Source organism: Pseudomonas syringae pv. coryli str. NCPPB 4273 (assembly GCF_000972175.1).
In the GTDB taxonomy this organism is placed as follows: Bacteria; Pseudomonadota; Gammaproteobacteria; order Pseudomonadales; family Pseudomonadaceae; genus Aquipseudomonas; species Aquipseudomonas syringae.
The window spans coordinates 1-57,671 of sequence record NZ_AWQP01000018.1; the positions used below are offsets into that span (position 1 = coordinate 1).

The window sequence follows — 57,671 nt, forward strand, 5'->3', positions numbered from 1 at the left end:
GAGCGTCCAGAACGGCATGACGACGCGGAGCGTCGCACGATAGTTGAGGCGTTCAAGAGATTGAATTAACCATGCTGCCTCAACGCCCCGTCTTTTTCCGGCCCATGACATGCGAGAACACCGCATGCAAATCATCCGAAGCGCTGTCTTCGTCAAGGTTGAGTTTGCTGTCGATGTGGTCCATGTGATGCATCATCAATTCGACGGCCAGCGCTGCATTGCGGGCTTCGATGGCGTCGATCAACTGGCTGTGCTCATCGTAGGAACAGTGCGTGCGATTGCCGGTTTCGTACTGGGCAATGATCAGTGAGGTCTGCGACACCAGGCTGCGCTGGAAGCTGATCAGCGGAGCGTTTCTAGCGGCCACGGCCAACTGAAGGTGAAACTCGCCGGACAAACGAATACCGGCGCCCCGATCACCGCGGGCGAAGCTGTCGCGCTCGTCGCTGACCATCTGACGCAGCTCGGCCAGCTGCTCGGCAGTGGCGTGCTCGACCGCCAGTTCCGTGATTGCCTTCTCGACCATGCGCCGCGCGAAAAACACCTGACGCGCCTCTTCGACGCTGGGGCTGGCGACCACCGCGCCACGATTGGGGCGCAACAGCACGACGCCCTCATGGCCCAACCGCGACAGGGCGCGACGAATGATGGTACGGCTCACACCGAAAATCTCGCCCAGCGCCTCTTCACTCAATTTGGTACCCGGCGCCAGCCGCTGTTCCAGAATGGCATCGAAGACATGTTCGTAAACGACATCGTCCTGCGTGACGTTACGGCTTAGGCCAAGGCTGCGCGGCTGTTTCTTGAGAGGCAGGGACTGGTCGTTCATGGGCACTCGTGCGCAGGTGGATGACGGCGTCGGGACTGGCGCATTGTACACAGGGCAAAAGCGCAGACACGCGCAAAAAAAAAGCCCGCAGTGTGGGGCGGGCAAGAGGTATTCAGCTGCCCCTGTACGTCGAGTAGCTGTACGGCGAGATTAGCAGCGGCACATGAAAGTGTTCCTGACCTGCATCAATGCCGAAGCGCAGCACCACCTCATCGAGAAAGGCAGGCTCATTCAGAACCACGCCCCGCGCGCGGTAATAATCGCCAGCCTTGAAGTGCAATTGATAGACGCCGGATTGATAGGCCTCGCCCTGCAACAGCGGCGCATCGCAGCGCCCATCGCTGTTGGTAAGCGCACTGACAATGTGCAGCAACTGCTGGTCTTCGACCCGGTACAACTCGATGCGGATGGCGCTGCCCGGACAGCCGTGGGCGGCGTCCAGTACGTGTGTGGTCAATTTTCCCAAAACTTCACTCCTCACATCCGACCATGGTCAAGCAATGCACCAATGAAGTGCTCTACATCGTGCGATTGCGACCGATTAAGACACTTTCGGGAAAAGCTGTACACAATAAATTCCTGATCGTCCAACAGCTCGTAGCCAAGACGCTGACTGGGCGCGCGATTGGTCAGACATTGAGGAAGCAGAGGAAAAATATCAGGTTTTTTATGATTAGCTGACCAGTCAGGCAGGTTTCTTGCTTGTTTTACACTTGCCGAGACGCTTCGGTGCAGAAACGTACAGGGTTACAAGCTGAAAATAAAATTGTATACAATCTTGATTCGGCAGTGCCTTGACCGTTCCTGGCATTGCACCTGACTTAACGCATCCAACGCACCCCATGGACAAGAAGGAAGCTTGCAGTGAGCGCTGACTACCCACGCGACCTGATCGGTTACGGCAACAACCCGCCTCACCCACGCTGGCCGGGTAATGCGCGCATTGCCTTGTCTTTCGTGCTGAATTACGAGGAAGGTGGCGAGCGCAATATTCTGCACGGCGACAAGGAATCAGAAGCCTTTCTGTCCGAGATGGTTGCCGCGCAGCCGCTCCAGGGCCAGCGCAACATGAGCATGGAGTCGCTGTACGAGTACGGCAGCCGCGCCGGTGTGTGGCGTATTCTCAAGCTGTTCAGGCAGTTCGATATCCCACTGACCATTTTCGCCGTCGCCATGGCCGCGCAACGTCATCCGGAGGTGATCCGCGCCATGGTCGCCGAAGGTCATGAGATCTGCAGCCACGGCTATCGCTGGATCGACTACCAGAACATGGACGAAGCCCAGGAGCGTGAGCACATGCGCCAGGCGATCCAGATCCTCACCGAGATCAGCGGCGAACGGCCGCTGGGCTGGTACACCGGGCGCACCGGCCCCAACACCCGGCGTCTGGTCATGGAGGAAGGCGGTTTTCTCTATGATTGCGACACCTATGACGATGACCTGCCGTACTGGGAGCCGAACAACCCGACCGGCAAGCCTCATCTGGTGATTCCGTACACCCTGGACACCAACGACATGCGTTTCACCCAGGTGCAGGGCTTCAACAATGGCGAGCAGTTCTTTCAGTACCTCAAGGATGCGTTCGACGTGCTGTATGCCGAAGGCGAAGACGCGCCGAAGATGCTTTCCATCGGCCTGCATTGCCGCCTGATCGGCCGCCCCGCCCGCCTCGCCGCACTCAAGCGTTTCATCGAGTACGCCAAAGGCCATGAGCAAGTGTGGTTTACCCGTCGTGTCGATATCGCCCGGCACTGGCACACTGAACATCCGTTTACCGGCAAGGCCGAGCAATGAGCACGTTCAAGACACTGACACCTTCAAGCCTGGGCCGGGAGGCGTTCATCGCGGCCTTTGCCGATATCTACGAACACTCACCGTGGGTCGCGCAGCAAGCGTTCGACCAAAGCACAGGCGCGCAACTCGATCAGGTGGAGGCCCTGCACGCTCGCATGAGCGAGATCCTGCTGGGTGCCACACACGAGCAACAACTGGCACTGATCAATGCCCACCCGGACCTGGCAGGCAAGGCTGCCGTCCAGGGCGAGCTGACTCAGGCCAGTACCGATGAACAGGCCGGCGCCGGTATCCACCACTGCACGCCTGAGGAGTTCCAGCGCTTTACCGAGCTGAACGAGGCTTACAAGGCCCGCTTTGGCTTTCCGTTCATCATGGCGGTCAAGGGCAGCGACAGGCACAAAATTCTGGCAGCGTTCGAACAACGCATCCACCACTCGCCCGAGGCCGAGTTCGCTTGCGCCCTGGCCGAGATCAACAAGATCGCACTGTTTCGTCTACAGGCGCTTTGCGCGTCGCAGTCATAACCGTATTCAGAAGGCAGACAAAGAGCATGAAAGTTTACGCCGCACCGTTCGAGAAGTTCGTGAACCTGGCCGACGCACGTCTGGGCACCAAAATCCTTTCGGTCACCGATGACTGGTTCGCCGACGCCAACCGGCTGTTCCAGCCGACACCGGCCGTTTGGAAAGAAGGCGTGTTCGACGACAACGGCAAGTGGATGGACGGCTGGGAGTCGCGCCGCAAGCGTTTCGAAGGGTACGACAGCGCGGTGATTCGCCTCGGTGTGGCGGGAACCATCAAGGGTGTGGACATCGACACCTCGTTTTTCACCGGCAACTTCCCGCCTTCCGCATCGCTGGAAGCGTGCTTCCTGGCGTCCGGCGAGCCCGATGAAAACACCGCCTGGACCGAAGTGCTGCCGTCTGTGGAGCTGCAAGGCAACAGCCATCATTACCATGAGATCAGCAGCGATCAGGCGTTCAGCCATCTGCGCTTCAACATCTACCCGGACGGCGGCGTCGCGCGTCTGCGCGTATACGGTGTGCCGCATCGCGACTGGTCGAAAGTCAGCGAGGACGAGCAGATTGATCTGGTTGCGGCGCTCAATGGCGGCCGATCGATTGCCTGCTCCGATGAACACTACGGCAGCATGAGCAATATCCTCAACCCTGGTCGCGGTGTGAACATGGGCGACGGCTGGGAAACCGCGCGCCGCCGCACACCCGGCAACGACTGGGTGATCGTGGCGCTTGGGCACCAGGGCGAAGTCGAGAAAGTCATCGTCGATACCCTGCACTTCAAAGGCAACTACCCGGACAGCTGCTCGATTCAGGGCGCACTGGTCAAGGGTGGCACCGACAGCCAGATCGAAACCCAGAGCCTGTTCTGGCGCGAGTTGCTGCCCAGCCAGAAGCTGACCATGCACGCCGAACACGAGTTCGCCGAGCAGATCAAGGCGATCGGCCCGATCACCCACATCCGCCTGAACGTATTCCCGGACGGTGGCGTCAGCCGGTTGCGGGTGCTGGGCAAGGTGTCCAGGTAACAACGCGTCGGAAGTCAGCATAAGGCAACAGGCTATCGTTCCCACGCTCTGCGTGGGAATGCAGTTCCGGACGCTCTGCGTCCAGTCTTGAGTATGTGTGGCGCGGCGTAGAGTTGTGACGCAGAGCGTCACGAAATGCATGCCAACGCAGAGCATTGGCACGATAGTCATCAATACGAATGTGCAAACGACCCACCCTCAAAACCATTGAAGAAGAACCCGCATGCGCAAACTGATAATCGAGCCACTGACCAAGGAAGCCTTTGCGCCATTCGGTGATGTGATCGAAACCGACGGCAGCGATCACTTCATGATCAACAACGGCTCGACCATGCGCTTTCATCGTCTGGCTGACGTGCAGACCGCGCAGCCGGAGGACAAGGCGATCATCAGCATCTTCCGCGCCGAAGCGCTGCCGATGCCGTTGACCATCGGCATGCTGGAGCGTCATCCGCTGGGCAGTCAGGCGTTCGTGCCGCTGCTCGGCAACCCCTTTCTGATCGTGGTCGCGCCGGTCGGCGATGTGCCTGAATCAGAGGCGACCCGCGCCTTCGTGTCGAACGGCAGGCAGGGTGTCAATTACCATCGCGGCGTCTGGCACCATCCGGTGCTGACGATCGAAAAGCGGGATGACTTCCTGGTGGTTGATCGCAGTGGCGAAGGCAATAACTGTGACGAGCATTACTTTGCCGAGAGCCAGTTGCTGGTTCTCGATCCCCACCCACTGGAAGGGTAAACACCGTGCTGGCACATATGATGGAATGGCTGAATCTGGGCGTGCGCTGGATTCACATGATTGTCGGCGTCGCCTGGATCGGCGCATCGTTCTACTTCGTCTGGCTGGAGAACAACCTCAACCGCAGCAACCCGCGTGAAGGCCTGTCGGGTGATCTGTGGGCGATCCACGGTGGCGGCATCTACCACCTGGAGAAGTACAAGCTCGCACCGCCGACCATGCCGGAGAATCTGCACTGGTTCAAATGGGAAGCCTATTCGACCTGGCTGTCAGGGGTCGCGCTGTTGTGCGTGGTGTTCTACGCCAACCCGACGCTGTACCTGCTGGCACCGGGCAGCAGCCTGAGTGGCGCCGAGGGTGTGCACATCGGCCTGGGTTCGCTGTTCGTTGGCTGGTTCATTTACAGCTTTCTGTGTGACTCGCCATTAGGCAAGCGCCCTGCCCTGTTGGGTGTGGTCCTGTTCGTGCTGCTGGTGGCGGCGGCGTACGGGTTCAGCAAAGTGTTCAGCGGTCGCGGTGCCTATCTGCATGTGGGCGCGATCATGGGCACCATCATGGTCGGCAACGTGTTCCGCATCATCATGCCGGCCCAGCGCGCGCTGGTGGCCGCGATTGCCGAGAACCGCACGCCGGACCCAAGCCTGCCGGCAAAAGGCCTGTTGCGTTCACGACACAACAACTACTTCACCCTGCCCGTGCTGTTCATCATGATCAGCAATCACTTTCCAAGCACCTACGGCAGCGAGTACAACTGGCTGATTCTCGCAGGCATCGCGCTGCTGGCCGTGCTGGTGCGCCATTACTTCAATACGCGGCACAACAGCCATCGATTCGCCTGGACCCTGCCGGTCGCGGCACTGGGCATGCTGTGCCTGGCGTATGTCACCGGCCCTGCGCAAGCGCCGGCAAAAATCGTCTATCAGCCACTGCCCGGTACGGCGGTCGGCGGGCATCGGGCTGATGAGCAGCCTGCGCAACCCGCCGCAGCGCCTGCCCAGCCCGAGCCAGCCAAGGTGGCAGGTGCAGACTTCAACAAGGTGCACGATGTTATCCGGCAACGTTGCTCGGTCTGTCACTCGGCCACGCCTACCAGTCAGCTGTTCAGCGTCGCTCCGGCCGGTGTGATGTTCGATACGCCCGAACAGATCCAGCAACAGGCGCCGCGTATCAAGGCGCAGGCGATCACCGCACCGATCATGCCGCTGGGCAATATCACCCAGATGACCCAGCAGGAACGTGATCTGGTAGGCGCCTGGATCGATCAGGGCGCGCACATCAACTGAAGCAACGGGCATTGCCCTGTTTTCGCTCCGGACGCCCTGCTCTGGAGCACTTGAGCACGGCGACGCGAGTCAGTATCCTCCGCCGCCGCTGCCAACCCGCCTCTCTCTTTCCCGATAGCTGAACCTGACCGGGCGGCCCACTGGCTGAACGGCGCTCAGAACGCTGCCCATTGAAAAAAATGACCTGAAATCGGCACTTCGATATCGGTTTGAAGGGTTACTTAAACTTTTTTTCACTGATTGGCGCAGCTCTTGCTAACAACACAAAGCTGACCAGACAGACAAATTATTGCAACCACCGACAAGGCGTCATGCATAGAACGCCAGTCCGAAAAAATCACGATCTACATCAAGGGGCTCACCGCATGAACCGTACGATTTCCAGTGCATTACTGGCCAGCAGTCTGCTGGCTGCTGCACCCGCCATGGCAGGGGATATCTTCCAGTGGCAGAGTAATAGCCTGACCTATCTCAATGGACGAGACTTCGCTGTCAACCCGGAAAATCAGCAGACCTTCACCTTTGAGCACGCGGACAGCTGGAAGTACGGCGACAACTTCTTCTTCGTCGACAAGATCTTTTACAACGGCAAGAAAGACGCAACCGCTGGCGATAACACCTATTACGGCGAGTTCTCGCCACGGCTTTCGCTGGGCAAGATCTTCGGCCAGAAGTTCGAGTTCGGGCCGATCAGCGATGTGCTGATTGCCGCAACTTACGAGTTCGGTGAAGGCGATAACGAGTCGTACCTGATCGGTCCGGCGTTCGACTTGAAGATCCCGGGTTTCGACTACTTCCAGCTTAACTTCTACCAGCGCCAGACCGAAGGCAATCGCCCGGGCGACGGCGTGTGGCAGATCACTCCGGTGTGGTCCTACACCATTCCGGTGGGCAAATCGGATGTGCTGATCGACGGTTTCATGGACTGGGTAGTCGACAACGACAAGACCTCGCGTGGCACTTACCACTCCAACCTGCACTTCAACCCGCAGATCAAGTACGACCTGGGCAAGGCACTGAATTACCCGGAGCGGCAGCTGTACGTGGGTATCGAATATGACTACTGGACCAACAAATACGGCATCAAGGACACAAGTTCCTTCGACACCGATCAGAACACCGCGAGCTTGCTGGTCAAGGTGTTCTTCTAAGCACGTTGTTTGACGGTGATGACGCTCACTGCGGAATTCTGTGGGAGCGAGCTTGCTCGCGAAGGCGGTGTTTCAGACACCCTTCGGTTGGCTGTACCAGCCCCTTCGCGAGCAAGCGAAGCGTCGCCCGGCTCGCCTTCACGGCCTTAGATCAGAAGTGTGGATGACCGCCTCAATCACTCCTTCGCAGCTTTCCAGACCTTGCCAATCAGCGTCACGACCAACACCAGCACGGCACCGGCAATGATCCCGGCAACAGCATCGATCAGGGTCGGGACCACCATCGACAGACCGCCTACCGCACCCGCTGCCGCTTCGGTCACGCCTTCGACCCAATGATGAGCGAACGGCAGGCCGTGGACCAGAATCCCGCCGCCGACCATGAACATCGCAGCCGTACCGACGATCGACAGCACTTTCATCAACACCGGTGCCAGCCACAGAAGGCCGGCACCGATTTTTTGTGCAGCCGAAGCTGCGCTTTTCTTCAGGTACAGGCCCAGGTCATCGAGTTTGACGATACCGGCGACCAGCCCGTAGACCCCCACGGTGATCAGCACTGCGACGATGACCAGCACACCGACCTGATCCATGAAGGGTCTGGACGAGACCACACCCAGTGCGAGCACGATGATTTCCGCCGAAAGGATGAAATCCGTGCGAATCGCGCCTTTGACGCGTTCTTTTTCGAACGCCACCATGTCCACGGACGCATCCGCCGACGCCTGCTTACGCTGCTCATGCTCTTCGCCGGTTTCGGGATGCAGCCATTTATGGGCGATTTTCTCGAAGCCCTCGAAGCACAGAAACGCACCGCCGATCATCAGCAACGGCAGAATCGCCCAGGGTGCGAAGGCACTGATCAGCAACGCTGCCGGAACCAGAATGGCCTTGTTGAGCAGCGACCCCTTGGCCACGGCCCAGACAACCGGCAATTCGCGATCCGCTGAAACACCGGTGACCTGCTGGGCATTGAGCGCCAGATCATCACCCAGCACACCCGCCGTCTTCTTCGTAGCCAGTGCCACGTCATCGAGCAGCGTCGCAATATCGTCAAGCAGGGTAAGCAAGCTTCCAGCAGCCAAAATGAAAATCCTTGAGCAAGTAAAAAAAAGGAAACGGCACTGATTGAATCATGCGCCAGAGTCAATCGTGTGGCAGTCAGCAACTCTGACCTTGGTCAGACGTGAACGTTTGACGCTGCATGCAGCAAACAGGCCACGCTAAACCCCGTCAGAGGGGTAACTGTGTGGTGGAAACGACCTGACGCAGACCCATGAACGAACGGATCTGTCTGACACCGGGCAAGTACAGTAACTGTTCGGCGTGCAAACGGTTGAAGCTCTGACTGTCCCTGGTGCGCAACAACATGAAGTAGTCGAACTCGCCAGTGACGACATGAAACTCCATACAGCCGGAAACCTTCTGCGCAGCAGCTTCGAATTGGGCGAATGAATCCGGTGTCGAGCGGTCCAGCACGACACCGATCAGCACCACCATGCCGGCGTCCAGAACATCGCCATTGAGCAACGCCACCACGCCCTTGATCACGCCCGCCTCTTTCAGCCGCTCGACGCGACGCAGGCACGCAGGCGGACTCAGTTTGACCTTCTCGGCAAGTGCCACATTGGAAATGGACGCGTCACGTTGCAGGGTCTTGAGGATGGCGCGGTCAATCCTGTCCAGCAGCGGCGTCATGTCAGCACCGGACTTTTTAGCGCGTTCATTTATTGCTTTCATAATGAAATTCACACAATAAAAGTCTGTTTAGTTGCTTTCAGGCTAACGCTTATTTTGTAGATAGACAATTCTTTGCAACCACGATTATTCGCAGTTTTCCTATGATGGGAGCCATGCCGGGCCGCTCGATAAACACATCGAGGCCCACCTTCAATGCCCGGATCAACTTATCAACGGAGACCCGATATGAACCTGAGCAAGTTCAAGCGCTACCCTCTGACTTTTGGCCCCTCGCCCATTACCCCACTGAAACGCTTGAGTGAGCATCTGGGCGGCAAGGTCGAGTTGTATGCCAAGCGCGAAGATTGCAACAGCGGTCTGGCCTTCGGCGGCAACAAGACCCGCAAACTGGAATACCTGGTGCCGGAAGCCATCGACGGTGGCTACGACACACTGGTATCGATCGGTGGAATCCAGTCCAACCAGACCCGTCAGGTGGCAGCCGTAGCGGCGCATCTGGGCATGAAGTGCGTGCTGGTTCAGGAGAATTGGGTCAACTATTCGGACGCGTTGTACGACCGGGTCGGCAATATCGAGATGTCGCGCATCATGGGCGCCGATGTGCGCCTGGATTCGGCAGGCTTCGATATCGGCATTCGCCCGAGTTGGGAAAAGGCCATGGCCGACGTCGAGGAAGGCGGCGGCAAACCGTTCCCGATTCCAGCGGGCTGTTCGGAACACCCTTATGGCGGCCTGGGGTTCGTGCGTTTTGCCGATGAAGTGCGCCAGCAGGAAGAAGAGCTGGGCTTCAAGTTCGACTACATCGTGGTCTGCTCGGTAACCGGCAGCACTCACGCAGGCATGCTGGTGGGCTTCGCAGCCGATGGCCGGGCACAGCGTGTGATCGGTATCGACGCGTCGGCCAAGCCGGAAAAGACCCGCGCGCAGGTCCTGCGTATCGCTCAGAACACCGCAAAACTGGTGGAGCTGGGCCGCGAAATCAGCGCCGAAGACGTGGTGCTCGACACCCGCTACGCCTACCCGGAATACGGCCTGCCGAACGATGGCACCCTCGAAGCCATCCGCCTCTGCGCCCGCCTGGAAGGCGTGTTGACCGACCCGGTCTACGAAGGCAAATCCATGCACGGCATGATCGACATGGTGCGCAACGGCGAATTCCCCGAAGGCTCGAAAGTGCTCTACGCCCACCTCGGCGGCGTGCCGGCGCTGAATGCCTACAGTTTTCTGTTCAAGGACGGTTGAGCCACCCCGAAATCTGCTTGAATGGCCCGCGAATTCGCGGGCCATTTTGCACTAGCTCGAAAAGCCGACAAACCTGAAATGGAAACGGCATCCACACACGTATTCACATGTATTACACTGCACCCTCATGTAATACAAATAACTACGTGTGAGGTGCATATGTCCACAATGTCTCTACGTCTGCCGGACGAAATGGCGGATACCCTTGCGCACCTTGCAAAGGCCACCGGGCGCAGCAAGTCATTTTTGGCCCTCGACGCGCTCCGCGAATACCTGACACGCGAGGCTTGGCAGATTGCCGAAATTCAGCGTGCCATCGAAGAAGCCGACGCCGGCGAGTTCGCAAGCCCAGACGACGTAAAAGCTGTCATGGACAAATGGTCAGGCAATGCAGGTTGAGTGGCTCAAAACAGCACTAAAGAATCTGGATGAGGAGGCAGCGTATATCGCACTGGACAATCCAGCTGCTGCCGCTGCTTTCGTGAAAGCCATTCAATCAAGCGTAACGCAGCTCGCGAGCTTTCCCGCCATGGGCCGGGAAGGACGGATTGCCGGAACCAGAGAATGGCCTCTGCCAGACCTGCCTTACCTGATTCCATATCGCATCCGTAGCGGCCGACTACAGGTTCTACGAATTTTCCACACCAGAAGACAATCGCCACCTGTGTGGTAAACCGCAAAGACGTTTACTGCACACAGCTTCGCTATCAAACCCGAAAATACTTCTGCAGCGCCTGCGCCAGCAGGCTCACCGCCTCGTCATTCTGTGACGACGGCGAGCGCAGGAAGACGATTTCGTGCTCGGGTATTTCAGGCAAGTCATCGAGAATCTGCATGGCGTCCGTGACCCCGCTCCGATCGATGAGGCTGATCGCCAGGCCCGCTTCCACACAGGCTTTGATCGCCTGATTGGACGGGCTTTCGAGAACTACGCGGACTTTGCGGCCGTTGTCTTTGAGTGACGCCAGCATGGCTTCACGGTAGGGACATTGGGCTGCGTGAACGGCTAGCGGCAGCGGGTCAGCGGATGCCAGTGCAACGCTGGCCGGCCCGACCCAGACCGGTTTGGTCGATACCAGAAACTGCGTATCAGCACTCAGCTGCCCCTTGGGTTGCGCGATCACTGCTGTCTGCAACTTGCCACGCGCAACCTGCTCGCGCAGGGCGTAGCTGGGTGCGGATTTCAATTCCAGCACGACATTGGGCCACGCGGCCGCGAACACCGGCAGGATGTCGCGAATGACATGCACGGCGTATTCATCCGGAACACCCAGCGTGATGCGTCCGGCCAGATGAGTGCCTTGCAGATCCGCCAGCACCCGGTCATGCGTGGACAGCAGCTCTGTCGTCGACAACAGCAGGCGCTTGCCCAGCGCCGTCAGCGACACTGCCTGGTTGTCCCGGTTGAGCAAGCGCCCGCCCGCCACGGCCTCGAGGCGCTGGATATGCACACTCACCGCTGCCGGGCTTTTATGAAGTTGCTCGGCGGCGGCTGAAAACTTCCCTATCCGCGCCACCGCATGGAAGGTGCGCACCAGTTCGATGTCGAGAATGGCCGTCATGATTCAGAATTCATGAATAACTCATGCAGTTAATTTTGATTTATTAGACTACGCCGGTTTCGTAACCTGTGTCCATGAACCCATACCTGTCGATTGCTCCGAACGTCTCGCGGCCTGCCTGGCACCAGGCCATTCCCTTGCCCCTGCTTGAAGCTGCGCTGGTTCTGGCCTGGAGTTCGGGCTTCGTCGGCGCACGCTTTTCGCTGGAACATGCGCCGCCGCTGCTGGTGGTGTTCTGGCGCTGTGTGGTGGTCACCCTGATCCTGCTGCCTTTTGTCGCCAGGCAACTGAGGTCGATCCCGGCTGCCACGCTGCTGAAAAACGCAGGTGTCGGCCTGCTGGCCATGGCCGGCTACGTCGCCGGTGTCACGCAGGGCATTGCGCTGGGCGTGCCAGCCGGCCTCGCTGCGCTATTTGCCGATTTGTTGCCGATGGGCATGGCACTCCTGGCGGCAGTAGTGCTCGGACAACGGCTGGCCTGGCAAATCTGGGCGGGACTGTTGGTCGGGCTGATCGGCGTAGTGCTGGTGACCTACAGCGCGCTTGCGGTGGGTGACGCACCGTTGTGGGCCTACGGCCTGCCGCTGCTGGGCATGTTGTCACTGGCCATCGCGACGCTGTGGCAGAAACAGTCCGGCACCGCAGAGCCTATGGCACTGCTGCCCAACCTGTGGCTGCAATGCGCCGTCTCCAGCGTCGCCTTCGCGATCATTCAGGGCACACAGGGCAGCCTGGCGCCTGTAGCCAGTACCGGCTTTGCGCTGAGCGTGCTATGGACGGTGGGGCTGGCAACCCTGAGCGGTTACGGACTGTATTGGGTGTGTCTGCGCCGCGCGACAGCCACCCGCGTCGCCAGCGTGCTCTACCTCAGCCCACCGGTGACGATGCTCTGGGCCTGGGCGATGTTCGACGAACCGCTGTCCTGGCAGATGGCCTCAGGCATGGCGGTGTCAGGTATCGGCGTGTGGATGGTGGTGCGGGCGGAACAACGGCAGTCGGCCGCCTGATGGGCTCAGGAGGCCAACTTGGCTTTGCGCAGGTTAAATCTTGAAACGCGCGACCATGCTCTGCAAATCGCTGCCCAGGCGGGCCAGCTCGACGGTCGATGCTGCGCTTTGCTCGGTGGCCGAAGCGGACTGGTCGGCGATGTCGCGAACACTGAGTACGCTGCGGTTGATTTCTTCGGTCACGGCGCTCTGTTGCTCGGCCGCGGCGGAAATCTGCTGACTCATCTGTTCGATGGTGCCAATGGACTGGTTGATTTCCACCAGCGCCTGTTCGGCCTGACGAGCCAGCACCACAGTGCCTTCAGTGCGCTGCAGGCTGGCGTCCATCAGGCCCGAGGCGGCGCCTGTACCTTTTTGCAACGCCTGGATCAGCGCTTCGATTTCGGTTGTGGAGTTCTGCGTACGCTGAGCCAGCGAACGGACTTCGTCAGCCACCACGGCAAAACCACGACCCTGCTCGCCTGCCCGTGCAGCCTCGATGGCTGCGTTGAGCGCCAGCAGATTGGTCTGCTCGGCGACCGCCTTGATCACGTCAATCACGCTGCCGATCTTGCCGCTGTCTTCGGTCAGGCGCTGCATGGCTTCACCCAGTTGCTGCACTTCACCGGCCAATTGACCGATTTCGCGGGTGGCATGCTGCACCACACTGCTACCGTGCGCGGCGCGCTCGCTGGCCTGCTTGGCAGCTTGCGAAGCGTCTTCGGTGTTGCGCGCGACTTCCTGTACGGTAGAGGCCATTTCGTTCATGGCGGTGGCGACCTGATCGACTTCGTTTTTCTGCAGGGTGACACCCGCGCTGGTCTGCTCGCTGACCGCAGACAACTGTTCGGCCGCCGTGGCGATCTGCGTAACACCGTTGCCGATGCCACCGATCAGGCCGCGCAGCGAAACGGTCATGTGCTGCATGGTGTTCTGCAGCAGGCCCAGTTCGTCCTGGCGGGTGGTGCTGCTGTCATGGGTCAGATCACCGTCGGCAATCCGGCGCGCCGCAATCACAGTGCTGTTCAACGGCACGGTAATCTGACGCGTGATCAGGAACGCAGCAAAGATGCCGACCAGCAGCACGACCAGCGCTACGCTGAGCAATTGCACCACAGCGGTTCCCTGTTCCTTCTTGGCGCTGATGACCTGCAGCGCCGCCAGATCATCGGCACGGGCTGCGGTCGCTACGGATTGCTGTTGCAGGTCATTGCGGATCTGCTCGGTCTGCTGAAGCATGTCCGAAATCGACGTCATCAGCACCTTGTACTGTTTCAACGCCACCAGCGCGGCATCCACTGCGGCATTTGCCTCGACAGGCAACTGGCTGCGGGCGGCGTCCACTTGCGCGATCAGCGCGTCGGCGGCCTTATAGGTGGCCTGACGGTTGTCGGCATTCGGAACGCTCAGGTAGCGGCGAAACACCAGGCGGAAGTTGGTCATGCCGTTACGCAGGTCGCCAGCGATCTTGACCTGCCTGATGCCGGTTTCATTCGGCGAGCGCAAGGTGTCGTCAATGGTCTTGTTCAGCAGATTCTCGAAGGTCGCGCTGACGTCATCGGACACCTTGATGATCGGTTTCAACGCCTCGTCGACTTTCTGATTGATGCCGACCAACTGGTCGAACGTCTGCTTCAGACCGCCCACCTGCTCCTTGATCTCGCGCAGCTTGGCCAGGTTGCTCGAGATCACGAACACCTGCAGGCCTTGATCGACACTGCGGCTCAAGGTATCCAGGGCGCTGGCGTAATTCTGCACACCTGCGGCGGTAGGACCGGTCGCATAGGCTTGCGCAGCGATCCGGGCATTCAGAACGTCAGCCTTGATCTCGGCGACCTTGCTGCTTTTGCCCATGCGCTCGATCAGCAGGTTGGTGCTGGAGTAACCGATCACGGTAACGGTCAGTACCCCGAGCAAAATAGCGGCAAAGCCCAGCCCGAGCTTCTTGCTGACTTTCAGATTGTCCAACCATTTTGCGCTCATTACGTGTGTGCCTTTGATTTTTCGGAATACCCGTGAGTCGGCGCTGAAAGGTTTAACTTGATAGTTAACATGATTGGAATAACGGACCGGTCGAGAGGGAGGACCTTGCACCCCATGAATTACGGGCTCCGTAATCGATGATTAAGATTTATTTAAGTTGCCTGAGCAGAATTTTCCGATGATTGGTGCTATAGAAAACAGCAAAAAAAGTGCCACTAAAAAGCCACATCAGCCGCCTGTGCAGATCCATCGGACATCTGCAGCAGCGTCAGGCGTTGTGGTTGTTGAAATGAACATCCAGCCGGATATTTTCCGGCTCGTCGATCGCCGCCAGGTACTCGTCCACGGTGATTTCTCCGACGCAGGCCCGAGCGCCCGGCAGCGGACGATAGCCACCGGCCATTTTGCTGCTCAGCGCGACGGCGGCACTGCCGGGAATCTCCGGCCCCTTGTCGTTCAGTGCAGTCAATTGCGCACGCATGTGCAACGGCTGGCCGTCGAGGTCGACGCCATCGACATCGAGGTACATCGCGCTCTTTCGATCACCCCACTGTTCAAAGCGCGCGCCCCAACGGTACAGGCGCTCGGCCCACGGCGCAGGATCGCGCAGCAGCCCGCAGCGAATCGCCAGCGCCAGCAGCCAGGTCGCGATGCCGCCGGCCTTGAGCGCGGAACCGGCCTTGAAGCTCAGATTCTGCGCGGCGTAGCGTGTCGCGAATACATCCAGGTCCGGGACGTCGACATTGGCCACCAGCCGTGTGCCCATGCCGGGCATCCGGCGCAGGGTCAGGTCCATCCAGCCGTAAACGTCGTGGACCTTGCCGTTGCGCAGTTGCCTGATCGGTCGCCCGGCATTGGCCAGCACGCCACGCACGGTCGAAAGACCGGGCATCTTCGCTGCCGAGGAGATGCCGTGTTCTATCGAATCGATACGCAAAAAACGCTGGCGATGCTGATCGATAATGGCCGCCGAAAGCGTCGGCACCGAGCTGCACCCGCTCAGCACGCTGACACCTGCCTCACGCGCCTGGGCATCGAGGCTGGCGATACCGGCGACAAACGCCCGGCAATCCGCCAGGTCGCAATAATTCACGCCCGCCTCGATACAATGCCTGGCCACGGTGTACGACTGCCCCTGAAAAGGCCCCGCAGTGTGGATAAGCAGATCGATACCCAACTCACCCAGCTCACTGCCCGCGCCGTCCTGCATGATGTCCACGCACCAGCTCTCGCAGAACCTGCCAGCCTGCGTTTGCAGTGCGGCGACCTTTTCCGCCAGCTTGCGCGGGTCACGACCGGAAATGACCAGGTCGATGTGCGGCATCAGCACCAGATGATTACAGATAAGGCTGCCGAAGTTACCGTAGCCACCGATGACCAATACGCGAAATGCCATTGACTCGTCCCTGACCTGCCGAAGGATGTGACCCTGCCTTATTGCGCCACGATTGCCGTGAGCAATGGCGATGAAATGCGCGTGCATTATTGATCATTGGCCGCAGGCCGGGTACAAAACCCTGTGCCTTTTTTGATTGTCCCGGGAGCAACGGATGCTGGAACTACACACCGAACGACTTTATCTGCGAACCCTGCTCGCCAGCGACTGGCCACTGTTTTTCAGGCTGCATTCCGAGCCCGAGACCATGCGCTACGTATTCGGAGAAATCGAAGAGGCGCAGATCCGTAAAGGCTTCGATCATCGCCTGCCCGAGTGGACGCCGGCGTCCGATCACTGGCTGTGCCTGGTGGTCATGGACGCCCAGAGCCATGCCGAACTGGGGGTCAGCGGCTTTCGTATCCTGTCGCCGGGGCATGCCGAAGTGGGTTGTCTGTTACTGCCGGAACATCAAGGCAAGGGCTTCGGCACCGAGTCACGCCGGGCAATCATCGACTACGCCGCCGCCATCGGCCTGGATTCACTGGAATCGACCGTGACGGACGGCAACATCGCCTCCTGCAAGGTCCTGGAGAAATGCGGTTTCACCTTCGAGCGCCGCGTCCCGCAGGCCTATCAGATCGGCGATCAGTGGTTCGACGACCTGATATACCACCTGCCACTGCGCTGATGAAGCAGCTGACCGGCGTTCGCCGGTCAATCCGCAAGCGCCTTCAGGCCTGAGGCCGCCCTCCGAGAATCGTCACCCGCTCGCCATAGCGCGAGTGCGGGAAGTAATCCCACACCGCGTGGTGCTGAGTACAACGGTTATCCCAGAACACCAGCGTGTTCGGTTCCCAGCGCACGCGACAACTGAGGCAGGGTTCGCGGGCGATCAGATCGAACAGCATATTCAGCATGGTGCGGCTCTCGCCGGGCGAGAGTTGCACGATATGCGAGGTGAACCCGGAATTGACGAACAGGCTGCGGCGTCCGGTTTCAGGGTGACGAACCACCAGCGGGTGCTCGCTTTTCGGAAGATTGGCGGGCGGCTGATAGCCTTTCCACGGAATCTCGCCATCGTGAATGGCTGTCAGCCCGCCGAGAAACTGCTGCATCGCCGGCGAGAGCATTTCAATGGCCAGGTGCATGTTGGCAAACAGCGTGTCGCCGCCGGTGCCGATGGCGGGTGTCTCCTTGACGTACAGCATCGAGCCCATCGACGGCTCCAGATCAGCGGTGCCGTCGGTGTGCCATAGCTCGCCCGCAGCGAAACGCGATTGGGCGTTGGCGCGCACCACGACCAGTTCCGGGTCATCGCCATCGATGCTGTCCACCGGCAAGGCGCGCAACGGACCAAACAGTCGGCCGAACGCCTTGTGCTGTTCGACCGTCAGGTGCTGATCGCGAAACACCAGCACGTGATTTTCCAGAAAGGCCCGGCGGATTTCCGTCAGCTGCTCCGCGCTGAGTGGCTGCGACAGATCGACACCGCCGACCTCGGCACCGATGATCGGTGTCAGGCGGTTGACCGTGATGCTCTGATACGGCGCACGCACGGCGCCTGCGATGCCTTCTATGGCCTTGAGTGCCATTTGATCCATGATCCCTCACCTTCAGGTTGTTGGCATGGCTGGTCACCATGCCTGTGGTTTGTCTGCGGGAACGTCAGCCCCGCCTGAAAAGCCTGCCGGTAACGTTCAGCCCTGCGCCGTCGACAGGTCGGCATTGATCATCTCGGCAATCACCTGCGCCCAGGGCGCTGCGACAATGCCGTAGTGATCGGTGTCCAGTGCTTGCCAGCTCAACATATGCGGCAACAGCCCTTTCCAGGCCCGCTGTAGATCGGCCATCCGCCAGGCGCTACCCATGCCGTAAGGATTGGGCTGCGTGGCGATGAACAGCCGCACTGGAGTGCGCGACAGCGCTTCGGGCTGGTGGCCCGCCATGCTCGCCATATTGTTCTGGCAGCAGACAATCAGGCTTTGCAGGTAACGCGATGCGTCTTCGCTGGCCGTGCTGGTGGCCGTGTCAAGGCCGCGCCGTGCAGAAAACTCGCGCTGGAAGACCTGCTGAATCTGCGCTTCACCGATCTGCGCCAGCTCGTGGCCCGCATCCGGCGCGGGGGGATCGATCAGGTACAACAATGGCTGTTCGCAATCCTCCGTCAGCAGGCTGCACATCGCTTGCGTCACCCACGCGCCGAACGACCAGCCGGCCAGACGCCATGCCGTGCCGTCGGGGTGATGGGCCTGCAACGCCTCGATATACAGCTGCGCGCGCTCATCCACGCTGATGTTCGGCAGGTCGGGCAGGCGCAAGGCCGGATCGGCGATCACCCACACGCCCAGATCAGGGTGCAGCGCCGAGGCCAGCTCGCGGTACGCCTGCACGTCGCCACCCACCGGGTGAATCAGATACAGGCGCTCGCGGCCCGCGCCCGCATGCCACTGATCGATCCGCACCGCATCGGCCCACTGGCTTTCGTCCGCAGGCGTTACGGCCCCTGACGCCTGCACCAGCGCCAACACCTCGGTCAGGCTGACCTTGTGGCTGAACTGCGACAACTGGAAGACCATGCCGGTCGCGGCCTGCAGTTCGTCGATCAGGTCCAGCAGGGTCAGAGAATCGGCGCCCAGCTCATAGAGCGAGGCATCCGGCTGCAGCGCACTCACACCGAGCCATTTGCACAGGCAGTCATGCAGATGCTCGGGCAGACGGTCCGGCGCTTCAGTGTCTGCCGTCAGCACTGGCGCAGTATCGGCCAGCGTTGAGCCTGCGCTGTGGCGAACCGGGTAAAACTGTCGCGCCGTCGCTGGATCGGTGGTCGAGATCAGCAACTGCGGCAGTTGAGCCGTCATGGCTGCATCGAATACCCGGCAGCCCTCCTGCGCTGACATGCCGACCGCCAGATGCCGCTGGTGCGCGTCATCCCCGACGCCACTGGCAGCGGCCATGCCGACACCGCGCCAGATGTCCCAGTTAATGCCCAGGCGCACACAGCCATTTTCGGCATGCGGGCGGTAGTGGGTGAAACCGTCAAGCACGGCACTGGCGGCGGCGTAGTCCAGGTGCCCGGCGCCACCGAACAGTGCCGACATCGAAGAGCAATACAGCACGAACCCCGGGGTCATCTTTTCGATCAACGCTTCAACCGCCAGCATGCCACGGGTCTTACTGGCCATTGCCTCAGACAGCACCTGAGCATCGCGCTGACGGATCAGGCTGCCCGCTCCGGTACCGGCCGCGTGAATCACGCCGTCAAAGTGCCCATAACGCTCACGCAAGTGTTCAAGCACCGTGGGCCAGCGCGCCAGGTCGGCGATATCCGCAGCGATGCTGTCGATGCGCGAAGCATAGGCGTGCAGTTCTTTCGGACACTCACCACCTCGCGACAGCAGCACGACCCGCCGCTGGCTGGATTGCAGCAGGTGTTCACACAAGGTACGCCCGATGCCGCCTGTACCGCCGAGCACCAGCAACGTGCCGTTCGCCGGCAGCAGATTCGAAGCCGCCGTCGGAGCCGCCAGCGGACTGGCCAACAGCTGAGGCTGCCACAGATAACCATCACGAATGGCCATGCGCCGCGGCAGCGACGCCGGTTCGGCAAGCAGCGCCGCGAGGTGCCTTGCCTGAACGCTCAACTGCGCCGTGGGCAGGTCCAGCCAATGACAGCGTATCGGGTACTCCTGCGGGGCCACTTCGGTGATACCGGCCAGCGCCGCCAGTTCAGGGCGCATGACCTGGCCGTTCACCGGGCACGCTTGCCAGGACAACAGCCAGAGCCGCAGAACGCTCTTCTGTGCGTTCTGCCCCCAGGCCTGCAGCAACGCGCTGAGCGTATCCAGACAAGCCCATTGCGCGGCCGCCAGGCTTTGCTCGTCAACCGCCCCGCCCACCGACAGCGGCAAGGCATGCAGCCAGTCCAGTTCGCTCGCCGTCTGCCCATTCTGATCGAGCGCAGTGATCAATCGACCAAACGCCACTGAGTCCAGCGGGTCGAGCTCATAACGATTCGGGCCAAGCTGCTGGTAACCATTGCCGGCCTGCACCTCGATGACGTGCCGATAGACGCCCTGCAGACTGCCAAGCGTGGTGGCCTCCAGACGCTCATGGCTGCACACCACCAGCACTTCACGCCTCTCGCCAGTGGGTTGTGTGTGCAGACGACGCATCCGCTGCCACTGACGCTGATAGAACCAGTCCGCCAGCGGCTGGCGCTCGACAGTTGAGGACGGTTGCAGCTCAGCGCGAGCAGCCGGTTTGAAGCGAAAGGTCTGCAGATCGAACGCCGAGGGAGGCAAGTCCCAGGGTGGCGGCGTTGAACCGGTCGACCCTTCGATGCTGGCCCCCGCATACCAGGCGTCCAGCAGGGCCTGGGGCAAATGCTCGCTGGCCTTCACTCGCGCGTCCGAAAGCGTCACCTGCTTGATCGACGAGGCTTGCAGGCGCGGCGTCTGACCGGGCTGGCAGATCATTGCGAAGCGCCAAGGCAACGCGCGTCGACCGTTTTGCAGGTAACGCAGCAGCGCAGCCTGCTGCTCGGGAAAGGCGTTGAGCCAGGCTTCAATCGCCAGCATGTCCCGCTCCAAAGCAGTGCGGCTGTGCGCCGACAGCAGCAGGCACGCCGGGCAATCCTCGACGCGCGCTGTCTGCTGCGGCGCGGCGCCGACAATCACATGCGCGTTGGTGCCACCGATGCCGAAACTGCTGACCCCGGCCAGACGCCGACGCCCCTCGGGCCAGGGCCCGGAGGTGGTGGGTATGTAGAACGGCGAGTGCTGCAGATCGATTTGCGGATTGATCCGGGTAAACCCCAGGTTGGGTGGGATCACCCCGTGAAACACGGCAAGCGTCGCGCGAATCAGCCCGACCACGCCGGCAGCCGCGCCGAGATGACCCACCTGACTTTTCACTGAGGCCAGCGCGCAACCGGCGGCTGGTGCCGCGCCGAACGCTTTGGTCAATGCCGCCACTTCAATAGGGTCGCCCAACAGCGTGCCTGTGCCGTGAGCCTCGATGTAGCCCATGTCGGCGCCATTGACCCCGGCCTTGCGCAGCGCCTCGCTGATCACTACGCTCTGCCCCGCCACCGATGGCGCGGTGTAACTCATCTTGGCGCGGCCATCGTTGTTCAGCGCAGAGGCTTCGACCAGCGCGTAGATCCGGTCGCCATCAGCCTGGGCGCGGTCCAGCGGTTTGAGCACCACTACCCCGTAACCGCTGGCACCGATGGTGCCGCTGGCGTCGTCACTGAACGGACGGCACAGCCCATCGCGGGAAAAAATATGCTGCGGGCGATAACGATAGCCATCGGTCAGGGTCGGGTCGATCAGCACCCCGGCGGCCAGCATCACGTCACTGTCGCCCTGACGCAGCATCGCCGCCGCCAGGTGCACGGCAATCAGCGAACTGCCGCACGCCGCCTGAACGCTGAGTGCCGGCCCGCCGAGGTCGAGGTGGTAAGCCGCCTTGGTGGCCAGAAAGTCCTTGTCGTGGTGCAGCGCCATCTGAAAACCGTCGGGCAGATCGCCCTCGGCAGTTTCGCGCAGCATTTGCTGGAAATACGTGGTTTCGCCGCAACTGGCGATCAGACCGATGCGCGGACCGTCGGCTTTGGGTGTCAGCCCGGCATGTTGCAGCGCCTGCACGCAGCCCATCAGCAGGTGCCGCTGTTGCGGGTCCATCAGCCGCGCTTCCTGAAGACTGATGCCGAAATAGTCGGGATCGAAATCCAGCAGGCCGGTCAGTTGACTGCGCGCACCGACCAGCCCCTCGGCAGCGTCGAACCGCTCGATGCCCAAGCCATTTCCTTGAACCATCGCCCAGAACTCGGCGAGGTTGTTCGCGCCGGCCACATTCACCGACATGCCGATGATCGCCATGGGTTGTTTGCCAGCCTTGGCGACTCGCTCATTGCCCTTCCCAGCACCGGGCAGTTGCCCTGCCGGTACGGAGAGATGCTGCGCCAGGCGGCGCACGCTGACATGCTCGAACAACGCGGCCATTGCCACTGGCTGCGGCAGTGCTTCGTTGTAACGGGCATGCAGGCGCATCAGGCCGAGGCTGGTGGCGCCGGCTTCGAAGAAGGTCTGATCAGGCTCGATGTCGCGACCGATGACCGCCACGAACAACTCGCTCAGTTGTTGTTCAAGTGCGCTCAACCGTGCCGCAGGCAGCCCGGTGCGTTGCCGTTGCAACACCTCGCCGAGCCCCCCCAGTGCCCTGCGATCGATCTTGCCGCTCGGTGTACGCGGCCAGGCGTCGACCCGCCGGTACTCGTCGATACGCACATGCGCCGGCAGGTGCAGGCTGATCTGTCGATCAAGCTGCAGTGCATCGGGCAGCGTGCCTTCGCTGCGCAACCAGGCCACCAGACGGGGCGGCTCAGCCTGCATGGCCACCACCGCGTTGCTCACCTGAGCGACCTGCATCAGCGCGGTCTCGATCTGCCCCAGTTCAAGACGCTGGCCACTGATCTTGATCTGCTGATCGTCCCGACCCAGGTAGTGCAGGCAGGCATTTGCATCAGCCCGCGCAAGGTCGCCGGTACGATAGAACAGGGCCATGCCCTCAGGCTGCGGCAACTCGACAAAGCGCGCGGCATTCAGCGCCGGGTCAGCGAGGTAGCAGCGCGAAATCATCGGCCCTGCCACCAGCAAGTAGCCCTGACTACCACGCGGCACCGGCCGGTCGTGTTCGTCCACCAGCAGCAGGCGTGCATTGCTCACTGCCCGCCCGATCGGCGCGCGCAGCGGCCAGTCCTGAACCGCCGCAGGCAAATGCCAGGCGCTGACCACGTGGGTTTCGGTCGGGCCGTAATGATTGAACAGCCGTGCCTGCGGCATGCCGCCGAACCAGTTGCGCAATGCCTCGGTGCACAGCAGTTGCTCGCCCGCCGTGATCACCTCGCGCAACGCCTGCGGATACACACCCTGGCTCACAGCGGTCTGCGCCAGATGCTGCAAGGCCACGCAGGGCAGGAACAGCCGTTCGATGCGCGTCTGCACCAGATAGCTCAGCAATGCCTGGGCATCCTGCCGCCAACGCGGGTTGATCAGGTGGTAACAACCCCCGCCGCAGAGGGTGCTGAAAATCTCCTGAAACGACACATCGAACGACAGCATGGAAAATTGCAGGGTCACTGACTTCGCGGGCAACTGCCCTTCGTTGCGCTGCCAGTGCAACAGATTGCAAAGGGTCCGGTCCGGCACCTGAACCCCTTTCGGTGTCCCCGTCGAACCGGACGTGAACAGCGTGTACAACGGTCGTTGACCCGCATGACGGCGACGCTCGAACGGCCGTGCAGCGGCGCTCAGGTCGACCCGATGACAGATCTGCCGGTCGGCGTTCAACAGGTCCAGTGCCGCCTCGGTGGCCGCGCTGTACAGCACACAGCCAGGTTGTGCCTGCTGCATGACCTGGCGCTGCACCGCCAGCGGATAGCCAGGGTCGAGGGGCACCGCAGTCAAATTGAGCCTGGCCAGCGCCAGCAAGGCCACGATGTGCTCGACCGACGCTTCGAGGTACAGGACCACTTGCAGCGACGCATCATTGCCCTTCGACGGCGGGCACAGCTCGATCAGGGTGGCCGCCAGCGTATCGGCCAGTGCATCCAGTTCGGCGTAGCTGATGCACTGCTGATCGGCGACCAGTGCCGGAGCATCCGGTGTGCAACTCACCTGATAGGCGAACCAGTCGGCCACGGTGTTGAACGGTGGCTCAGCGCGGTCGCCCTGACTGGCGGGCGGCAGGCTGAAGCGGTAAGGCGTGAGCAGCGCATCGAGGGTCGCCGACGGCTTCTCCAGCAGCAGATCAAGCCCCTGTTGCAACAGCCGATTGACGGCGACAATTTGTGTCGCATCGAAATAACTGCACTGGTACTCCCACCAGCATTCCAGCTGCGACCCGGCATCGACCACCAGCAAGGTCAGCGGACATTTGGCCTGCACAGTCTCGTTGAATTCCAGCGTGGCCCGCAGGCCGGTATGGGCCAGCCTGGCGTAGTCGGTGTTTTCCAGCACGAACATGAAATCGAACAGCGCACTGCTCGACGACAGCCGCAGGTCTTCCACCAGGTCCGCCAGAGCGACGTCCTGCAAAGCCAGCACCTCACGCACCGTGGCGGTCTGCTGATGCAGTTGCTGGTCGAGCGCCTTGTCGCCGTCGAACGCCGTGGGGATCAGCACGGTGTTGGCGAACATCCCGATTGCGTCTTCGAATTCGCTCAGCGGACGGTTGGATACCGGGCTGGCGATGCGTGGCCGTTCACAGCCGGTCAGGGCGTAAATGCTCCAGGCATAAACACTGAACAGCACCTCATAACGCGTGACGCGCTGTCGGCTGCAAAATCGATCCAGTGCAGCACTGCGCGTGGCTCCCAGCGGCTGACGATAAAGCCGTGCCTGCGGTCCAGGCTCGCGAACCGGCAGCAGCGCGGGCGAAGACGCCGGGTGCTGGCGATGTAACCCGGCCAGGGCGCGACGCTGATCGCGGTAACGCGGGTCGACACGCCATTGCCGTTGCCAGAGGGCAAACTCCAGCGTGCCCAGACCCGGCGAAGGCTCGGCACTCGACCGCCCCTGCAGCGCATCGTCGTACAGTTGCACCAGGTCATCGAACAGCAGGTTCATCGACCAGCCATCAATGGCAACGTGATGCAGGTTCAGCAGCAAGCGGCAGCTGCCATCGGCAAACGGCAACAGCCAGGCCTTGCACAGGGCAGATGTCGCCAGATCGAAAGGTGTGTCAAAGACCAGGGCTGCAAAGCTGCGCCAGGTCTGTTCACTGAATGCCCCTGTGGCAAAGGTCTGGCACACCGCGTCCCGTTGGTGAACCTGCTGATGCAGCCCGTCGGCAGCGGACACGAACGCCGTGCGCAGCCCGCTGTGCCGAGTCAACAGGCGCTGCACGGACTCGGCCAATGCGCTCAGCTCGACGCCCGCTGCCAGGTGCAGGATGATTGGCACGTTGTAGGCCGTCGCCAGCGGCGTGCGCTGCTGCATCAGCCACAGGCGACTCTGCTCGGCAGTCGCCGGCGCACGCCCTGAATGGTTGACGGGCGGCGCGGGTGGATAGGCAGGCGCCGCACCCTGCTCATCACCGAGTCGCTCGGCCAGTGCCGAAAACGATTCGCTCAGCACCGCACCCAGGGTGATTTCCCGCCGCCAGTGAGTGCGGATTGCAGAACGCAGACGCATGGCCTTGAGCGAATCGCCGCCGCTGCCCAGCCAGTCATCCTCGCCGTTCAGCTCAGGTTGCGCCAACAACCTGCGGGCCTGAGTCAGCAGCCAGTCCAGCGTGGGCGAGTGTTGCTCGTCTGCACGCGAACCCGCCTGCAGTCGCCACGGTTTCAAGGGCTGCTCCAGCAGCGCACGCTGATCGATCTTGCCATTGGCGGTCAACGGCAGGCGCTGCAGCACAAACAGCTGATGCGGGCGCATCCATACCGCCAGGTTGTCGCGCAGGTGCTGGTCGAAATCGCGATAGTCCAGCGCCTCGCGCGGCACGATGAAGGCCAGCAACTGGTGGTCTTCGGCCGCCTGGCGGCGGGTACAGACGTGCACCTGCGCCACCTGCGGATGCTCCAGAATGCGCTGCTCGACCTCGCCCGGCTCGATGCGAAAACCGCGGACCTTCACCTGACGATCAATCCGCCCCAGGTACTCGATCAGCCCGTCGGCATTGACCCGCACCTGATCGCCGGTTCGGTAATGCAGTACATCCCCGGCATCGATTGTCGGCAGGCGCAGGAAACGCTGTTCAGTCTCGGTCGGACGGTTGCGGTAACCGCGTGCAACCCCGCTGCCGCTCAGGTAGAGCTCACCCGCCTCGCCACGTGCAACCGCCCGTTGTTGCGCGTCGAGCACCTGCACGCCGGTGTCAGGCAATGGCTGGCCGATTGGCACAGCGTCGCCGGCAAAGTCGCGGGGGATCGGATAGCACACGGCGAAGGTGGTGCATTCGGTGGGTCCGTAGGCGTTGAAAATCCGGCAACGGCTGTCGGGATTGGCCTGATACCAGGCACGCACCGCCGCGGCGCTGACCTGCTCACCGCCGATCAGCACTTGGCGCAGGCTGGCGAAACAGGCGGGGTTATCTGCGCTCAAGGTGTTGAACAGCGAAACGGTCATGAACAGGCTATCGACCTGCTGCATTTCCAGGACCCTGGCCAGTTGTTGGGCATCCTGCAGGTCTGCGTCGGCAATGATGACGCAGCAACCGCCGTTGAGCAGCGGCGCCCACAGTTCGAAATTACAGGCGTCGAACGCCGGGTTGGACAGGCAGGCCACACGCTCGCCTGCGCGAATGTCGAGGCAGCTGTCGGTCCGGGCCAGACGCAACAGGCCGCGCTCCCCTACGTCCACGGCCTTCGGGGTGCCGGTGGTGCCCGAGGTGTAGAACAGGAAGCTCGACGCGGCGAAGTCCTCGGGCAGCGGCAGTGCTGGTTGATCAGAGTATTCCAGCAAGGCTTCGACGCTGACGTACCAGCCATGTTGTGGCGCCACCAGGCTGTCCGCGTCTTCACCGAGGGTCACCAGCCCGACGCAGCCTCCGTCGTCGAGCATCAGTTGTCGACGCCGGGCCGGGCTGGCCCGATCCAGCGGCACCACCACAGCCCCGACTTTCAGCACGGCCAGTATCGTGGCGATCCATTGCCAGCAGCGCGGCATGCACAGGGCGATCGGATCCGCAGGGCCGGTGCCTTGTGCCAGCAGCCCTTTGGCGATGCGTTCACTGGCGCTGGCCAGTTGCGCGTAAGTCAGCCGTACCTGTCGGTCGATCACGGCCAGCGCCTGGGGCTCACGGCGTACCTGCTCGGCAAAACGCGACAGCAGCGTCTGGGGGTTGCGGGCGATATTCTCCTCGTGCCGGTTCATCATTGCGCCTCCTGCGTGTCGAAACGTTGCAGCTCTTGCCTGAGCGTCTGCGAGACCCGATGCACCTCGGCGCTTTCCAGCATGTCCCAGTGCCCGCCGTGAACCAGCCGGGCTCTGTAACCGTTGCCCGCGCGACGACGCCAGAAGCTGCGCAGCTCATGCAACTGCGTGCGGGTAAAGCCTTCGCGAGCCTGAATCAGCACGATGCGCCCGGCTTGCGGCGCGCACTCGTATGCGGCCATGGCCAGGCGGTTGTGGTTGTAGAGGTGGAAATACCGCTCGACCTGCGCGTCTTCGATGCCGGGGTACATGCCGTTGAAGCGCACCAGCTTGTCGCGAAACTCCGCCATGTCCACGGTCCCGATCTGTTGCCGGAACCCCGGGTCATCCGAGCCCTGGGTATCGAGCAGCACCACCGTCACCTGACGATGGCCGGCAGCCGTCAGGCGGCGGGCCATTTCGTAAGCCACCAGGCCACCGAACGACAGCCCGGTGAGCACCAGCGGTTGTGAGGTCAACGCCGCGATCCGCCGCAAATAGGCGTCGGCCATCGCTTCGACGCTCGGCTCGGTGCTCTCTCCGGGGTTCAACCCTGGCGATTGCACACCGTACACACCGATGCTGTCCGGCAGTTCCTTGGCCAGTGACAGGTAGCAGAACGCCGTGCCCCCCGCCGGGTGAATGCACACCACGTTGCGTTGCCCGGCACCGCGCCGGAATTCGATCAGGTTGTCCTGTGCCGCGGCCAGGCTGGCGCCAGTACGCAGCCAGCCGCCCAACGCCTCGATGGTCGGGTGGCCGAGGATCACGCGCACAGGCACTTCGACGCTGAACGCCCGGCCAATTTCGTAGGCCATCTTGATCGCCGCAATCGATGTCCCGCCGACGTTGAAGAAGTTGTCGCGAATGCCGATCTGCGGCACCAGCAGCAGGTCTTTCCAGATCTGATACAGGGTCAGCTCGATATGGTCACGGGGGCTGCCGAGATTGACCTGCCGGTCGGCCAGATCCTGATCGGCCAGTGCCGCAAGGGCGGCACGGTCGACTTTGCCATTGACCGTCAACGGTAAGGCGTCCAGCCACAGAAACGCGCTGGGCATGACGGCGCTGGACAGGGTCGTTGCCAGGTGCGCACGCAGTGCGGATTCGTCCACCGTGCTGTCGGTAACGCAGCACGCCACCAGACGCTGGTTCTGCGCGTTATCACCAATGATCAACGCCACACTGGCGCGAATACCAGGGAACAGATCCAGCCGCGCTTCGATTTCACTCAGTTCCAGGCGAATACCGCGCAGCTTGACCTGAAAGTCGTTGCGACCGATAAACTCCAACTGACCGTCCGGGCGATAACGCGCCAGATCGCCGCTGCGGTACAGCCGGTCACCGGCAACGAAGGGGTTGTCGATAAACCGTTCGGCAGTGAGCTCGTCCAGCCCCAGATAACCCCGTGCAACGCCGAAACCACCAATGTGCAACTGACCGGTGACCCCGGCCGGCACCGGCGCATCACGCTCGTCGAGCACGTAAAAACGGGTGTTGGCAAGGGGTCGGCCGATGGGCAATTGGCGCGATGGAACCTCGGCACCGGGCTCCAGCGTCCAGACGCTGCTGATCACCGTGGTTTCGGTCGGACCATAAACGTTGTGCAGGCGGGCATGCGGCAGACGCTCCTGAAACAGCCTGGCGACTGCGGGCGACAGCTCCCCGCCGCCACTGAACACATCCTTCAGGGAGAGACAGGCGCTGACCTCTTCGACCTCCAGAAACAGTTGCAACATGGCCGGCACGAACACCATCGCGGTGACGCTTTGTTCGCGCACCACCTGCGCCAGGTAGCCGGGTTCGAAATGCCCGCCGGGACGAGCGATGACCAGCCTGCCCCCGGTGAGCAACGGCCAGAAAATCTCCCAGGCCGAGGCGTCGAAACCGAATGGGATCTTGTGCAGCATGCTCCCGTGTTCGCCGCAGAATTGCTGACACCACAGCAGCAGGTTGCTCAGCCCGCGATGCGTGACCATCGCCCCCTTGGGCAGCCCGGTAGTGCCGGAGGTGTAAAGCACATACGCCAGGTGGTCGGCGTTCACACCGACACGCTGCGGCTGCGGATTGTCCGACGGGCACTCGGCCCAGAGCACAGCATCGGCCTGCACGTCGAGGATCGGCACTTCACAGTCCGCGCCTTGCAGGGCCTCGCGCAGGATCTTGCGCGTCGGCCCGTGGGCAAGCAGCACTACCGGGGACGTGTCATCGAGAATATGCCGCAGGCGTCCCGATGGGTAATCCGGGTCCAGCGGCACATAGGCGCCCCCGGCCTTGAGCACCGCCAGCACGGCCACCGGCAGTTCCAGCGAGCGTTCGATACACACCGCCACGCGCACATCCGGGCCGACGCCGAGGGTGAGCAAGTGATGCGCCAGGCGGTTGGCCTGACTGTTGAGCTGGCTGTAGCTCAGCGATCGACCTTCGAAGATGATCGCACACTCGGCCTGCCGACGCGTGACCTGGGCTTCGATCAGACGATGCACGCAATCGGCAGGCTGGGCCAGCGGTGCCGGACTGTTCCACTCATTCAGTATCTGTTCGCGTTCGGCATCGCTGATCAGCGTCAGTGCGCCAACAGGCTGCTTGGGGTTCAGCGCCACCTGTTCCAGCAGCTGACGATAATGCCCGCTCAGGCGCTCGATGCTGGTCTGGTCGAACAGGTCGGTGTTGTATTCCACCAGCAGGCTCAGCACACCGTCGCGCTCGACCCATTCGAACGCCAGGTCGAACTTGGCCGTGGCGCTCCCGGTGCTGTACGGCGTCATGCTCAGGCCCGGCATCTGTGCGGCGTTGCCCGGGGTGTTCTGCAACACCATCATCACCTGAAACAGAGGCGAATACGCGGTTTCGCGTTGCGGGTTGACGGCCTCCACCACGCGGTCGAAAGGCACATCCTGATGCGCATGGACATCCAGCAGAGTGGCGCGTACGTCGCGCAACAGCTCGGCAAAGGTCTGCTGCGGATCGAGACGCTGGCGAATCACCTGAGTGTTGACGAAATGACCGATCAACGGCTCGATTTCGGGACGGCTGCGGTTGGCGAATGGCGTACCGATGCACAGGTCTTGCTGTCCGCTGTGGCGCCAGAGCAGGACCGACAGCGCGCCGATCAGCACGTTGAACAACGTGCCCTGAGTCTGTCTGGCCAACGCATTAAGCGCACGCAGGGTGGTGCCGTCGACCGTCGAGCTGAAGGTCGCCCCGACGTAGCGCTGCACGATCGGACGCGGCCGGTCGGCAGGCATGTCGAGCAGCGGCGGCGCATCGGCCAGCGTGCGCTGCCAGAACTCCAGTTGCCCGGCCAGCGCCTCGTCGCTCAGCCGCTGTTGCTGCCAGCAGGCGTAATCGGCGTACTGCACTGCCAGCGGCGCCAGACTGGACGCCTGACCGCGCAGGAAATCGCCATACAAGGTCGTCACCTCCTGAAGGATCACGCCCATCGACCAGCCATCGGCGATGATGTGGTGCACGCTGTACAGCCAGAGGTATTCCTCGTCGGCCAGGCGCAGCAGCGAGGCCCGCAGCAACGGGCCGCTGGCCAGGTCAAACGGTGCTTTGGCCTCCTGCTCCACCGCCACGCTGACGTGGGCATCGCGCGCCGTCGGCGACAGGTCACGCAGGTCGACACCTGGCATCACCAGCGACATCGCCGGGTGCACGATCTGCCGTGGCTCGCCGTCCACGCTGGCAAATGTGGTGCGCAATATTTCATGGCGCATGATCAATTCGTTCAGCGCCCGCTCCAGCACCGGCACATCCAGCGCGCCTTTCAGCAGCACCGCAGTGGGCACGTTATAGAACGCATTGCCCGGTTCCATCTGATCGAGAAACCACAGCTGGCGTTGTGAAAACGACAGCGGAACAGCCGTTTGCCCGACGGCACGCCGAGGGATCGCAGCGGGGTCGGTGCCGCTCAGCAAGGCAATCAGTTCTGCCTTGTGCTGCTTGAGCGCCTGCAGCATCTCGTCATTCAGAAACCCGCGCGGCGCCTTGCAGCGCAGTTTGTCGCCGTCCACTTCAAGCACCACGGCGTGGCGACCGAACAACTCCAGCAATTGATAGGCATTCATATCTCTATCTCCTCCATGTCGCTGGCGTCGTCCGTTTGATTGGCGGCAGAAGCGAACGCCTCGACCTGCGCGCGGCGTTGTTCGTCGGCAGTGCGCAGACCGCCCACCATCGAGTAAATCAACTGATGATTCGGTCCCAGGTCGAACAGGGCTGACAATTGCTGCTCTTCGAGCGAGCCCATGCCACACAGGCCAAGGCCCTGCTCCACCGCCGTCATGGTCAGCAATTGCGCCATGCCCCCGGCTTCGATATGACAGAAGTCGCGACTGCGCTCGCCATACAGCGGCCGGATCGCGGCCATGTCGGCGATGAAGAACAGCGAGAACGCGGCGTTTTCATACACCGGTCGGTTAACGAAATAATCGTAGGTGTCCGGATCGAGCGGCTCGCTGTCGAGCATCAGCAGGCGGTGCTCAACCGGGTCGTAGTAATAGGCGCCGGCAGCAACGCCGGTGACCCGCTGCGGTTTGACATACAGGTAGCACTGGATCGGGTACAGACCGCCTGCGGACGGGAACTGATATTTAACCTCGCCGTGCAGTTGCCCCTGCGCCAGGCTGGCCAGTAACCCGGCAAACGCCTCGGTCGGAATGGGCCCCTCAACGAATTGGCGTACCGAGCGGTAATCGCTGAAGCGCCGCGCGAACGCCGGGTTATCCGGACGCGCCAGGTCCAGCGCCGCAACCTGCGGGGCGAAGGTCCGCCGGCCGCGCTGCTCGGCCTTGAAGCGCGCCCGCTGCTGCGGATCCTCGATCACTTGCTCAGGCGAACCCGCGCGCTGACGAACGCTGTCGACCACACTGCCGTTGGCCAGATTCCGGCGGTACATGCCGAGCAGATTGAGCAGCGTCGGCTGCGCCAGCAGTTGCGCAACGTTGGGACGGAATTGCAGTTCGCCGGACAGCGCATTGCTGATCCTGACAATGTCGATCGAGGTGGCGCCCAGGTTGAGCAAATTGGCGTCGGCAGCGATCGACGGACGCTTGAGCACGCCCTGCACGATCATCACCAGTTGTTGCTCCTGTGGCCCCTCCACTTCCAGCGCCGGGCCGGCATCCTGAACCTGCGACGGCTCCGGCAAGCGCTTCTTGTCGACCTTGCCGTTGGCCGACAGCGGCCATTCCTGCACGAAGGTAAACGACGTCGGCACCATGTAGGCCGGCAGTTTGTCTGCCAGGTACTGGGCAAAGTCACTGGCCTGCAACGAGGGATCGGCCTTGAGTACGTAGCCCGCAAGCCGCTTCTCGCCCAGCGCTTCGCCGAGCACCCGCACCACGGCGCTCTGTACGCCGGGATGGCGATTGAGTGCCGCTTCGATCTCGCCCAGCTCGATGCGGTGCCCCTGGACCTTGACCTGGGTGTCTTCCCGCCCGAGAAACTCGATATTGCCGTCGGGCAGCCAGCGCCCCAGATCGCCGGTCCGATACAGACGTTCGCCGGTCAGCGGGTGGGCGAAGAAACTGCCGGCGCTCAGGGCTTCATCACGCCAATAGCCCTTGGCCAGACCAATACCGCCGATATACAACTGACCCGCCACCCAGGTCGGGCGAACCTGCAAGGCGTCATCCAGCACATAGAAGCGCTGGTGATCCAGCGCCTTGCCATAGGGAATACTGCGCCACGCGGGGTCGACCTGCTGCAGCGGATACTGGATCGACCAGACGGACGCTTCGGTCGCCCCGCCAAGGCTGATCAGTTGCAACGCCGGCTGCAGCGCCCAGGCACGCTCGGGCAGCGTCAGGGGAATCCAGTCGCCTGACAGCATCGCCACGCGCAGGCACGACGGCAAAGCGCTGCGCTCGCCTTGCACATACTCCAGCAACATGCCGAACAAGGCGGGCACCGAATTCCACAGGCTGACCTGATGCCGCTCGATCAGCGTCAGCCAGTGCGCCGGGTCGAGAGCCTGCTGCGGTTCGAGCAGCACCACCGCCGCGCCAGCGGCCAGCGAGCCGAAGAAGTCATAGACCGACAGGTCGAAACTCAGCGACGAAACCGCCAGCACCCGATCCGCAGCGCCGACGGCAAAGCGCCGGTTGATGTCGAGCAGCGTATTCACCGCACCGCGATGATCGATGACCACGCCCTTGGGCAGGCCGGTCGAGCCGGAGGTGTAGATCACATAGGCCAGATCGTCCGGGGTGAGATGCACGGCGTGCAATTCGGACTGATCGGAAAGGCCATCGTCGGCAACGATCGGATCGCTCACGCTGATGACCTGGACCTGCACGGGCCACTCGACACGTTGCCGCAGTACCGGCTGAGTCAGCGCCAGGCTGGCTTCGGCGCGTTGCAGGATGTGCTCCAGACGCTCGGTCGGCAGCGCCGGGTCGAGCGGCAGGTAGGCCCCGCCGGCGTACTGGATCGCCAGCGTCGCGACGACCTGTTCCCAGCCACGTTCCATGACCACCGCGACCAGTTGATTAGGCACCACGCCGCGACGCTGAAGCAGCGCCGCCAGTTGACGCGCTTCGGTTCGCAGCTGGCGATAACTCAGCTGCCGATGGGTGTCGATGACTGCCAGCGCATCCGGGGCAGCGAGTGCCTGGCGATCAAACAGTTCGTGCATCAGCGCCGAGTCAACGGGGCTGGCCTCGGGCGCCGGCAAGCGTGCCAGCGGTATCAGCTCCACCGTGCCAGCGTTCCAGGCATCGGCGTCGAGCAGGCGATCCAGCAGCGCGTTGTAGGCGACGAACATCTGCTCGATCAGGCCTTGCGGAAACAACTCGTCGATGCTGTCCCAGTTGAACAGCAGGCGCCCTTCCAGCTCCAGCAGCGTGTGGTCAAGCCAGACCTGCGGGGTCTGGGTGATGCTGTGCATGTGCTCGGCATTCAACGCGTCGGCAAGGTTGAATTCGGCCAGTTCCGGCGCAGCTTCCGACAAGGTGCTGTTGAACACGATCGGCATGGCGGTCTGCTGCACGCCTCGGGCCTGGGACAGTTCACGCAGCACTCGCACGCCGCTGACCACCGAATGGTCGATGTCTTGCCACAGCCGTGCCTGCACGGCACGCGCCTTGTCGATGAAGCTCGCGGCCCCGTCGAGACTGACTTCAAGCAAGACCAGCGAGGTGAAGTCGCCGATGATCTCATCGACATCCGGGTGCAGCGGCATGCGGTTGAACAGCGGTAGACTCAACGTGAAGCGCGGCTGCAGACTCCACAGCGCCAGCACCTCGCTGAACGCGGTCAGCAGCATCACCGACGGGGTCACGGCAAATTGCCTGGCGAGTTCCTTGAGCCGTGACCACTGCAGCGCTGAAAGCTCGCGGTCGCGGCGGGTAAAGTGCGGGTGGCTGATGCTTTCCGGCTGGCACACCAGCGGCAGGTCCGGCGCAGGTGCCAGCGCGGCAACCTTCTCGCGCCAGTAGTCCAGCGCCTGTGCGTAGCGGCTGTCATTGCGCAAGCGCTGCTCGGCCAGCACGTAATCGCGAAAGGTCAGCCCCGGTTCGGGCAGTTGCAACTGCGGGTCGGCATAAAACGCCATCAGCTCGCGCGCCAGAATCTGCGTACTCGCGGCGTCGACGATCAGGGCATCAAGGCTGATGTGCAAATGACTGATGTCCTCGTCGAGCAACGACAGACTGAACTCGAACAACGGCCAGCGACTGGCGTCCAGCACCTGATGGGATTGACGTTCGCGGGTGACTTGCAGGGTCTGCTGCGCGGCGTCGGCAGACAGGCCGCGCAGATCGTTGCGTGGCATGTGATAGATAGGCACGCTGTCGAGGACCTGCTGCGTGCCATCGCCGAGGAACACCACGCGCAGCATGTCGTGCCGCTGGATCATGCGGTTCAGCGCCTGCTCGAAACGTGGCACGTCGAGGCCGGGGATGCGCAGTTCTTCATAGCCATGGGCACTGACCCCGCCGAGGCTGACCGACGCTTCGCGGCCAAACCAGTACGCCTGCTGGATATCGGTCAACGGAAACGGTGCATAGCGTGCGCTGCGATCGGATTCAATCGGGGCAAAGGGTGTGTCGAGCGAAGGCCCGTCACCCCGCCCGAGCCGCACCTGCTCGGCCAAGTCCATCAGCACCGGCGTCTTGAACAGGCTGCTCAGGGACAGTTGCGCGCCCATGCGCTGGTTGATCATGTAGATCATCCGTGTGGCCAGCAGCGAATGCCCGCCCAGCTCGAAAAAGTTGTCGTGAATGCCGACCTGCTGGCACTTGAGCACCTCGGCCCAGATACACACCATCTGCCGCTCGGTCTCGTCGCGCGGTGCCACATAGGCACTGGCGGCCTGTCGCTCTGGCACTGGCAGCGCCTGACGGTCGAGCTTGCCGTTACGGGTCAGCGGCAACTGCGCCAGCGCCACCCAGGCCGTCGGCACCATATGTTCCGGCAGGTGGCGGTGCAGCTCGGCACGCAGCGTTTCGGCGGTTGCAGGCCCCACCACATAAGCCACCAAGCGCTTGTCGCCCGGCACATCTTCGCGCAACAGCACCACCGCTTCCCGCACACCGGGTTGCTGGTGCAGAAGGCTGTCGATCTCGCCCAGTTCGACGCGAAAGCCGCGCAACTTGACCTGCTGGTCGATGCGTCCCAGGTAGTGCACGTTGCCGTCGGCCGCAAACCGCGCCAGGTCACCGCTGCGGTACATGCGCGCACCGGGCTGCGGGTTGAACGGGTCCGGCAGGAAGCGTTCGGCGCTCAAGTCCGGACGATTCAGATAACCACGAGCCAGGCAGGCTCCGGCAATATACAACTCGCCCGCCACACCGACCGGTACCGGGTTCAGGTCGCCGTCCAGCACATACAGACGCGCATTGGCGATGGGCCGGCCAATCGGCGGCGCGTCCGGCCACTGCCCGGCGGCGTCACAGTTCAGGCTGAACTGGCTGACCACGTGGGTTTCGGTCGGGCCGTACTGGTTGTGCAGTTGCGCACCGCCAAGGCCGCAGACAAAGGCACGCAGTTCGTCATTGACGAGCAACGCCTCGCCAGCGGTGATGATTTCGCAGCCGCCCTTTGGCAAAGGCATCGGCACCGCCGCCTCGGCTTCAGTGAGGCTGGACAGTTGCTGAAGCACGGCAAACGGCAGAAACGCCCGTTGTACGCCCTCGGCCATCAGCGTCGGGCGCAGCGCGGCGAGATCTTTGCGGCCGGCTTCGCTCATCAGCACCAGGCTGCCACCCTGGCACAGCGTGCTGCAGATTTCCTGAAACGACACGTCGAAATTCAACGATGCGAATTGCAGCACGCGTTGTGAAACAGGCGTCTGTTCCAGTTGCCAGGCGATCAGGTTATCCAGCGCCGCACGGCTGTGCGCCACGCCCTTGGGCCGCCCGGTCGAACCGGAGGTGTAGAGCACGTAAGCCAGGTTGCCGGGGCTGACGGGGACTTGCGGGTTGGCCTCGGAATACCCAGACCAGCGCTGCGCTTCCACGTCGAGGCAGCAGATCGGCAGCGTGTCGGGCAACGGCGGCAGACCGGCACGCAGTGCAGTCTGGGTCAGCAGCAGGCTCGGTGCGGCATCCGCGAACATGAACGCCAGACGCTCGGCCGGGTATGCAGGATCGAATGGCACGTAAGCGGCGCCGGTCTTGAGAATGGCCAGCAGGCCGATGACCATCTGCGGCGAGCGCTCCAGACACAGCCCAACGCGCTGCTCGGGCCTCACGCCCTGCTCAATCAGGTAATTCGCCAACCGGTTGGCAGACTGGTTCAGTTCTGCGTAAGTCAGAACTCGCTCATCGGCCAGCAACGCCAAGGCCTCGGGTGTGCGCTGCGCCACGGCCTCGAATCGCTTGACGCAATCGGGCTGCGCCGAGGTATCGCGTTCGGTGCGGTTCCAGTCGTGGACGATCCGTCGGTGCTGCTCGGCGTTGAGCAGGTCGAGCGTCGCCAGCGGCTGTTCGCTGTTCTCGACCATCTGCATGAGGATGCGGCGCAGGTATTCGCCCATCTGCACCACGGTCTCCGGCTCAAACAGCCCCGACGCGTATTCCAGGCCGCCGACGATTTGCCCGTCACGTTCGCTGAGTGCCAGTTGCAGGTCGAATTTGGCCACTGGCTGGACGCTTTGCAGCACGCTGACGTCGAGCCCGGACAACTCCAGATCCGAATCCTGATGCTGCTCCCAGGCGAACAGCACCTGAAACACCGGGCTGTAAGCCAGACTGCGCGGCGGGTTGAGCAACTCCACCACTTGATCGAACGGCAAGTCCTGATGTTCCTGAGCGGCAAGCGCAACGCTGCGCGCCTGTTGCAGCCAGCTGGCCACCGTCGGGCTGCCGGCGCGGGTCATGCGCAGGGCCAGGGTATTGACGAAGAACCCGATCAGCCCTTCCAGCTCCTGCTGGCTGCGGTTCGCCGAGGGCACACCGATGACCACGTCATCCTGCCCCGACAGGCGCATCAGCAACAGCGACCAGGCCGCCAGCAGGTTCATGAACAACGTGGTGCCCTGCTGCGTAGCCAACACTCGGAGCCGTGCCGTCAGCGCGCGGTCAAAGACCAGCGGCACGAAGCCGCCGCGGTAATCCTGGGCGGCCGGACGTTTGTGATCGGTGGGCAACTCCAGCAATAGCGGTGCACCGCTCAGGGTTTCACGCCAGTAGCGCCGCTGCGCATCCAGCACCTCGCCGGACAGCCACTGGCGTTGCCAGGCCGCGTAATCCACATACTGAACAGCCAGCGGCGGCAGTAGCAGGGACTGCCCGTGCGCGGCCGGTCGCTGAATAGCCGCCTCGTAGAGCAGCCCCAGCTCACGGGTCAGCACGCCCATTGACCAGCCATCCGAGACGATGTGGTGCTGGGTCAGCAACAATACGTGATCATCGTCGGCCAGCTTGACCAGGCTGACACGCATCAACGGCCCCACCGCCAGGTCGAACGGCTTGCTGCCCTCTGCGTCGATCAACGCCAGCAAACGCGCCTGGGCATCGTGCTCGCCGCGCAGATCGATGACTGGCAACGGAATGATCGCTCCCGCCGCCACGCGCTGCCGCCCCTCGCCCTCGACCGCGAAGAAGGTGGTGCGCAGCGCCTCGTGGCGGGCCACCAGTTGATTGAAACTGCGCTCCAGCGCGGCCACCTGCAACGGCCCGCGCAGGCGCAGGTTCAAGGGCATGTGGTAGGCCGCATTGCCGCCTTCCATCTGCGCCAGAAACCACAGGCGCTGCTGGGCAGACGACAACGTGTGTGCCCCGCTACGCGCTACAGCCATGATCGGCGGGCGAGCGTTGCCCTGCTGAGCGGTGCTCAGTCGTTCGGCGAACTGCTGCAGCACGGGGGCGGTAAACAGGGCTGAGGGTGACACCTCAAGATGCAGCGTCTGACGAACCTTGGCCAGCACGCGCATCACCAGCAGCGAGTGGCCGCCGAGTGCAAAAAAGTGATCCTGGCGACCGACTCGCTCGACACCCAGCACCTCGGCCCAGATGGCCGCAATATCCATTTCCAGCGCGCCTTGCGCGGCTTCGAAAACGTGTCGATCGAATGCGTCATCCCCCGGCTCGGGCAATGCGATGCGGTCCAGCTTGCCATTGGCGGTCAGCGGCAGCGCGTCCATACGCACGAACGCAGCAGGAATCATGTAGTCCGGCAGGCTGAGCTGCAGATGCTGGCGCAGGCCTTTGGGCGTGAGCGCTACGCTGGTCTGTTCGCGAAAGTAGGCAATCAGCCTGGGCACACCCGCACCGTCTTCACGCAGCACCACCACGTTGTCCCGCACACCGGCAACCTCGGCCAGACGCGCCTCGATTTCACCCAGTTCCAGGCGCAGGCCGCGCAGCTTGGCCTGCGAGTCGTTGCGCCCGAGAAACTCCAGATGGCCGTCAGCCCGATAGCGGGCCAGGTCGCCAGTACGGTACAACCGCTCACCGGCCACGAACGGGCTGTCGACAAAGCGCTCGCAGGTCAGTTCCGGCAAATTCAGGTAGCCACGCGCTACCCCCACGCCGCCGATGTACAGTTCGCCGCTCACGCCTTGGGGAACACGCTCGCCAGCGGCATCTAGCAGGCAAATCCGCGTGTTGGCCAACGCCCGTCCGATGGGCAGCACCGCATCGACGTGGCTGTCGGGTTCGAACTCGAAACAGGTGCTGTCGATGCTCGCTTCGGTAACACCGTAGGCCTGGACGATCTGCACCTGCTCGCCACACAACCCACGCAGTTGGCGCGCGCTGTGGGCCGTCCAGATGTCCGAACCGCAAACCACCGTGCTCATGAACGACAGGTCGCGCCCCGCCTCCTGCGCCCAGACCAGCAACGGGTTGAGCACCGCCGGCACGAAGTCCGCAAAATCGATACGCGCCTCGCTCAACAGGCAATACAGCGCGGGCGGGTCCATCAGCGTGTCACGTGGGCAGAGCACAAGCGTGCCGCCAAAACCCAGTGCGCGGATCAGGTCGGCGCTGAACACATCGAAGGAAAACCCGGCCATTTGCAGGTGATTGAGTGGCTTGTGCAGCGCGTACAAACGCTCCCAGGCAGCGCTCACCGCGATCAGCCCACGGTGCTCGACCATGACCCCCTTGGGCGTCCCGGTGGAGCCCGAGGTGTAGATCACGTAAGCCAGATGGCGGGACGTCAGACCAACCGCGTGCGGGTCAGGGTTGTGCGTCGGCTGCGCTGCCCATAGCCGGGTATCGGCCAGATCGAGCACCTGCGTTGCGACCTCGACCTCCTCCAGCGCCGCCAGCAACGCCGCGCGCGCCGGAGCGTGGCTCAGCAGCACGCGTGGCACGCTGTCTGCCAGCATGTGTGCCAGGCGGGCTTTCGGGTACGCGGGGTCCAGCGGCACGTAGGCACCGCCCGCCTTGAGTACCGCGAGCACGCCAACCAGCATGTCCAGCGAGCGCTCCAGACAAATCCCGACCCGCACATCCGGCCCGACACCAAGGCTGCGCAGGTAATGGGCCAGGCGGTTGGCCTGGGTATTGAGCGTCGCATAGTCAAGCGTGTCCAGCCCGAAGCGTGCCGCGATAGCACCAGGATTGCGCTCTGCCTGGGCTTCGAAAAGGCCATGCACACACTGGTTTTGGTCAAAGGGTTGCTCTGTATCAGGATGAGCGAAGCCCGTCCCGCGCGAGGAAGATTTGTCGACCATCAGGAATCACCGTCCGTGAGCAGATTATTTTTTTATGAGCAGACGGGAGCGCAGAGCAGCAAGCCCGTCAGGCACGGCATGAGCAATGCCGGATGAACATCGAGATTCAGGGAGAGGGTGCGGCGCGGGCTCTCGGGCTCATGTCATGACCTGACATGCAAGCACTCGGGGGGATCGCAGAGGGATGACAGACGAACGCGGCACGGCGCGACTCGCCTACAGAAAGGGGGGTGGCTGGCTCGTTGACGAGACTGATCGCTCTGCCCTTGGAACTGACGTTTGCATACCGCGTGACCAATTGAAACCTCATCTTCCGTTTGAGGGTCAACGACGGGGAACGGCCTGCGCCGGGGTGTCAGCGCCAGGGTGGACCCGATCGGCTGTGACTGCGGAGTCTGTGGACCCGTGACAGCCATTGGCGCCGGGTTTTTGGCCCTGGGCGCCGGGGATAATAACCACGATTTTCGGCGATGAGGCAAACAAAAAGTTACAAACCGCGAAAGTGTCCGTCAAACGGCATGGCTGTCCAGCCGCCGGATATGCTTCCAATTTCAGCGGCGGGCGGCGACTTTTCCAGGCATCCGATGCAATACTCGAAACCTGATTCACACGAGCCCGGCCTCCATGACCCTCACCTACCGACGACTGACTCCGGCCGATGCACCTGCCTATCGCGCCTTGATGCTCGAGGCCTATGAACGTCATCCAGACGCCTTTACCTCTGACGTGAAGGAGCGCGAAGTGCTGCCTGCCGAGTGGTGGAAAAAGAGGCTGGATGACAGCGCTGACGCAAGCGAAGTGGTGTTTGCCGCCGTTGAAGACGGTCACCTGCTGGGCGTCGCCGGCCTCTGCGTCGAAACCCGAAAGAAGGCCCGACACAAATCGACCCTGTTCGGCATGTACGTGCCAATGGCACACAGGAACAGGGGCATCGGCGCTCGATTGGTACGCAGCGTGCTCGACCACGCCGAAACCCGTCCCGAGCTTCTGGTCGTCCAGCTCACTGTCACGCAGGGCAACGCCGAAGCAGTCGGACTGTACGAGCGCATGGGCTTCGTGACCTTTGGCCTCGAACCCCTTGCAGTTGCTGTAGGCACCGGGTTCGTCGCCAAGGTGCACATGTGGAAAGACGTGCGCGGGTGACCGGCCACCCGGGTGACAAGCGCTTCAGCAATCGAGCGCGTCAGCCACTTCGGTCAGGGAGTCGACGATCACGTCCCAGTCCTGTTCGGCGCTCAGATCAGACGTCTGGCCTGGCCCGTGCTCGGCGGGACGTCGGACGAAAACGGTCTTGAAGCCATTCGCACGTGCGGCAGTCAGGTCGGCGTTATGCGCAGCCACCATGGCGACGCAATGCGGCGCCAGGCCCACGGCTTTTGCAGACTTCAGGTAGGTCTGGGGCATCGGTTTGTAGGTGCCGGCGATCTCCGCGCCGACGATGACGTCCCAAGGCAGTCCGCCGAATTTCGCAAGGTTGAGCATTCCGGCGATGTGTCCGTTCGATAGCGTACCGATCGAGAATCTGCGCTTTAATCGGGTCAGGCCTGCGACCGAGTCTGGCCAGGGATCAAGCCGCTCCCAGGCCTTGTTCAGCTCGGCGAGCTCGGCGTCGGAGATGCTGCCGAAATCCACCTCGTGGCGCGCCAGCACGGTTTCGAGACTCTCCCGGTTGAGCACGTCGAGTGTCACGTACGGGCGCTCACCCGCACGTACGCGCTGCATGGAAGGTTGATAAAGAGCACGCCACTGATCGGCAAAATCAAGGGGGTCGACGTGCATGCCATGCCGCTGCAGAAATGGCGCAGCGGCCCGCGCCACGCCGTTTCGCCAGTCGACAACGGTGCCGAATACATCGAAACCGAGAAACCCTATCTGTTCCAGTCTGGCCATATTGCTCTCCCGAATCGTGCACAGTCGCTTATAGTTCTACAGAACTAGAACTATAGAACCAATCGCGCCAAAGCGAGTTGTTCCGGGCAGACATTGCCCCAACTGTAAATGTTATGGACGGCACCGAAACGGCTCGGCGGCTGATCAATCAACGATAGACGGAGGATTCATGGACTACGTAAAGCTTGGCAACACAGGGCTGGATATTTCCAGACTGTGCCTTGGATGCATGACATTCGGCGAGCCCGATGCCGGAACGCATCCCTGGACACTGGGCGAAGAAGCAAGCAGGCCGATCATCAAACACGCCGTCGAGCAAGGCATCAATTTTTTTGACACGGCCAACAGCTACTCGGCAGGCACTTCGGAAACCATCGTCGGCAAATTGCTCAAAGAGTTCACCCGTCGCGACGAGACCGTCATCGCCACGAAGGTGTTCTTTCCGGCAAACATGTGGGAAGGCTCGACCCGTCCTAACGAAAAGGGGCTTTCGCGCAAGGCCATCATGTCCAGTATCGACGCGAGCCTGACCCGGCTCGGCACTGACTACGTCGACCTGTACCAGATCCATCGCTGGGACTATGACACGCCCATCGAAGAAACCATGGAAGCCCTGCACGATGTGGTCAAGGCCGGCAAGGCCAGGTACATCGGCGCGTCCTCCATGTACGCATGGCAGTTCGCCAAGGCCCAGCAGGTCGCGACCGCGCATGGCTGGAGCAGGTTCGTCTCGATGCAGAACTACCTGAACCTGGTGTATCGCGAAGAAGAGCGCGAGATGATCCCGCTGTGTATCGATCAGGGTGTCGGCTTGATGCCGTGGAGCCCGATGGCACGCGGCAGGCTGACCAGGCCCCATGGTCAGCAGACCGAGCGGACCAGAACCGACGTTTCCGGCCAGTCGTTTTACGAGGCGACGGAAAAGGAAGACGGTCGAGTGATCGATGCCGTGGAACAGCTGGCCGCAGAGCGCGGGGTGCCGATGGCGCAAATCGCACTGGCCTGGGTATTGGCCAAGCGCGGTGTATCCGCGCCCATCGTCGGCGCCTCCAAGGCCATGCAGCTGGACGATGCCATCGCAGCGCTGCAACTGGTGCTCAGTGATGAGGACATCAAACGTCTCGAAGCTCCGTACGTGCCCCATGCAGTGACCGGTTTCGTCTGACCGACGCAGCAAAACACCCGTAACCGGCGAACGACATGAGCGTCGCCGGTTACCCGCAGCACAGAGCGACGACGAGGACCCTAAAGATCGCACCCCACGCTTTCGTAACTGTCATACAGTTCTGAAATAACACCTGTCTATGTCACCGTGCGCAAATATCTATTGGGCAGCGAGTCGACTGGACGGTATTGTCAGGCCATTCTGAATAAAGGCTCTTTGCCATTATTTAATTCGACTTCTTCTGTTGCCTCGCTCGGGTTCATTTCATGAAAAATCAGGTTTCTCTGGCTACGCGCATCGGCTTGGGATTCGCCGCTGTCGTCTCGCTGCTCATCTTGATCACCGCCGTTGGCATTCAGCGGGTCGGGTTCATCGACAGCACCCTGGAAGACGTAGGCGAAAATGCCGCCAAGGTGCAACGCTATGCGATCAACTTCCGGGGCAGCGTGCATAACCGTGCGATCGCCCTGCGCGATGCCGTGCTGGTCAACAACGACCAGGACCTGGCGCTGCATCTGGCAGAGATGACCCGCCTTGAAAAGGACTATGTCGACTCGGCCGTACCGATGGAGCAGTTGTTCACCAAGCCCAATGTCAGTGCCGAAGAACGCCAATTGCTGCGTGGCATCAAGGAAATTGAACAGCAAACGCTCAGCTCTACCAAGAGCGTGATTGCCTTGCGCCGTGCCGGAGACATCGCCGGTGCGCAGGCCTTGTTGCTGAGCCAGACCTCCGGTAACTACAGTGAATGGCTGAAGCGCATCAACGCGCTCATCGACCATGAGGAAGCCTCGATCAGGGTCCAGCTGGATAATGTGCAGGCGACCGCCAGCCAGTTCCGTGGCCTGATGCTGCTGGCCACGGCGTTCGCTGTGCTGCTGAGCATTGTGCTGTCGGCGTTCATCATCCGCTTCGTGAAAAAGACCCTTGGCGCAGAGCCGGTTGACGTTGCCGAGGCCATTCGCCGACTGGCAGCGGGCGATCTGCAGCAAACCATCACCACGGCCTATCCTGACAGCGTCATGGGTGTGCTGAGAACGGCGCTAAACCGTCTTTCGGAAACCATCACCGACGTACGCATGGCCGCTCAGGAGGTCAGCCAGTCCTCTACCGTGCTGTCGACGGCCTCCTCTGCCAACAATGCGCAGATCATGGTGCAGACCCGTGAAGCCGAACAGGTGGCCACCGCCATCAGCGAGATGGCCGCGACGGTCAGTGAAGTGTCGGGCTATGCAGCGCAGGCCGCAGACGCTGCACGTCTGGCTGACAGTGAGGTGGCAAACGGCAACACGCTCGTCGAAGGCACGACCACTGCCATCGAACAACTGGCGGCCACGCTGACTGAAACGACCAGCACCGTGGAGCGGGTCTCACGGCACGGCGAGGAGATCGAAAAGGTGATCGAGGTGATCAACTCGATTGCCTCACAAACCAACCTGCTGGCGCTCAACGCGGCCATTGAAGCCGCCCGCGCGGGCGAGCATGGCCGAGGTTTTGCGGTGGTGGCCGATGAGGTTCGTTCGCTGGCCAATCGCACCCAGCTGTCGACCCAGGAGATTCAGAACATGATCAGCACGCTGCAGGGTGGTACTGAAACTGCGGCACAGAACATGCGCGACAGCTGTGAACTGGTCAATCGTGCCGTGGAACAGACACGCAATGCCCAAAGCGCCCTGTCGAGAATCAATCAGGAAGTGAGTGCGATCAATCACATGAACGCGCAGATCGCCAGCGCGTCGGTTCAACAGAGTGCGGTGGCAGAAGACGTTGCGATAAATATCACCAGCATCCACGACTCGACGCTCAAATCTGCCAATGGATCGCAGCAGGTGGCAACCGCCAGTGAGGAGCTCGCACAGCTTGCGGATCGCCTGACCCGCAAAGTCGCATTTTTCAAGGCAGGCTGAGGGTGTGATGAGGTATCGCGACGATGCATTCGGCATCGCCGCGGTATTCCGTTATCGGCAGATCAGTCTGTGCAACTGACCGGTCTCGAGCTGCGCATCGCCAGCATCACGGTGAGCATGGACAGCGCAGCGCATACCGCACCGATCACGATGGCAGCGGTAAAGCCGGCCCGACCGGACACCACACCACCAATGAACGCCCCGCCGCCAATTGACAGATTCACCACACAGACCAGCAACGCCTGAACGCCTTCGACACGATCATTGGAGGCCTCGAAACACCAGATCTGCGTGGTGATGGGGATCATCCCGAAAGCGAACCCCCAGACCAGAATCACCGGCCAGAGCAGCCACGGGTTACCGACGAACATCAGCAGCGCCGTCAGCGAACCCAGCATCAGCAGGGTCATGATCAGCACCGAGGACGGCGCGCTTCTGGCCGCCAGGGCTCCACCGGCCAGATTACCTGCAACCGCCGCCAGGCCGAACGCGAAGAGCAATGCGCCCAGGGCCTGACCCTGAATATGCGCGAATTCCTGCACGAAGGGCGCGAGGTACGTGTAAGCCGCGAAGTGCCCGACATAGATCAACAGTGCGGCAGCGAACATGCGACGAATGCGCTGCTCGCCAGCCAGCGACAGCATCTGGCTGATGCCTGCGGAACGCTCGCCCGGCAACGCAGGCAGGAAAGTTGCGATCAACAACCCCACTGCCACCGTGACCACTGCCGCTGTTTCAAAAGCGGCCCGCCAGCCGAAGGCTTCACCGATCAACGTACCGGCCGGAATCCCGGCGACAGTGCCAATCGAGACGCCCGCCAGCACATAAGCAGTGGCCTTGACGCCCTCCTTGCCGGGCCTCAAGCGCGGCCCGAGTGACCCGGCAATCGTCCAGAATCCCCCCAGCGCGAAGCCGAGCAGGACCCTGCCTGCGAGGGTCAGCCAGAAGTGCGTGGACAACGCGACGATCAGGTTGGATGCCAGCAATATCGACAGCAGCCCGAGCAACAGGCGCTTGCGGTCGACATGACTGAACAGGGCAATACAGGACGGTGCCGAGATGGCCGCGAGGATGCCGGGAACGGCCATCATCAAGCCTGTCTGGCTGATGCTGGTTCCCAGGTCGCGAGCGATATCGGGCAGCAGCCCGACCGGCAGAAATTCAGTGGTAACGGTGGCGAACGACCCAAGCGATACGCTGCCAACGGCCCACCATGAAGCGGGTTTTGTTTCTACGTTTCCAGCGGTTTCAAAGCGACTCACAGCGGTTCCAGAATTCGGGAATGTCAGCGACCGGCCGCTCGGGCCAGCGCGTGTAAGCGGCCAACCCTAACGTGTAAGCCCGTATCGAAGCCACCTTGCGAAAGAATTTTGTGTGGATGACGCGAGGCAAGTCCCGCGAAGACGGGCCATCAGGCCGATGCTCCGCGGCAAGGTTGCATGGGTGACGCAGAGCGTCACAAACGGCATTCCCACGTGGAGCATGGGAACGATCAATCATCGACTATCGTGCCGACGCTCCGCGTCAAGAACGGCGTTCCCAAGCAGCGCTTGGGAACGATCACTCAACAACGACCTCAGGTCATGTGACCTACTTGTTGCGGGTCACTCTCCAGACGGTGTTTGCCAGGTCGTCAGCGATGATGAGTGCGCCTTTCGGATCAACCGTCACGCCCACTGGCCGGCCGCGAGTCTTGCCGTCAGCTCCGCGGAAACCGGTTGCGAAATCCACAGGCTCGCCCGCAGGACGCCCATTGCTGAACGGCACGAAGATCACCTTGTAACCCACCGGGTTATCGCGGTTCCAGCTGCCGTGCTCACCAACGAACACGCCATCGGCAAACTTGTCGCCCATCGCCGGGATCGAGAACGACACGCCCAGTGCGGCGACGTGCGAACCAAGGCTGTAATCAGGCTTGATCGCCGCAGCGACTTTGGCCGGATTCTGCGGCTGGGCACGCGTGTCGACATTCTGGCCCCAATAGCTGTAAGGCCAGCCGTAGAACGCGCCCTCCTTCACCGAGGTCAGGTAATCCGGTACCAGATCAGGCCCCAGTTCGTCACGCTCGTTGACCACCGTCCACAACTGCCCGGTGCCCGGCTGAATCGCCAGTGCCGTCGGGTTGCGCAGACCGGTCGCATAAGGCTTGTGGGCACCGGTGGCGGCGTCGATCTGCCAGACCATTGCCCGATCGATCTCGACCTCCATACCGCGCTCGGTCACGTTACTGTTCGAGCCGATACCGACATACAGGTAACGGCCATCAGGGCTGACGGTCAGCGACTTGGTCCAGTGGTGGTTGATCGCCGCAGGCAAGTCGGTGACCTTGGTCGGCTCACCGCTGGCCTTGGTCTGACCTTCCTGATAATCGAAGCTGACCAGCGCATCCTGGTTGGCCACGTACAGCTTGCCGTTCGCGAAGGCCAGGCCATAAGGCGCATTGAGGTTCTCGGCAAAGACCGTCTTCAGCTCGTACTTGCCGTCGCCGTCCGCGTCCCGCAGCAGTGTCAGACGATTACCGCTTTTGACCTTGGTGTTGCCCTGGGCCTTGATGACGCTGGCAATCACGTCCTTGGGCTTGAGCTTGGCAGCGCTGCCGCCGCGCCCTTCGGCAACGATGATGTCGCCGTTGGGCAGGACGATGGACTGGCGCGGAATATTCAGATCACTGGCAATCGCCGTGATGCTGAACCCCTCAGGCACGGCAGGCTTCTGATCGCCCCATGCGGTCGGTTCGGCAATCTTCATACTCGGCAACAGGCCGCGTTGCGGGTCCGGCAGCTTCGGGTCCGGTCCGCGCGCCTGAGTGCTGTCGGCTTCACCACCGCAGGCGCTCAGCAGCAGCGCCATGCTCAATGCAGTCAATGCGTGGATATTTCTCATTCTGCACCTCCGGAACGCAGGCTGGTGAGCCCGGTCCATGTCGCAACGCAGGCCAGAACAGTGACGATGACCGACAGGATCAAGCCGGACGGCATGACCGCCCAGGCGTCTTTGGCATGCTCGAAGGCATTGACCAGACCCAGCACCCAGGTAACCAGCAACAACAGGAAGTACACCACGGGACGACCGGCCTTGTGATCGGCGCGAACCAGATTGACCAACGCGAACAGCAACGCCAGCCCGCAGAACAACAGGCCTCCGGCAATCAGCCAGGCGGCAAAGTTGCTCCACTGCACCTGAAACGTCTGGTAATAGGCAATATCACTCAGCAAGCCACCGAGAAACAAAGGCACGGTTCCGGCAAGCAAGGTCGCATGTAGCGGGCCTGGCGTGTAGCGGTAGACGGGATGGGTGGTTACGGTCATGACGGCTCCTTTTCGTTCGGCGACCCTGGATCAAAACTCAGTGCGGATGCACTGGCAGGTCAGGGTCGCGCTGAATGCGCATAAGGAAGGATCATGCTGAGCAAGCGATAGTTCAGCGCTTTTCATTTCGAAATATTTTGAAAACGCTACTCGCGTGCCGTGCGCTTGTTTCGCCGGCAACGCTCAGAGCAATAAAGCACCTCATCCCAGCAGCGCGCCCACTTCTTGCGCCAGGTGAACGGCAGCCCGCAGACTACACAGGTTTTGACCGGCAGCTCGTTCTTTTTCAAAGCGCCTCTCCGGCATCCAGTCTGGCCAGCAAATGCTCGCCGCGCTCCCAGAGCGCCTGTTGCCTGGGCTCAGCCATGCGATCAAGGTTCTTGTAGATAATTGCCATGCGCTGATTGCGACGTAACAGGTCGCCGTGACGCATCAGGAAATGCCAGTAGAGCGCATTGAACGGGCAGGCATCCTCAGTGGTGCTTTCAGTGACCTTGTACGCACAGCCGCGGCAATAGTCAGACATGCGTTTGATGTACTGGCCGCTGGCGCAATAAGGCTTGGAACCCAGATAGCCGCCATCGGCATGCATGACCATGCCCAGCGTATTGGGCAGCTCGACCCAGTCTAAGGCGTCCATGTAGATCGCCAGGTACCACTCGCAGATCTGCTCCGGCACGATGCCGGCAAGCAGGGCAAAGTTGCCGGTCACCATCAGTCGCTGAATGTGGTGGGCGTAGGCATGCTTCAGGCTCTGGCCAATCGCCTGACTCATGCAGTTCATCTTGGTTTCGCCGGTCCAGTAAAACTCGGGCAGCGGCCGGCTGTTACCGAACAGATTGCCGCCCGCGTAATCGGGCATTTTCAACCAATAGACGCCACGCACATACTCACGCCAGCCGATCAGTTGGCGAATGAAACCTTCGGCGGCATTCAGCCCCACCCTGCCCGACCAGTACGCGGATTCAACGTCACTGCACACTTGGCGTAAATCCAGCAGCCCGATGTTCAGCGCCGCGCTGATCCGGGCATGAAACAGAAAAGGCTCACCAGTGGCCATGGCGTCCTGATAATCGCCGAAACCGGCCAGGCCATAGTCGAGGAAGTAGTCCCACAGCGCCTGTGCATCGACATGCGTCACCGGGTAATCGAAATCATCCAGCGAACCGTAGTGACTGGCAAAACGTTCAGCTACCAATGTCAGCACGTCGCGAGTGATCCCGTCTGCCGAGAAGCGCACCGGATAAGGCGCCGCTACGCCCTTGGGCAGCGCCTTGCGGTTCTCGGCATCAAAGTTCCAGGCACCACCGACCGGCGTACCGTCGCCGTTCAACAGCAGCCTGCTTTTGCGGCGCATCTCCCTATAGAAGAACTCCATGCGCAACTGCTTCTTGCCGTGCGCCCACGACGAGAACTCGTCACGGGAACAGAGAAAGCGCGTATCGGCGTGCCACTGGATGGGCAACCCGCAGTCCTTGATCGACTGCTCCAGACGCCAGTCGCCGCACTCGGTGATGTGCAGCTCTTCTGCTCGCAACAGGGCCTGCCAGCGCTGTAACTCACCCGGCACCGACCCTGTGTTCTGCGGATCATCGAGCATGACGTACTGCACCCGAACACCACGCTCACGCAGCGCCTCGGCAAAATGACGCATGGCGCTGAAGATCAGCACAATCTTCTGCGGATGATGCGGCACATGACTCGCCTCTTCCATGACCTCGACCATCAGGACCGTGTCGCGCTCGGGGATCAGCCCCGCCAAGGATGCGAGATCGAAGGAAAGCTGATCGCCGAGGATCAGGTGGAGACGAGAGGCTTGGGTCAATGTAAGAGGCTCCGCAGTCATAAAAAATTGTACCAATGTAATTTCATGTACAAGATTTTCATAGCGCTTCTCGATGGAATACCCATCAGACTCTTAAGACGACACACGCGCGACCTCAACGTGAAATGTGAAAATTTTGTTAACTATTTGTTCGCAGTATCTTTTTCTGTGCGAAACAACCTGTCACACTAATGCGAACCATTATCAACACTATTATCATCCTGCCATGGAGGGCATCGAGGGAGTGTCGGGTTCATGTCGGGGCAACAATCACAACGCAGTAATCGTTTCACACCGGGTCTGCTGGCCATGGGCATCTGGGCTGCCACCACGCAGGCAGCCTTTGCCGCTGAGGAACAGCCCGCCACGACCATGGAACTGGGCGCCACGCAGATCAGCAGTGATCAACTTGGCTCCACCACCGAAGGCAGTCAGTCCTACACCACCGGCCCGATGCAGACCGCGACCAAGTTGCCGCTGACCATTCGTGAAACGCCGCAGGCCGTGACGGTCGTCACCCGTCAGCGCATGGACGATCAGGCCATGACCAGCATCAATGATGTGGTCAGGTATACGCCGGGACTGTTTTTGGACCAGTCCAGCGGGCCGGGTCGGCAAACCTACACGTCGCGCGGTTTCGACATCGACAACATCATGTACGACGGCCTGCCCGCGTCTTATTCGGGCTACACGGCAGGCGTTCAACCCAATCTGGCCATGTTCGATCATGTCGAGGTGATCAGGGGTGCCACTGGCCTGGCGACAGGGTCTGGCAATCCTTCGGCAGCGATCAATATGGTGCGCAAACGTCCTACCGCCGTGCCACAGGTCACCCTCACCGGCACGGTCGGGAGCTGGGACGATTACCGTGGCGTGTTTGACGCGTCTGGCCCACTGAACGACAGCCGCACGGTTCGCGGCCGGATAGTCGGTTCCTACCAGGATGCCAATAGCTTCCGCGACAAGGAAAAGAGCGATCACGGCGTGTTCTACGGGGTGGTCGAAGCCGATCTGAGCGACGCGACGACTGCCACCCTGGGCCTGTCTCGTCAGGAAGATCAGACCAACTACTTCTGGGGCGGCCTGCCCCTGGGCGTCGATGGTCACCACCTGAACCTGCCGCGCTCCACCTATTCCGGGTCGGATTGGGAAAACAAGAAAATCCGGATAGACACCGTGTTCGGTGAGCTGGAGCACCGTTTCGACAACGACTGGAAGCTGCGCGTAGCAGGCTCGAGCTCGTCGCTGGACGGTCTGTTTTCGGGGACCTACCTGTCTCGCTACAACGGCCCGCTGGAAACCACGGCCTACCAGTCGAAGCCGGAAGAGCAGCAGACCGCCTTCGATGCCTACGCCAGTGGGCCGGTCGAGGCCTTCGGCCGCACTCATGAAGTGGTGGTCGGCACCAGCCGGCGCGTGTACGACCAGACCAGCAACGAGTACAGCCCCTACGACACCGGCCTGCCCATCGGCGCGCCAAAGCCGGACTTCGTTCGCAATGGCAAGACGCATAGCATCGCTACTCAGGATGCGGTCTATCTCACCACACGCCTGAGCCTGGCCGATCCGCTGACCCTGATCCTCGGCGGCCGTCTGGACTGGTACGACTACGATGACCGCGTCGGCGATGAAGACTACAAAGTCACCCGTAACCTGACGCGCTACGCAGGCCTGATCTACAAGCTGGATGAACACCACTCGCTGTACACCAGCTACACCGACGTCTTTCAGCCGCAGAGCGCACAGGACCTGTCCGGCAAGGTGCTCAAGCCGGTGGTGGGTGAAAACTATGAAGTCGGTATCAAGGGTGAATACTTCAACGGCGCTCTCAATACTTCCCTGGCGGTGTTCCAGATCGACCAGAAAAACCTCAAGACCCAGTCACCGACTCAGGCGGGCTGCGCGGTTCTGACCTGTTACGACGCTGCCGGCCTGGTACGCAGCCAGGGCATCGAGATGGAACTGCAAGGCGCGCTGACCGAGAACTGGCAAGTCGGTGCAGGCTACACCTACGCCCGTACCCACTACCTCAAGGATGCTGATCCAACGAAAAAGAACCAGCGTTTCGACACCGACACACCCGAGCATCTGTTCAAGGTCTCGACGGTCTATCGCCTGCAGGGTGCACTGGAGAAAATGCGCGTCGGTGGCAACGTTTACTGGCAGAGCCGCATGTACAACGACATCGCACTCACCGATGGCAGCTATCGCCTGGAACAGGGGAGCTACGCCGTCGCCGACCTGATGGCGGGGTATCAGGTGAGCAAGAACCTCGACCTGCAACTGAACGCCAACAACATCTTCGACCGCACCTACTACACGGCAATTGGCGCAAGCTCGGTATGGGGTTCCACCGACGTGTACGGCAACCCGCGCAGCTATGCGTTGACGGCCAAGTACAGCTTCTGAACCTGAGCCACGCTGCTGCCGGGCATGCTCGGTAGCAGCGTGGTTACCTGAGCGGTTACGCACCGCCATCCAGACCAAACGCCTTCGCCATCCCGCCTGCTCCTTTGGGCGTCAGCTGCAGTGCTCTGGAATCCAGATGGCGGCTTACCCAACCTCGTTTGAGCATCAGTTCCAGCAGCGCCGCACCCAACGCGCCGCCGATGTGCGGGGCGCGTTCACTCCAGTCCAGGCAGGCGTAGGCCAGACGTCTGCGCTGCTGACGTACTGCGTCCACGTCAATGCCCAGCGCATTCAGTGATTCGGCACCCTGTTCACTGAGCACATAATCCTTGCCCTGCTCACTTAACCAGCCGGCCTTGAGCAAGGCGTCGTGCAACTTGACGGCGACTTCTCCGGCGCAATGGTCGTAACAGGTTCGGGCCTGTCTCAAGGCCGAAGGCGTGTTGGGTTTGAACGGCGCAGCGCTGTGTCGAGTCAGCAACAGCAAGGCTTCCAGTGCTTGCGCCACCTGCGCGTTGGCCAGTCGATAGTAACGATGCCGCCCCTGCACGAGCATTTCCACCAACCCCTGCTCACGCAAACGCGCGAAGTGGCCACTGGCGCTCGATGCGCCTGTATCGGCTAGCGCCGCCAGCTCGGTCGCGGTTCGTGCATGCCCGTCCAGTAGCGCACAAAGCATTCGGGATCGTGCAGGGTCAGCAATGGCACCCGCCACTGCCGCCAGCGAAAGGTCTGCCGCTTCAACATCCATAGTTCAGCCATCCATGAAGTGTTCTCGTAGGCAGTCATCATACTGCTGCCAAACCACTTGAAGGGATTCACCCATGCGTCAATCGAGTTTTTTCGGCAGAAAAGTCGTCGCGGCCACGTTTCTGATGGCTGTGTTTGGCTGGGGCATCGGCTTTTACGGTCCGCCGATATTCATGTATGCCGTGATTCAGAGAACCGGCTGGTCGACAGCGCTGTGCTCGGCTGCGGTCACGGTGCATTTTCTGGCAGGTACGTTGGTCGTGGTCAACCTGCCTGCGTTGTACAAAAGGTACGGCCTGCCGTGGATTACGGTCTCAGGGGCGGCAACCCTAGCTGTCGGTGTGTACGGCTGGTCGATCGCCAATCAGCCCTGGCAGCTATTTATCGCGGCGGCTCTCAGCGGATTCGGTTGGGTAACCATGGGTGCGGCGGCGGTCAACGCCACAATCTCGCCATGGTTTGTCAGCAAACGCCCCGGCGCATTGGCGATGGCCTATAACGGCGCGAGCATCGGCGGCGTGGTCTTTTCGTCGGGCTGGGTGTACCTGATCGACCGGTTCGGGTTCAGCCTCGCGGCGATCGTGGTGGGTGTGCTTTCAACAGTCGTGATCGCGCTCCTCGCTTTCGGTGTGTTCCGGTTCAGGCCTGAACATCTGGGTCAGCACCCCGACGACATTCGCCAGACAGCCACCGACCTGCCTCCATTGCAGGACACTGCACCCATAACGTTGCGGAGTAGCCGGCCATTCATCACGCTGACGGCAGCCATGTCGCTCGGGCTGTTTGCGCAGATCGGCCTGATCAGCCAGTTGTTCCTGCTGCTGATTGATCACGTCACACAACAGACCGCAGGTATGGCCATGGGTGTTGCTACCTGCAGCGCTATCTTCGGCAGATTTCTGTCCAGCAGGCTGTTAGCGCCAGGAACCTGTAGACGCCACGTCGCCTGCCTGAGTTACGCCTGCCAGGGCCTGGGCTGTGTGGTGCTGATGTTTATCGGCACAAGCCCTGCCCTGTTATGGGCCGGCATGATTCTTTTCGGCGTGGGTATCGGCAATGCGACATCACTGCCTCCCCTGATTGCCCAAGCGGAATTTCCCAGGCATCAGGTTGCGCGCGTGGTGACGTTGATCGTCGCCATCGCTCAAGGTTGCTACGCCTTTGCGCCAGCCTTCTTCGGTGGCGTCCGGACTTTATTCGACGGGCCTGACAGCGACGTGGTGATACTGGCACTCACTGCCAGTATTCAGGCGTCAGCAATACTTGCGCTCATCAGCACGCGACCCCATGGAAAACCATCTAAACCCCCGAAAACAGAGTGATCACTCTGTTTTTTAAAAAGAAGATTAATGCCTGTAAAAACACAAAAACCATAAAATATTGCCTATTGAATTTATATTTTGAAATTAAAACAAAACTAAAACAAAATAGCCGCTATTTAACTTTAACCAATTTCAACTATATAAAATTACATTCGTGTATTTTACCTTTCAGCAACTTTTCTGTTTGTCACGCACGCCTTGAATGAACTGTCAGCGGCCCTGAGCTGCTGACTTGCCTGTCTGCCTGTTTCATATTTCTGTTTGGAGATTCTCTCGATGGCCAGCCCCCTGCTGCCTGTTGTTGCCACTTTACTGATGTCCCTTGCCGCCCTCCCGGTGTCTGCCGCTGACGGGCAGAACCCGCTGCCATCCACGTCGAGCGAGCGCCGCGCAGAAGTCGACGCACAGCGTGAGCAGATCACCGGTGCCGACGCTGCCGTACAGAAAACGCCCAGTGGCGCGCAAACGGTGGTGGATGCACCGATCGACACTGCGGACGCGCCTGCCGGCAATGAAGACCACTGAGTGACCCACTGACTGCAACCGATCAACCTATGAATGACGTAAGGAATAACTCCGTGTCCATGATCAAACAAGGCCTGGGCCTGAGCCTGTTGGCGCTCGGTATCGCCCAGGCAGGCAGCGTATTCGCTGTCACGCCGATGACCGGCAATGAAGTGGAAGCGCGCGTAGGCGCGATGCTGGACAACATGACGCAATCGGAAAAAATCAATTTTTCGCGCGTTGATGACGGCCGCATGATTCCGAAGCTGGACAAGTTCAACCTCCAAGGCACGGTCGCCTATGACTCGGCCATGGGCGTACTGGTCGGCGGCAAGACGTTCGGTGCGCAGTACCCTTCCCCGTCAGCACTCGCGGCCACCTGGAGCATTAACCGGGCCAAGGAGTTCGGTCTGGCCATCGGCTACGAAACCCGCATCGCAGGCGGTCAGCAGATGCTGTCGCCGGCCATCAACCTGTACCGCACGCCGTTCAACGGTCGGGCGGCTGAGTACATGAGCGGCGAAGATCCGTTTCTCGGCGCAGTACTGGCACCTGCCGTCACCAACGGTATCCAGGTTCAAGGCATCCAGGCGGCCGCCAAGCATTACCTGATGAACGAGCAGGAAGCGAACCGTCATTATCTGGATGTAAAGATCGACGAACGGGCGATGCAGGAGCTGTACCTGCCGGGCTTCGAATCGCTGGTCAAGAACTCGAATATCGCCTCGATCATGTGCGGCTACAACAAGATCAACGGCGAATACGCGTGTGAAAACCATCACCTCATCACCGATATCCTCAAAGGCCAATGGGGCTTTCAGGGTAACGTCATGAGCGATTTCAACTCGGTTCAGGACGCCTTCAAGGGTGCCTGGGCGGGCACCGATATCGACATGCCGAGCGGCCTTCAGTTTACCGAAGCCAAACTGCTGCCTTATGTCTGGAATGGTCAACTGCACCAGAACGTGATCGACGACAAGGTGCGCAGGAACCTGAGAGCGCTGGTCAGCTACGGCTTTGACAAGGGGATCAACAAGGCGCAGCCACTGGAGCATCGTGAATACGGTCAGCTGGCGGCCTTGAACGTGGCCAGAGAATCGATCGTCCTGCTGCGCAACGAGCCAGTGGACGGACAGAAGCCTCTGCTGCCGTTGTCCAGAAACGCGAAGATCGCCGTGATTGGCGACATGGCCATGCAGCCGCCGACCGCGCCGTTCGGCACCGCCTATTCGGCGCCGGCCAGCTATGTCACCGAAGTGAGCGGACTCAAGCAACTGGCGTCTGACCCCTCCAATGTGGACTACCTGCCACAGATGAGCCTGAACCCCAAATCATCGGTCTGGTATCAGCCAGGCAGTGACCAGCAGGCGATCAGCAACACCGGCGTAAAAGCCGAGTACTACGCCAACACCTCGCTGTCCGGCGACCCTGTGGCAACCCGCATCGAGCCGGGCGTCAACCTGGACTGGATTACCAGTACCAACGTGACCGATAACGGTGCCAGCACAGTCAGCGGTTATACCCCTGCGCCTGGCGCGTTCTCTGCCCGTTTCACCGGCAAGATCAAACCGACGATCACCGGTCCTCAGGTGTTCAAGGTGCGTGCGGACGGTGCCTATAAACTCTGGATCAATGATGAACTGGTGCTCGAGGACGAGGGTTCGCAAGTCTCGTTCGACCTGATTCCAGTCGTGCCGCGCACCGTCAAGACACCGAATCTCAAGGCCGGCAGCGAATACAACGTGCGCCTCGAATACCGCCGGCTCAAGGGCAACTTCACCCCGGTACTGGGCGGCATGAATGGCGTGCAGATGAGCTGGGCAGCGTTGCGTCCACCAAAGAACCTGGGGGATTACGACGCTGTCGTGGTAGCCGCCGGCAATAACTTCGAATACGAGGGTGAGTCGCTCGATCGTCCGTTCGAACTGCCGCAATTCCAGTCCGAGCTGATCGGTTTCATTCAGAAAGCCAACCCGAAAACCATCGTGGTACTGCACGGTGGCGGTGGCATGGACATGCAGCCGTGGGCTGACAAGGTAGCCGCTTCTCTGCACGCCTGGTATCCAGGGCAACAGGGCGGCCAGGCACTGGCTGAAATCCTCTTCGGCAAGGTCAATCCGTCGGGCAAACTGCCGATCACGCTGGACAAGAAGGCGCAGGATAATCCGAGCTATGCATCGTACTCGAACCCGGTGCCGTACTATTTCAGCAGCCCTAACCCGCCTGTCGAAATGAGCTACAGCGAAGGCCTGTACCTGGGCTATCGCGGTTACGACAAGAAGCACACCAAACCGCTGTACCCATTCGGTTTCGGGCTTTCGTACACCACCTATGCGTATAGCGATCTGA

General features: G+C 61.4%; 36 protein-coding genes and 2 pseudogenes (1 of these 38 running past the window's edge). 19 read left to right on the forward strand and 19 right to left on the reverse strand.

What is annotated here, in order from left to right:
• Nucleotides 1-79 precede the first annotated feature (79 nt).
• The gene (locus tag P406_RS08965) at nt 80-829 is read right to left on the reverse strand and encodes a GntR family transcriptional regulator (RefSeq protein WP_046235993.1); all 750 of its coding nucleotides are present in this window, start codon (nt 827-829) and stop codon (nt 80-82) included.
• A 112-nt stretch (nt 830-941) separates the two neighbouring features.
• Entirely contained in the window at nt 942-1,295 is a 354-nt protein-coding gene (gene uraH / locus P406_RS08970; RefSeq protein ID WP_003415819.1) for a hydroxyisourate hydrolase, read from the reverse strand.
• Nucleotides 1,296-1,693: 398 nt separating this feature from the next.
• Between uraH and puuE the strand changes: the two genes are divergently transcribed.
• The 6 genes from puuE to P406_RS09000 all read left to right on the forward strand — a co-directional run bounded on the left by puuE (nt 1,694) and on the right by P406_RS09000 (nt 7,342).
• The gene (gene puuE, locus P406_RS08975; protein WP_003343034.1) at nt 1,694-2,623 is read left to right on the forward strand and encodes an allantoinase PuuE; all 930 of its coding nucleotides are present in this window, start codon (nt 1,694-1,696) and stop codon (nt 2,621-2,623) included.
• Nucleotides 2,620-3,150 carry a 2-oxo-4-hydroxy-4-carboxy-5-ureidoimidazoline decarboxylase gene (gene uraD / locus P406_RS08980; RefSeq protein ID WP_046235994.1) on the forward strand — a complete coding sequence of 177 codons (531 nt, stop codon included), beginning with the start codon at nt 2,620-2,622 and terminating at the stop codon, nt 3,148-3,150. Before puuE ends, uraD begins: the two co-directional genes overlap by 4 nt.
• A 26-nt stretch (nt 3,151-3,176) precedes the next feature.
• Nucleotides 3,177-4,172, forward strand: coding sequence for an allantoicase (gene alc / locus P406_RS08985; RefSeq protein WP_003415816.1), 996 nt, complete (start codon nt 3,177-3,179; stop codon nt 4,170-4,172).
• 223 nt (nt 4,173-4,395) lie between these two features.
• Nucleotides 4,396-4,908, forward strand: coding sequence for an ureidoglycolate lyase (locus P406_RS08990; protein ID WP_003415815.1), 513 nt, complete (start codon nt 4,396-4,398; stop codon nt 4,906-4,908).
• Between the two features lie 5 nt (nt 4,909-4,913).
• Nucleotides 4,914-6,191, forward strand: coding sequence for a urate hydroxylase PuuD (locus P406_RS08995; protein WP_004410579.1), 1,278 nt, complete (start codon nt 4,914-4,916; stop codon nt 6,189-6,191).
• Nucleotides 6,192-6,556: 365 nt separating this feature from the next.
• Nucleotides 6,557-7,342, forward strand: a complete 786-nt coding sequence (locus P406_RS09000) for an outer membrane protein OmpK (RefSeq protein ID WP_003423373.1) — start codon at nt 6,557-6,559, stop codon at nt 7,340-7,342.
• A gap of 176 nt (nt 7,343-7,518) precedes the next feature.
• On the opposite strand, the gene P406_RS09005 is transcribed toward P406_RS09000, so the two are convergent.
• Both P406_RS09005 and P406_RS09010 read right to left on the reverse strand, forming a co-directional pair.
• The gene (locus P406_RS09005) at nt 7,519-8,427 is read right to left on the reverse strand and encodes a DUF808 domain-containing protein (RefSeq protein WP_046235995.1); all 909 of its coding nucleotides are present in this window, start codon (nt 8,425-8,427) and stop codon (nt 7,519-7,521) included.
• 148 nt (nt 8,428-8,575) lie between these two features.
• Complete coding sequence (locus tag P406_RS09010) at nt 8,576-9,082, reverse strand: Lrp/AsnC family transcriptional regulator (RefSeq protein ID WP_046235996.1); 507 nt, start codon at nt 9,080-9,082, stop codon at nt 8,576-8,578.
• A gap of 186 nt (nt 9,083-9,268) precedes the next feature.
• Between P406_RS09010 and P406_RS09015 the strand changes: the two genes are divergently transcribed.
• The 3 genes from P406_RS09015 (at nt 9,269) to P406_RS27415 (ending at nt 10,958) form a co-directional block, all read left to right on the forward strand.
• The gene (locus tag P406_RS09015; protein WP_003423368.1) at nt 9,269-10,285 is read left to right on the forward strand and encodes a 1-aminocyclopropane-1-carboxylate deaminase; all 1,017 of its coding nucleotides are present in this window, start codon (nt 9,269-9,271) and stop codon (nt 10,283-10,285) included.
• A gap of 159 nt (nt 10,286-10,444) precedes the next feature.
• Nucleotides 10,445-10,684, forward strand: a complete 240-nt coding sequence (relB, locus tag P406_RS09020) for a type II toxin-antitoxin system RelB family antitoxin (RefSeq protein ID WP_004418474.1) — start codon at nt 10,445-10,447, stop codon at nt 10,682-10,684.
• Nucleotides 10,674-10,958, forward strand: a complete 285-nt coding sequence (locus P406_RS27415) for a type II toxin-antitoxin system RelE/ParE family toxin (protein WP_003423365.1) — start codon at nt 10,674-10,676, stop codon at nt 10,956-10,958. The genes relB and P406_RS27415 overlap by 11 nt, the downstream gene beginning before the upstream one ends.
• Before the next feature lie 34 nt (nt 10,959-10,992).
• On the opposite strand, the gene P406_RS09025 is transcribed toward P406_RS27415, so the two are convergent.
• Nucleotides 10,993-11,847, reverse strand: coding sequence for a LysR family transcriptional regulator (locus tag P406_RS09025; protein ID WP_046235997.1), 855 nt, complete (start codon nt 11,845-11,847; stop codon nt 10,993-10,995).
• Nucleotides 11,848-11,921: 74 nt separating this feature from the next.
• Between P406_RS09025 and P406_RS09030 the strand changes: the two genes are divergently transcribed.
• On the forward strand, nt 11,922-12,854 hold the full coding sequence (locus P406_RS09030; protein WP_046235998.1) for a DMT family transporter: 933 nt from the start codon (nt 11,922-11,924) through the stop codon (nt 12,852-12,854).
• A 33-nt stretch (nt 12,855-12,887) separates the two neighbouring features.
• Here the strand turns inward: P406_RS09030 and P406_RS30230 are convergent, their stop codons facing one another.
• From P406_RS30230 to P406_RS09040, 3 genes and pseudogenes are all read right to left on the reverse strand, one after another.
• On the reverse strand, nt 12,888-13,760 hold the full coding sequence (locus P406_RS30230) for a methyl-accepting chemotaxis protein (protein ID WP_370661170.1): 873 nt from the start codon (nt 13,758-13,760) through the stop codon (nt 12,888-12,890).
• Nucleotides 13,761-13,793: 33 nt separating this feature from the next.
• Nucleotides 13,794-14,816 (reverse strand): annotated as a pseudogene (locus P406_RS30235) (methyl-accepting chemotaxis protein); the annotation flags it as partial.
• Between the two features lie 268 nt (nt 14,817-15,084).
• Nucleotides 15,085-16,212, reverse strand: coding sequence for a saccharopine dehydrogenase family protein (locus P406_RS09040; RefSeq protein ID WP_046236015.1), 1,128 nt, complete (start codon nt 16,210-16,212; stop codon nt 15,085-15,087).
• 154 nt (nt 16,213-16,366) lie between these two features.
• On the opposite strand from P406_RS09040, the gene P406_RS09045 reads away from it, so the two are divergent.
• Nucleotides 16,367-16,882 (forward strand): GNAT family N-acetyltransferase, encoded by a 516-nt coding sequence (locus tag P406_RS09045; RefSeq protein WP_046236000.1) that lies wholly within the window; start codon nt 16,367-16,369, stop codon nt 16,880-16,882.
• Between the two features lie 43 nt (nt 16,883-16,925).
• Here P406_RS09045 and P406_RS09050 read toward each other — a convergent pair whose 3' ends face one another.
• The 4 genes from P406_RS09050 to P406_RS09065 form a co-directional block, all read right to left on the reverse strand.
• Entirely contained in the window at nt 16,926-17,795 is an 870-nt protein-coding gene (locus tag P406_RS09050) for a TauD/TfdA dioxygenase family protein (RefSeq protein WP_046236001.1), read from the reverse strand.
• A gap of 96 nt (nt 17,796-17,891) precedes the next feature.
• The gene (locus P406_RS09055; protein WP_082100750.1) at nt 17,892-27,074 is read right to left on the reverse strand and encodes a hybrid non-ribosomal peptide synthetase/type I polyketide synthase; all 9,183 of its coding nucleotides are present in this window, start codon (nt 27,072-27,074) and stop codon (nt 17,892-17,894) included.
• Nucleotides 27,071-31,183 carry a non-ribosomal peptide synthetase gene (locus tag P406_RS09060; RefSeq protein WP_046236003.1) on the reverse strand — a complete coding sequence of 1,371 codons (4,113 nt, stop codon included), beginning with the start codon at nt 31,181-31,183 and terminating at the stop codon, nt 27,071-27,073. The genes P406_RS09055 and P406_RS09060 overlap by 4 nt, the downstream gene beginning before the upstream one ends.
• Nucleotides 31,180-40,242: a non-ribosomal peptide synthetase gene (locus P406_RS09065; protein WP_046236004.1), complete on the reverse strand. Its 9,063-nt coding sequence runs from the start codon at nt 40,240-40,242 to the stop codon at nt 31,180-31,182. The genes P406_RS09060 and P406_RS09065 overlap by 4 nt, the downstream gene beginning before the upstream one ends.
• 624 nt (nt 40,243-40,866) lie before the next feature.
• Here P406_RS09065 and P406_RS09070 point away from each other — a divergent pair.
• Nucleotides 40,867-41,385: a GNAT family N-acetyltransferase gene (locus tag P406_RS09070; RefSeq protein ID WP_046236005.1), complete on the forward strand. Its 519-nt coding sequence runs from the start codon at nt 40,867-40,869 to the stop codon at nt 41,383-41,385.
• A 24-nt stretch (nt 41,386-41,409) separates the two neighbouring features.
• Here P406_RS09070 and P406_RS09075 read toward each other — a convergent pair whose 3' ends face one another.
• Nucleotides 41,410-42,132, reverse strand: a complete 723-nt coding sequence (locus P406_RS09075) for a haloacid dehalogenase type II (protein ID WP_046236006.1) — start codon at nt 42,130-42,132, stop codon at nt 41,410-41,412.
• A 169-nt stretch (nt 42,133-42,301) separates the two neighbouring features.
• Here P406_RS09075 and P406_RS09080 point away from each other — a divergent pair, with 169 nt between their 5' ends.
• From P406_RS09080 to P406_RS30490, 3 genes and pseudogenes are all read left to right on the forward strand, one after another.
• A complete protein-coding gene (locus P406_RS09080; protein ID WP_046236007.1) occupies nt 42,302-43,297 on the forward strand; it encodes an aldo/keto reductase in 996 nt (331 codons plus the stop codon).
• Between the two features lie 266 nt (nt 43,298-43,563).
• Nucleotides 43,564-44,073: pseudogene (locus P406_RS30485) on the forward strand (MCP four helix bundle domain-containing protein); the annotation flags it as partial.
• A gap of 423 nt (nt 44,074-44,496) precedes the next feature.
• A complete protein-coding gene (locus P406_RS30490; protein ID WP_438810554.1) occupies nt 44,497-45,204 on the forward strand; it encodes a methyl-accepting chemotaxis protein in 708 nt (235 codons plus the stop codon).
• Nucleotides 45,205-45,266: 62 nt separating this feature from the next.
• Here P406_RS30490 and P406_RS09090 read toward each other — a convergent pair whose 3' ends face one another.
• From P406_RS09090 to P406_RS09105, 5 genes are all read right to left on the reverse strand, one after another.
• Entirely contained in the window at nt 45,267-46,466 is a 1,200-nt protein-coding gene (locus tag P406_RS09090; protein ID WP_046236009.1) for an MFS transporter, read from the reverse strand.
• A gap of 328 nt (nt 46,467-46,794) precedes the next feature.
• Nucleotides 46,795-48,087 (reverse strand): PQQ-dependent sugar dehydrogenase, encoded by a 1,293-nt coding sequence (locus P406_RS09095; RefSeq protein ID WP_004410548.1) that lies wholly within the window; start codon nt 48,085-48,087, stop codon nt 46,795-46,797.
• Nucleotides 48,084-48,512, reverse strand: a complete 429-nt coding sequence (locus P406_RS09100; RefSeq protein WP_003368607.1) for a DUF2231 domain-containing protein — start codon at nt 48,510-48,512, stop codon at nt 48,084-48,086. Before P406_RS09100 ends, P406_RS09095 begins: the two co-directional genes overlap by 4 nt.
• Before the next feature lie 146 nt (nt 48,513-48,658).
• Complete coding sequence (locus P406_RS27420; protein WP_003315231.1) at nt 48,659-48,802, reverse strand: DUF2256 domain-containing protein; 144 nt, start codon at nt 48,800-48,802, stop codon at nt 48,659-48,661.
• Nucleotides 48,799-50,358, reverse strand: a complete 1,560-nt coding sequence (locus tag P406_RS09105) for a cryptochrome/photolyase family protein (RefSeq protein ID WP_082100751.1) — start codon at nt 50,356-50,358, stop codon at nt 48,799-48,801. The genes P406_RS27420 and P406_RS09105 overlap by 4 nt, the downstream gene beginning before the upstream one ends.
• Before the next feature lie 234 nt (nt 50,359-50,592).
• On the opposite strand from P406_RS09105, the gene P406_RS09110 reads away from it, so the two are divergent.
• Nucleotides 50,593-52,746 carry a TonB-dependent siderophore receptor gene (locus P406_RS09110; protein ID WP_046236010.1) on the forward strand — a complete coding sequence of 718 codons (2,154 nt, stop codon included), beginning with the start codon at nt 50,593-50,595 and terminating at the stop codon, nt 52,744-52,746.
• Nucleotides 52,747-52,801: 55 nt separating this feature from the next.
• Here the strand turns inward: P406_RS09110 and P406_RS09115 are convergent, their stop codons facing one another.
• Nucleotides 52,802-53,497 (reverse strand): ArsR/SmtB family transcription factor, encoded by a 696-nt coding sequence (locus tag P406_RS09115; RefSeq protein ID WP_004410541.1) that lies wholly within the window; start codon nt 53,495-53,497, stop codon nt 52,802-52,804.
• 73 nt (nt 53,498-53,570) lie between these two features.
• Between P406_RS09115 and P406_RS09120 the strand changes: the two genes are divergently transcribed.
• The 3 genes from P406_RS09120 to P406_RS09130 form a co-directional block, all read left to right on the forward strand.
• A complete protein-coding gene (locus P406_RS09120) occupies nt 53,571-54,818 on the forward strand; it encodes an MFS transporter (RefSeq protein ID WP_004410533.1) in 1,248 nt (415 codons plus the stop codon).
• Between the two features lie 276 nt (nt 54,819-55,094).
• The gene (locus P406_RS09125; RefSeq protein ID WP_032698359.1) at nt 55,095-55,343 is read left to right on the forward strand and encodes a hypothetical protein; all 249 of its coding nucleotides are present in this window, start codon (nt 55,095-55,097) and stop codon (nt 55,341-55,343) included.
• A gap of 59 nt (nt 55,344-55,402) precedes the next feature.
• Nucleotides 55,403-57,671, forward strand: partial view of a beta-glucosidase gene (locus P406_RS09130; protein WP_032698358.1) — the 5' portion only. 422 nt of this gene lie beyond the right edge of the window; 2,269 of the gene's 2,691 nt are visible here — the first part of the coding sequence; it begins with the start codon at nt 55,403-55,405; the stop codon falls past the right edge of the window.

Bases quoted from the DNA above. Each gene is read 5' to 3' on its own strand.
- P406_RS09025 (WP_046235997.1), bottom strand. From the start codon at position 11,847: ATGACGGCCATTCTCGACATCGAACTGGTGCGCACCTTCCATGCGGTG.
- P406_RS09010 (WP_046235996.1), bottom strand. From the start codon at position 9,082: ATGAAAGCAATAAATGAACGCGCTAAAAAGTCCGGTGCTGACATGACG.
- P406_RS30490 (WP_438810554.1), top strand. From the start codon at position 44,497: ATGGCCGCGACGGTCAGTGAAGTGTCGGGCTATGCAGCGCAGGCCGCA.
- P406_RS09000 (WP_003423373.1), top strand. From the start codon at position 6,557: ATGAACCGTACGATTTCCAGTGCATTACTGGCCAGCAGTCTGCTGGCT.
- P406_RS09105 (WP_082100751.1), bottom strand. From the start codon at position 50,358: ATGACTGCGGAGCCTCTTACATTGACCCAAGCCTCTCGTCTCCACCTG.
- P406_RS09060 (WP_046236003.1), bottom strand. From the start codon at position 31,183: ATGAATGCCTATCAATTGCTGGAGTTGTTCGGTCGCCACGCCGTGGTG.
- P406_RS27415 (WP_003423365.1), top strand. From the start codon at position 10,674: ATGCAGGTTGAGTGGCTCAAAACAGCACTAAAGAATCTGGATGAGGAG.
- P406_RS09065 (WP_046236004.1), bottom strand. From the start codon at position 40,242: ATGGTCGACAAATCTTCCTCGCGCGGGACGGGCTTCGCTCATCCTGAT.
- alc (WP_003415816.1), top strand. From the start codon at position 3,177: ATGAAAGTTTACGCCGCACCGTTCGAGAAGTTCGTGAACCTGGCCGAC.
- relB (WP_004418474.1), top strand. From the start codon at position 10,445: ATGTCCACAATGTCTCTACGTCTGCCGGACGAAATGGCGGATACCCTT.
- P406_RS09115 (WP_004410541.1), bottom strand. From the start codon at position 53,497: ATGGATGTTGAAGCGGCAGACCTTTCGCTGGCGGCAGTGGCGGGTGCC.
- P406_RS09095 (WP_004410548.1), bottom strand. From the start codon at position 48,087: ATGAGAAATATCCACGCATTGACTGCATTGAGCATGGCGCTGCTGCTG.
- P406_RS09045 (WP_046236000.1), top strand. From the start codon at position 16,367: ATGCTGGAACTACACACCGAACGACTTTATCTGCGAACCCTGCTCGCC.
- P406_RS09050 (WP_046236001.1), bottom strand. From the start codon at position 17,795: ATGGATCAAATGGCACTCAAGGCCATAGAAGGCATCGCAGGCGCCGTG.
- P406_RS08990 (WP_003415815.1), top strand. From the start codon at position 4,396: ATGCGCAAACTGATAATCGAGCCACTGACCAAGGAAGCCTTTGCGCCA.
- uraD (WP_046235994.1), top strand. From the start codon at position 2,620: ATGAGCACGTTCAAGACACTGACACCTTCAAGCCTGGGCCGGGAGGCG.
- P406_RS09015 (WP_003423368.1), top strand. From the start codon at position 9,269: ATGAACCTGAGCAAGTTCAAGCGCTACCCTCTGACTTTTGGCCCCTCG.
- P406_RS09030 (WP_046235998.1), top strand. From the start codon at position 11,922: ATGAACCCATACCTGTCGATTGCTCCGAACGTCTCGCGGCCTGCCTGG.
- P406_RS09075 (WP_046236006.1), bottom strand. From the start codon at position 42,132: ATGGCCAGACTGGAACAGATAGGGTTTCTCGGTTTCGATGTATTCGGC.
- P406_RS09110 (WP_046236010.1), top strand. From the start codon at position 50,593: ATGTCGGGGCAACAATCACAACGCAGTAATCGTTTCACACCGGGTCTG.
- P406_RS30230 (WP_370661170.1), bottom strand. From the start codon at position 13,760: ATGCAGCACATGACCGTTTCGCTGCGCGGCCTGATCGGTGGCATCGGC.
- P406_RS09070 (WP_046236005.1), top strand. From the start codon at position 40,867: ATGACCCTCACCTACCGACGACTGACTCCGGCCGATGCACCTGCCTAT.
- P406_RS09125 (WP_032698359.1), top strand. From the start codon at position 55,095: ATGGCCAGCCCCCTGCTGCCTGTTGTTGCCACTTTACTGATGTCCCTT.
- P406_RS09040 (WP_046236015.1), bottom strand. From the start codon at position 16,212: ATGGCATTTCGCGTATTGGTCATCGGTGGCTACGGTAACTTCGGCAGC.
- P406_RS08965 (WP_046235993.1), bottom strand. From the start codon at position 829: ATGAACGACCAGTCCCTGCCTCTCAAGAAACAGCCGCGCAGCCTTGGC.
- P406_RS09055 (WP_082100750.1), bottom strand. From the start codon at position 27,074: ATGATGAACCGGCACGAGGAGAATATCGCCCGCAACCCCCAGACGCTG.
- P406_RS09100 (WP_003368607.1), bottom strand. From the start codon at position 48,512: ATGACCGTAACCACCCATCCCGTCTACCGCTACACGCCAGGCCCGCTA.
- P406_RS09080 (WP_046236007.1), top strand. From the start codon at position 42,302: ATGGACTACGTAAAGCTTGGCAACACAGGGCTGGATATTTCCAGACTG.
- P406_RS09120 (WP_004410533.1), top strand. From the start codon at position 53,571: ATGCGTCAATCGAGTTTTTTCGGCAGAAAAGTCGTCGCGGCCACGTTT.